Origin of the sequence: Micromonospora sp. NPDC049836 (assembly GCF_044465125.1) — a bacterium.
Taxonomy (GTDB): Bacteria; Actinomycetota; Actinomycetes; order Mycobacteriales; family Micromonosporaceae; genus Micromonospora.
On the sequence record NZ_JBITLH010000001.1, the window covers coordinates 281,326 to 337,631 of the forward strand.

Sequence of the window (56,306 nt, forward strand, 5' to 3'; positions counted from 1 at the left end):
TCCATAGCGCCGCCAGCCTATCCGGGGCGGTGCGAGCACCGCCCCGGAGGGCCGAGGGTGCGGCGGGTGATCAGCCGACGGCGGTCACCGCGATCCGGCGCGGGGCGCGGGCGACCTCCCGCGCGGTGGCCCGGGCGATCAGCGCGGAGCCGATCACGGTCGGGGCGAGCCAGGCGATCAGGTTGCCGTCGGTCATCTGCACGGCGAACCCGGTGACGAAGGCGATCACCGTGCTGCCCATCAGGTTGAGGTGCCAGATCCGCCAGCCGCGCGGGCCGAGGCGGCGCGGCCGGCGGCGGGCGATCAGGACGCCGCCGACCAGCCAGCCGAGGGTGAGTGCGCCGAGCACCGCCAGCCCCCACAACCGGGCCGGATCGAGGGCGAACAGGCCGAGCGCGCTGAGGCCGAGGCCGAGGGCGGCGCCCGCGTAGACCCGGCCGAGCCGGGGGTGCCGGCCCCGCCGCTTCGGAGCGAGCAGCACGGGCAGGGCGAGCAGCAGCCCGAGGCTGCCGCTGACCGCGTGGACGACAACGAGAAACGTACGCATGACAGCCTCCCCCGCCAGCCAACCTCCCACTGTGGGAGGTCGCCATGGCCAGCATGCGACCTGACACAATGGGATGTCAAGCATCATTCGAAGGAGCATCCGATGCCGGACCGGCCGCTGAACGCCACCGCCGCCTCCCTGCTGGGCTTCCTGCACGACGGCCCGATGACCGGCTGGGACCTGGTCGAGTACGCGCAGCAGCGGATCGGCGGATTCTGGTCCCTGACCCAGAGCCAGGTCTACCGGGAACTGGCCGCGATGGCCGCCGCCGGGCTGGTCCGGGCCGGCGAGCGGGGGCGGCGCGACCGGCAGCCCTACGAGATCACCGAGGCCGGCCGCGCGGCCTTCGCCGAGTGGGCCGCCAAACCGCCGGCGGAGGAGGCGATCCGGTTCCCGCTGCTGCTGACGGTGCTCTTCGGCCGGCACCTGCCGCCGGAGCGGCTGGCGGAATACCTGGCCACGCACCGGGCCACCCACGCCGACCGGCTCGCCGGGTACGAGGCGGTGGCCGCCGCGCTGCCCGCGGAGGCCGACGACGTCGACCCCTACTCGGTGGCGACGCTGCGGTTCGGGCTGGCCTACGAGCGGGCGGTCCTCGACTGGTTCGACGCCCTGCCGGGGCCCCTGCGCCCGGCGGACGGGACCGGCGGAGCCCCCGCGGGAGGCGCGGCCACCCCGCCCGCCGCCGATTGACATGATCAGGGCATGAGCACCCGCGACCTGCTGCGCGGGCTTCCCGTGCTCGCACACGAGATGCCCCCGTTCGACCCCGCCGACACGCCCGACGCCCCGGTTCCGCTCTTCGCCTCCTGGCTGGCCAGGGCGATCGACGCCGGCGTGGACGAACCACATGCGATGACCGTCTCGACCGTCGACGCCGACGGCTGGCCGGACGCGCGGGTGCTGATCCTCAAGGATCTGGACGCCGCCGGGTGGCACTTCGCCACCACCTCGACCAGCGCCAAGGGGCGGCAACTCGCCGCCAACCCGCGGCTCGCGCTCAGCTTCCACTGGCGGGAGCAGGGCCGGCAGGTCCGGGTACGCGGCACCGCCCGACCCGCCGATCCCGAGGTGTCCCGGCGGGACTTCCTGGCCCGGCCGGAGGGCTCCCGGATCGCGACCCTGGCCGGCCGGCAGAGCGCCGTGCTGCCCGACCGGGCCGAACTGGACCGGGAGCTGGCCGCGGTGCGCGCCCGACTGGCCGCCGACCCGGGCCTGGTCGCCGAGGGGCACACGGTCTACACGGTCACCCCCGAGACGGTCGAGTTCTGGCAGGCCGACCCGGAGCGCCGGCACGTCCGGCTGCGCTACCGCCGGGCCGCGGCAGGCTGGGAGCGCGAGCTGCTCTGGCCGTGACCGCTCAGCCGAGCTCGGCGACCAGCTCCTCGACCGAGGTCACCGGCCGCTGGCAGACGAAACCCCGGCACACGTACGCGGCCGGCCGCCCGTCGACCAGCGGCCGGTCCGCCAGCAGCGGTACGCCGGGCTGGTCGGGGCGGCCCGCCACCACCACCGCGCCGGGCGGGGCGTGCCGGTGCGCGGCCGCCAGCAGCGGCTCGCCGACCGGGTCGTCGGTCACCACGGCGATCTCGTACGGGCCGGAGAGCAGCGCCTCGCCGACAGCCGCCGCGTACCCGGTGAACCGGGCGTGCCGGCCGACGATCGGCGCGACGGTCGACAGGGCCGCCTCGGCCGCCTCCCGGTAGCGCGGCTCCCCGGTCAGCGCCGCGTACGCGACCAGCGCCGCCACGATCGCCGAGCGGCCGGACGGGGTGGCGTTGTCGGTCGGGTCGGCCGGCCGGGTGACCAGCCGCTCGGCGTCGTCGGCGGTGTCGTAGAAGCCGCCGTCCGGCGCGGCGAACCGGGCCAGCGCCACGTCGAGCAGCTCACCGGCCAGCGCCAGCCAGCGCCCCTCGCCGGTGAGCTGGTGCAGGGCGCAGAACGCCTCGGCCACGCAGCCGTAGTCCTCCAGCACGCCGGCCGGCTCGCCGACCACCTTGTCCCGGGAGACCCGGCGCAGCCGCCCGTCCACGATGTGCACGCTGGCCAGGTGCTCGGCGGTGTCCCGCATGGCGCCGTCGGCGACGATGGTGACGCCCTCCATCAGGTTGGCGTCCTCGTCGTCAGGGGACGCGTAGAGCGCGGCGACCTGCTGGAACTCGGCGATCGCGGTGATCGCCAGCCCGTTCCAGGCGGCCACCACCTTGTCGTCCCGGGCCGGCTGCGGGCGGGTGTCCCGGGCGGCGAGCAGCCGCGCCACCACGTCCTGCCAGCGGCTCCGTACCGCCGGGTCGGCGTCGTCCACGTCCCGGGCCAGCCGCAGCACGCTGGTGCCGTGTTCGATGAGCCTCCCTCCGTCCGGAGTGCCGTCCTGCGGCGCGGAGGCGGAATGAGGCTCGAAGGTGCCCTGCTCGGTCACCCCGAACAGGTCGGCGGCGAAGCGGCCGTCCTCCTCCCCCAGCACCTCGACGAGCTGGGCCGGCGTCCAGACGTAGGTGAGACCCTCGACGCCCGCGGTGTCGGCGTCCAGCGCGGACGCGAAGCCCTCACCGGGCTTGTGCAGCTCGTCGGCGAGGAAGCGGGCGGTGTCCCGGGCCACCCGGCGGGCCAGTCGGTCGCCGGTGAGCCGCCACAGCTGGGTGTAGACCCGCAGCAGCAGGGCGTTGTCGTAGAGCATCTTCTCGAAGTGCGGCACGGTCCAGTGACCGTCCACCGAGTAGCGGGCGAAACCGCCGGCGAGCTGGTCGTGCAGGCCACCGCGGGCCATCGCCTCGGCGGTGTGCCGGGTGATCTCCAGGCTCCGGGCCGAGCCGGTGCGCTGGTGGTGCCGGAGCAGGAAGAGCAGGTTCATGTGCGGCGGAAACTTCGGCGCACCGCCGAACCCGCCGTTGGTCTCGTCGTACTCCTGCGCGAGCTGGCCGGCGGCGGCGTCGAGCAGGTCGGCGGTGAGCGGGGCGGTCAGGCCGCCCACGGCCTGCGCGCCGCCGATCGCCTCGACCACGGCGGCGCCCTGGCGCAGCACCGCGTCCCGCTGGTCCCGCCAGGCGCTGGCGACCGAGCCGAGCAGCCGGACGAAGTTGGGCCGGGGGAAGTACGTGCCGCAGAAGAACGGGGTGCCGTCCGGGGCGGCGAAGACCGTCATCGGCCAGCCGCCCTGCCCGGTCATCGCCTGCGTGGCGGTCATGTAGACCGCGTCCACGTCGGGCCGCTCCTCCCGGTCGACCTTCACGCAGACGAAGTCGTCGTTCATCAGCCGGGCCACGGCCTCGTTCTCGAAGGACTCGTGGGCCATCACGTGGCACCAGTGGCAGGCCGCGTAGCCCATCGAGATGAGCACCGGCACGTCGCGCCGTTTCGCCTCGGCGAACGCCTCCTCACCCCACGGCCACCAGTCGACCGGGTTGTCGGCGTGCTGGAGCAGGTACGGGGACGTGGCGTCGGCGAGTCGGTTCACCCGACGACCATAACCAGACCCGGCGTCCGCCGTCGTCGGGTCAGCCGGGGACGGGCCCGGGACGCCGGCCGCCGCACGGACCTGTCCGGGACAACGGCCGCCCCCGGCCGCGCCCGGGGTCAGGAGGCGCCGTCGGCGCGCAGCGGGAAGACGTTGCCCTGGGCGTTGTCGCGCAGCGATCCCAGCACCGCCCCGATCTTGTCCGCCGGCATCGGCTTGAAGAAGTGGTAGCCCTGCGCCGAGGTGCAGCCCAACTCCGCCAGCGCGGTCCGCTGCTCGGCGGTCTCCACCCCCTCGGCCACCACCCGCAGGCCCAGCTCCTGGGCGAGCCCGACGGTGGTCCGGACGATCGCCGCCGCCTCCGGCGAGTCGGCCATCCGGAGCACGAAGGACCGGTCCACCTTCAGCTCGTCCACCGCGATCCGGGTCAGGAAGGTCAGCGACGAGAACCCGGTGCCGAAGTCGTCGACGGCCAGCTGCACGCCCATCGTCCGGAGGGTGGCCAGCACCTCGTCGATGACCTCCAGCTCGCTCATCACCACCGTCTCGGTGATCTCCAGGACCAGCCGGCGCGGCGGGACCTGGTGCCGGCGCAGCGCGTCGCCGATCTCGCCGGGCAGCCGCGGGTCGAGCAGGCTGCGCGCCGAGAGGTTGACCGAGATCGGCACGTCCAGCCCTTCGCGGGCCCAGTCGGCGGCCACCGCGAGCGCCTTGTCCAGCACGTACCGGGTGAAGGTGCCGAGCTGCTCGCTGTTCTCCACCGGCCGGATGAAGTCGGCCGGGCCGAGCCAACCCCGGCGCGGGTGCTGCCAGCGGATCAGCGCCTCCACCCCGGTCGGCGCGCCGGTGGTCAGGTCCACCGCCGGCTGCAACGCCAGCACCAGCTGGTCGTCGGCCTCCAGCGCCTCCCGCAGCTCGGCGAGGAGCGCCAGGTGGTCGGTGCTCGCCGCGTCCCGGGAGCTGTCGTACGCGGCGACGCTGCCGCCGCCCTCCTTCGCCTGGTACATGGCGATGTCGGCCCGGCGCAGCAGCTCGGTCATGTCGGCGGTACCCGCGTCGGCGACCACCACCCCGACGGCCACCTCGACGGACATCCGCACCCCGGCCACCTCGGTCGGCGCGGCCAGCCGCTCGGCGATCTCCCGGGCCTGGCGCAGCGCGTACGCGATCGGGGCGGTCCGGTCGTCGAGCACCGGGACCGCGGTCAGCAGCAGGGCGAACTCGTCGCCGCCGAGCCGGCCGAGCAGGTCGCCGGGGCGGGCCAGGGCGGCCAGCCGGCTCGCGGTCAGCCGGAGCAACTGGTCGCCCGCGGCGTGCCCCAGGGTGTCGTTGACCTCCTTGAACTGGTTCACGTCGAGCAGCAGCAGCGCCACCGGGTGGTCGTGCGCGAGCTGCCGCAGCGCCTGGTCGCCCTTGGTGAGCAGGGCGGCCCGGTTGAGCAGCCCGGTGAGCTGGTCGTGCACCGCCTCGTACGACGAGCGGGCGGTGACCAGCCGCAGCTCCCGGTGGGTGGCGGCGTCGTGCAGGGCGGCGGCCAGGGCGTCGCCGAACGCGGCCACCCCGTCCCGCTCCCGGGCACTCGGCGGGGCGGACCGGGGGAAGTGCACCCGCAGCCGGCCCACCTCGGCGCTGCCCACGGTGAGCGACCGCACCAGCTCGTGCTCCCCGGTGCCGGCCGTGGCCGGGGGCGTGATCTCGCGGTCGCGCACCTGACCGCCCGCGTCGGCCCGGTAGCGCCGCCACCGGCCGTCGCCCCGGGCCACGTCCACTTCGACCAGTTCGGCGCCGAACAGTGCCAGCGCGCCGGACACCGCGGCCGTCGCCACGCCCCGCTCGTCGAGCTGGTTGAGCGCGGCGGTGGCCTCGGCGAACGCCCGCCAGGTGCGCCGCTCCTGGTCGGCCCGGAGCCGGTGCCGGTAGGTCTGCTGGAGCAGCCAGAGCGGCGGCGGCAGGAGCAGCAGCCAGCGGGCGTCCAGCTCCAGCAGGGTGACCACCACCAGGCCGACGGCCACGTTCCCGACGAACATCAGCAGCTTGCCGCGGAGCGCCGCGACCAGCGGCGGGCCGATCGGGATGCCGTGCCGCAGCGCCAGCGTGGCCCCGCCCAGCCAGATCGTGGTGAGCAGGTACGTCACCGAGCCGGCGACCAGCGCGAGGGCCAGTTCGGGGGTCGGCGCGGCCAGCAGCGGCCGGCCGAGCGCGGTGGCCACCACCGCGGCGAGCGCCGCGGCGGCGGTCAACGAGCCGATGATCCGGACCAGTTCCAGCACCGGGCGGCGGTCGGCGAGCAGCGACATGGCCGTCCAGGCGGCCCCGACGCCGAGCAGGGTCGCGGCCGGCAGCCAACCGGCCGGCGCGACGTAGAGGCAGACCACCAGCGCCGCCTCGCCCCAGGTGATGCTGACCATCCCGGTCGCGGTGCGGAACCGCAGGCGGGCGAGCTGGGCCACGGCGACCGCGGCGACCGCGATGCCGAAGCGGGCGGCCGGCGGCAGCGGATCGTCCGGCGGCAGGGACGCGGGACCGGTGAGCCCCAGTACGGTGGCCGCCAGGGCGGTCACCGCGACGGCCACGGTCAGCAGGAGAACACCGACCGGCGTGCCGCGCAGGCCGAGCCGGTCGGGGCGGTCAGCGCCCCTGCCGGAGGTCACGGGCCCACCCCGTCCGGCGGTGGTCCGAGGGCACGGCGGGCGGCCACGGCTGCCACGAACATCGGCGCCCCCCTTCCGCGCACGGCTCAGGGACTTTTGGTCCCCCCGGCGGAAGGCTAAGCCAAAGCCGGTGGTCGCAACAGGGGGCGACGACCGACTTCGACGTGAATCATGCGCCGACTACCCGTTTCGGCGCTGCTCGGAGCCGTTGGGAGCCCCCGGGCGGGATTCCTGCGCGGTGGGGCCGTCTGTCGGATCGGCGACTGCCGCGTCGGTCCGGGTGTGGTCGGCCGGACCGCTCTGCTGGGGGAACCGGTCCGGCAGCCGGCGCAGCCGGGCGTTCATGTTGCGGATCAGCAGGATGGTGGCGGCGGCGAGCAGCAGGATGAGGAAGAGACCCATCGGGCCGGCCAGCCCACCCGTACGGGTGTCACCGAAGTTGTTCTCCGCGAGCACCTGGGCGGTGGTCAGCATGGTGTTCCTCCGATATGTGGCTGAGCACCAGGGTAGCTCCCCGCCGGATCAGCAGGCATGGGCCGTCTCCCGGACCCCGGCGAAGAGGTCCGACTCGGGCAGCGGGCTGTCCACCAGCGAGCGGGCGAGCTGGTAGTCCTCCGTCGGCCAGGCGCGCTGCTGCAGGTCCATCGGCACCTGGAACCAGAAGCCGTCCGGGTCGATCTGGGTGGCGTGGGCGCGCAGCGCGTCGTCGCGGACCGGGAAGTATTCCGCGCACTCCACCCGGGTGGTGATCCGGCCGCCCTTGTCCTCCCGGTCCTCCCAGCGCTTCATCCAGTCGCCGTACGGCGACTCCAGGCCGGCGGCGAGCATCCCCTCGTGCAGCGCCATGATCTTCGCCCGGGAGAACCCGATGTCGTAGTAGAGCTTCAACGGCTGCCACGGCTCGCCCAGCTCGGGGTAGCGCTCCGGGTCACCCGCGGCCTCGAACGCGGCCACCGTCACCTTGTGGGTCATGATGTGGTCGGGGTGCGGGTAGCCGCCCTCCTCGTCGTACGTGGTGACGACGTGCGGGCGGAACTGGCGCATCAGCCGCACCAGCGGGGCGGCCGCGACCTCGACGTCCTGCAGCGCGAAGCAGCCCCCGGGCAGCGGCGGCAGCGGGTCGCCCTCGGGCAGCCCGGAGTCGACGAAGCCGAGCCAGGCCTGCTCGATGCCGAGGATCGCGCGGGCCGCGTCCATCTCGGCGCGGCGGATCTCGCCGATGTTGGCCCAGACGTCCGGCCGGTCCATCTTCGGGTTGAGCACGCTGCCCCGCTCGCCACCGGTGCAGGTGACGACCAGGACATCCACCCCCTCGGCGACGTATTTCGCCGTGGTCGCGGCGCCCTTGCTCGACTCGTCGTCGGGATGGGCGTGCACCGCCATGAGACGCAACTGCTGGGCCACCTTCGGCTCCTCGTCTGTGCCGGCCGGCCGGACCCGCCCGGGCCGGACCGGCTGACCTGCCGGAATCTCCCCCCGCGCCCGCGAAAGCCCCCGTGCTGGCCGGCCGGTGCCGAGCCCGACCTGCCATCCTTGACTCAGCGCCGGGCTGGGAAGATGGACTCTGCCATTCTTGCCGATGCCGCCGACAACAACGCCAGGAGATACCCGCCGGTGAGCGAGACGCACGCCACAATCGCACCGGGTGAGCCGGTCTTCCCGCCCGGCCGCTACGGCCGTCGCCGGGAGCCCGGCCGCCGCCGTCCGCTGTTGCCGGCCCTGGTGGCGGTCGTGCTGCTGGCCGTCCTCGGGCTGGCCGCCGCGAAGCTCTACCGCCAGTACGGCGACCCCGACTACCGCGCCGAGGTGATCACCTACACCGGGATCACCGACTCCCGGGTGGTGGTCGACTTCCGGGTCACCGTGCCGCCCGGCGGTTCGGCGACCTGCCTGCTGCGGGCCCGCACCCACGACGGCGCCGAGGTGGGACACGTCGAAGCGACCGTGACCGCCGCCGCCGGCCAGCGGCACGTCACCGCGCAGCGGGAGGTGCCCACCACCGCCCGGCCCTTCATCGGCGAGGTGCTGCGCTGCCGCCCGGCCGGCTGACCGGCCCGGACCCGGGTTTTCACCCCCGTCAGCCGGGGTGATCGGCGACACCCCGTGGTGTGCGGCACTGGTAACTTGGAAGTTCACCTGTCAGCCAGTCCGTACCAACCGAGGAGACCGCCTGTGTCCACCAATGGCAACGAGGCGCCCGCCACCTGGCTGTCCCAGGACGCATACGACCGTCTGAAGGCCGAGCTCGACGAGCACATCGCCAACCGGCCGGTCATCGCCGCCGAGATCAACGCCCGGCGCGAAGAGGGCGACCTGCGGGAGAACGGTGGCTACCACGCCGCCCGGGAAGAGCAGGGCAAGGCCGAGGGGCGCATCCGCTACCTCCAGGAGCTGCTGCGCACCGCCAAGGTGGGCGAGGCGCCGACCGCCGACGCGGTGTCGCCCGGCATGGTGGTGACGATCTACTTCGACGACGACGCCAACGACACGGAGACCTTCCTGCTCGGCTCCCGGGAGATCGCCTCCACCACCGACCTGACCGTCTACAGCCCCGAGTCGGCGCTCGGCAAGGCGATCCTCGGCGGCAAGGCGGGCCAGACCTGCACCTACACGGCGCCCAGCGGCGCCGACATCAAGGTGACGGTGGTGAAGTTCGAGCCGTTCTCCGGCTAGCAGACATCCGGACCCGCGCCGGGTGGCTCGGGTCCGACCCGACCGAGGCTGACAGGCTCCTCGGACCCGAGCCACACCGCGTACGCCCCGGCCGACCGGCCGGGGCGTTCGTGTTCCCGCGGGCCGGCGCGGCTCACGACTCGGCCGCGAAGACCACCTGGTAGCCGCTGGCCCGCAGGGCACTGATCAACGTGTCCGAGTGCTCCACCCCGCGGGTCTCCACCGACAGGGCCACCTCCACCTCGCCCAGGCGCAGGTGCGGGTTCGCCCGCTGGTGCTCGACGTCCACCACGTTGGCCCGGTGCTCGGCGATCTCGCTGAGCAGCGACGCGAGCTGGCCCGGCCGGTCCGTGCAGCGCACCGTGACCCGCAGGTAGCGGCCGGCGGCAGCCAGGCCGTGCTCGATCACCCGGAGCATGAGCAGCGGGTCGATGTTGCCGCCGGAGAGCACCGCCACCACCGGCGCCCGCACCCCCTCGACCACCCCGGCCAGCAGCGCCGCCACGCCGACCGCCCCGGCCGGCTCGACCACCTGCTTGCCCCGCTCCAGCAGCATCAGCAGCGCCCGGGAGATGTCTTCCTCGGAGACCGTGACGATCTCGTCGACCAGCTTGCGGACGTGGGTGAAGGTCAGCTCGCCGGGGCGGCCCACCGCGATGCCGTCGGCGATGGTCGAGAACGAGGGCAGGCGTACCGGCTCGCCGGCCTTGAGCGAGGGCGGGAAGGCGGCGGCGCTCGCCGCCTGCACCCCGATCACGCGTACGTCGGGGCGCAGCGCCTTGGCCGCCACCGCCATCCCGGAGATCAGGCCACCGCCGCCCACCCCGGTCACGATCGTCTTCACGTCCGGGCACTGTTCGAGGATCTCCAGCGCCACCGTGCCCTGGCCGGCGATGACGTCCGCATGGTCGAACGGGTGGATGAACACCGCTCCGGTCCGCTCCGCGTAGGTCTGCGCCGCGACGAGCGCCTCGTCCACCGTGCTGCCGACCAGCTCGACCGAGGCGCCGTACCCCTTGGTGGCGGCCACCTTCGGCAGCGGGGCGTTCACCGGCATGAAGACCGTGGCGTGCGTGCCCACCAGCCCGGCGGCGAGCGCCACCCCCTGCGCGTGGTTGCCCGCGCTCGCCGCGACCACGCCACGGTCCCGCTCCGCCGGGGAGAGCCGGGAGATCCGCACGTACGCGCCGCGCACCTTGTACGACCCGGCCCGTTGCAGGTTCTCGCACTTCAACCACACCGGGCCGCCCAGTGCGGCGCTCAACGGCCGGGAAGGCTCCAGCGGGGTGGTCCGGGTGACCCCGGCGAGCAGCTCCCGCGCGGCCTGTACGTCGGCGAGACCGACCAGTTCCGTCATGCCCCGATCGTGCCACCCGCCCCCGGCCGGACCCGCGCCGACGTCGCCGGCGAACCCCCGGCCGGGCGATCAGGCGGCGGTCGGCGACCCCGTGCCGACCCGGGGGTAACCGGGGGCGTGCCGGGCCCAGGGGGCCTGCATCTCGAACTGGCCGGCGACGCCGAGCAGCAGCAGCTCGGAGCCGGGCGGACCGACGAGCTGCACGGCGACCGGCAGGCCGTCCGGGCGGCGGCCGACCGGCACCACGAGGGCCGGCAGGCCGGCGATGTTCCACGGGGCGGCGTACGGGGCGTACCGGATGTTGGCCTTCATGTTCGCCAGCCAGGACCGGCCGGACCAGCCGGCGGCCTCCGGCGGCGGGCCGGCCAGCGCCGGGGTGAGCAGCAGGTCGACCGAGTGGTCGGTGAAGAAGCCGATCGAGCGCTCCCGCCAGGCGGCCCGGTCGGCCTCGCGGACGTACCCCCGGCGCTGCGCCCACTCGCCGAGCGCGACGTGCCGGCGGCTGCGGGCTTGCAGGCCCTGGCGGGGCACCCCGGCGGCCCGCACGTCGGCGGCGGCCGCCGCGAACCAGGTGGCGATGCCCTGCAGGCCCAGCCGGGTCGGGTAGACCGGGTCGGCCGGTACGGTGTCGTGCCCGGCGGCGGCCAGCAGCCGGCCGGCGGCGGCCACCGCGTCCCGGTTGGGCGCGTCCGGCGCGACCCCGCGCACCGGGGAGCGCAGCGAGACCCCGACCCGCAGCCGGGGCGGCGGGACCAGCTTCTCCGGGCGGCGGCCGGCCAGCACCGAGAAGCCGACCACCGCGTCGGCGACGGTGCTGGTGAGCATGCCGTGCTCGGTGAGCCCGAACCAGTCCTCGGCGCCGAGCTGGCAGGGCACCACACCCCGGCCGGGCTTGAGCCCGACCAGGCCGCAGCAGGCCGCGGGGATGCGGATCGAGCCCAGGCCGTCGTTGCCGTGCGCCATCGGCACCAGGCCGGCGGCGACCGCGGCGGCCGCGCCACCCGAGGAGCCGCCCGGGGTACGCGAGCGGTCCCACGGGTTGCGGGTCACCCCGGTCTCGTCGTCGGTGAGCGCCCAGAGGCCGAGCTCCGGCATCCGGGTCACCCCGAGGATCACCGCGCCCGCGCCGCGCAGCCGGCGGACCACCTCGTGGTCGGCCTCCGCCACGGCGGTACGCACGGCCGCCGACCCGTTCCAGGTGGGCAGGCCGGCGACCGGAGTGTTCTCCTTGACCGCGACCGGCACCCCGGCCAGCGGGAGGTTGGCCAGGTCCTCCTGCTCGTCGACCTTCTCCGCCTCGGTGATCGCCTCGCCGCCGCGTACCGTGCGGAACGCGGCCAGCTCGGCGTCGGCCCGGGCGAGGTGGTCCAGGTGGTCGGCGACGACCTGGGTGGCGGAGACGTCGCCGCGGCGTACCCCCCGGGCGATCTGTTTGGCGGTCGCCCCCACCCAGGTCGTCGGCATGATGTCCGGCACGGCCACCCTCCCCAAGCCAGCGGTCAGCCCAGCGCCTGCTCCAGATCGGCGAGCAGGTCGTCGACCGTCTCGATGCCGACAGACAGTCGCACGAGATCGCCGGGAACTTCAAGCGGCGAGCCGGCAGCGCTCGCGTGTGTCATCCGGCCCGGGTGCTCGATCAGGGACTCGACCCCGCCGAGGGACTCGGCGAGCACGAACAGCTTCGCCCGGTTGCAGATCTCCACGGCGTGCTCCTCGCCGCCCGCGGCGCGGAACGAGATCATGCCGCCGAACCGGCGCATCTGCTTGGCGGCCACCTCGTGGCCGGGGTGCGCCGGCAGGCCCGGGTAGATGACCTGACCGACCTTGGCGTGACCGTCCAGGTAGGCCGCGATCCGCTCGGCGTTGTCGCAGTGCCGGTCCATCCGTACCCCGAGGGTCTTGATGCCCCGCAGGGTGAGCCAGGCGTCGAAGGGGCCGTTCACCGCGCCCATCGCGTTCTGGTGGTAGCGCAGCTCCTCGCCGAGCGTCCGGTCGGCGGCGACCAGGGCGCCACCGACCACGTCGGAGTGTCCGCCGATGTACTTGGTGGTGGAGTGCACCACCACGTCCGCGCCGAAGGCGATCGGCTGCTGCAGGTACGGCGAGGCGAACGTGTTGTCGACCACCAGCAGCGCGTCCGCGGAGTGCGCGACGGCGGCCAGGGCGGCGATGTCGGCGATGCCGAGCAGCGGGTTGGTCGGCGTCTCCACCCAGACGATCCTCGTGGCGCCGGGTCGGATGGCCGCCCGGACCGCGTCCGGGTCGGAGACCTTCGCCGGGGTGTACTCCAGCCCCCAACGCTCGGCCACCTTCGCGAAGAGCCGGTACGTGCCGCCGTACGCGTCGTCGGGGATCACCACGTGGTCCCCCGGCTTGCAGACGGTACGCAGCAGGGCGTCCTCGGCGGCCAGGCCGCTGGCGAAGGCGAGCCCCACCGGCCCGCCCTCCAGCGCGGCCAGGCACTCCTGGAGCGCGTCCCGGGTCGGGTTGCCGGAGCGGCTGTACTCGTAGCCCTGCCGGGGCGCACCGACGGCGTCCTGGGCGTACGTGCTGGTCTGGTAGATCGGCGGGATCACCGCGCCCGTGCGGGCCTCCGGGTCCTGGCCGGCGTGGATGGCGAGCGTCTCGAAGCCGTGGTTCATGACCGAGACGTTAGTCCGCCCGCCTGTCCCAGCGCGTGGAACCCGGACGCGCACTAGGCTGCGGCGGTGGCTGGGTGCGTGTTCTGCGGGATCGTGGCGGGCGAGGTGCCGGCGTTCCGGGTCGTCGACGAGGCGGACGGGGTGGCTTTCCTGGACACCCGGCCGGTGTTCAAGGGGCACGTGCTGGTGGTGCCGCGCACCCACCTGGTGACGCTGGCCGACCTGCCGGCCGACGCGCTGCCCGGATACTTCCGGCTGGTGCAGCGGATCAGCGTGGCGGTGGAGACCGGGCTGGGGTCCGGCGGGACGTTCGTGGCGATGAACAACAAGGTGTCCCAGTCCGTGCCGCACCTGCACACCCACGTGGTGCCCCGGACGAAGGGCGACGGCCTGCGCGGCTTCTTCTGGCCCCGCACCCGCTACGCCGGTGACGACGAGGCCGAGGAGTACGCGGCCCGGGTGGCCGCGGCGCTCGACGGACGCCCGGGCTGAGCGGGTAAGGAAGCTGAGCGGGTAAGGAACCGGACGCCGGCGCTGTTGCACCCGGTGGGAAAGCCGAGAGAGGAGTCCCAACCGTGTTCCTTCGCCGCATGAAGGCCGAAATGATCTCTCCCGACCAGGCCCTGCCCGGTCGCCTGATCGCGATGCCGGTCGCCGACCGGCACGAGGTGCTGCCCGCCTCGCTGACGGGCCCCTTCCCGGCGGGCGCGCAGGTCGCCGTCTTCGGGATGGGCTGCTTCTGGGGCGCCGAGCGGCTCTTCTGGACCCTGCCGGGCGTGATCACCACGTCGGCCGGCTACGCCGGCGGCTACACGCCGAACCCGACGTACGAGGAGGTCTGCTCGGGGTTGACCGGGCACGCCGAGGTGGTCCAGGTGGTCTACGACCCCACGAAGATCGCCTACGAGGACCTGCTCAAGGTGTTCTGGGAGAACCACGACCCGACCCAGGGCCTGCGCCAGGGCAACGACGTCGGCTCGCAGTACCGCTCGGCGATCTACGCCAGCACCGACGAGCAGCTCGCCGTCGCGCAGGCGTCGCGGGACGCGTTCGCGCCGATCGTGACGCGGGCCGGCAAGGGCGAGATCACCACGGAGATCGCTCCGCTGGGTGACTACTACCTGGCCGAGGACTACCACCAGCAGTATCTGGCCCCGACCAAGAACCCGAACGGCTACTGCAACCACGGCCCGAACGGGCTGAGCTGCCCGGTCGGCGTGGCCCGTACCGCCGGCTGAGCGACGGGCGTCCGGGCCTGCGGTGTTTGTCACACCGCGGGCCCGGCGCATTTCCGACACCGGTCGCCCCGGGGACCCAAACCGCCGGCTCGGGACAGAGCCACCGCCGCAGCGCGGCATGATAGCGAGCCGTCACACAACTGTCATCGTCTCAACAGGTAAACCGCAACAACCTCTGGCAGCATGGGGCCGCATGTGCGGACTTGCCGGAGAATTCCGCCGTGACGGCTCGCGCGCCGATGTCGGCGTGGTGCAGCGCATGGCGGCGACGATGGACGACCGAGGGCCCGACGACGGCGGGGTCTGGTCGCAGGGCCCGGTGGCCCTCGGCCACCGCCGGCTGAAGATCATCGACCTGTCGGCGGCCAGCGGCCAGCCACTGGTCGACCCGGCCGCCGGCCTCACCGGCGTCTTCAACGGCTGCATCTACAACTACCGGGAACTGCGCGAGGAACTGCGGGCCAGGGGCCACCGCTTCTGCTCCTCCGGCGACAGCGAGGTGGTGCTCAAGGCGTACGCCGAGTGGGGGCTCGACTTCGTCGACCACCTGGTCGGCATGTTCGCGGTGGCGATCAGCGAGCGGGACACCGGCCGCCTGGTGCTGGCCCGGGACCGCCTCGGCATCAAGCCGCTCTACCTGGCCGAGACGCCCGGCACGGTCCGCTTCGCCTCGACCCTGCCGGCCCTGCTGGCCGGCGGCGGGATCGACACCAGCATCGACCCGGTGGCGCTCGCCCACTACCTGAGCTTCCACAGCATCGTGCCGCCGCCCCGCACCATCCTGCGCGGCGTCGCCAAGCTGCCACCCGCCACGGTCCGGGTGTACGAGCCGGACGGCACCAGCCACGAGCGGGTGTACTGGGATCCGGCGTTCAGCCGGGCCGCCGAGCGGGCCGACTGGTCCGCGCGGGACTGGCAGGACGCGCTGCTGGACTCGCTGACCACCGCCGTACGCCGCCGGATGGTGGCCGACGTGCCGGTCGGCGTGCTGCTCTCCGGCGGGCTCGACTCCAGCCTGGTGGTCGCGCTGCTCGCCGGGGAGGGCCAGTCCGGGCTGGCCACCTTCTCGATCGGCTTCGACGCGGTCGGCGGCCGGGCGGGCGACGAGTTCGTCTACTCCGACCTGGTGGCGAAGACGTTCAGCACCGACCACCACCAGATCCGGGTGCCCACCGGCGACCTGCTGCCGCCGCTGGAGGCCGCCGTCACGGCCATGAGCGAGCCCATGGTCAGCCACGACTGCGTCGCGTTCTGGCTGCTCAGCCAGGAGGTCGCGCGGCACGTCAGGGTGGTCCAGTCGGGCCAGGGCGCGGACGAGATCCTGGGCGGCTACCACTGGTATCCGCCGCTCGCCGGCGTCGACCGGGAGCGGGCGCTCGAGACGTACGCGAAGGCCTTCTTCGACCGTGACGCGGCCGGACTGGCCCGGGTGCTCAACCCGGCGTGGCTGGCCGACGGCGACCCGGCCCGCGAGTACGTCGCCGCGCACCTGGCCCGGCCCGGCGCGCAGACCGCGGTCGACGCCGGCCTGCGGATCGACACCCAGGTCATGCTCACCGACGACCCGGTGAAGCGGGTCGACAACATGACGATGGCGCACGGGCTGGAGGCCCGGGTGCCGTTCCTCGACCACGAGTTCGTCGAACTGGCCGCAAGCTGCCCGCCGGAGCTGAAGCTGGCCCAGGGCGGCAAGGGCGTACTCAAGGAGATCGGCCGGCGGCTCCTGCCGCACGAGGTGATCGACCGGCCGAAGGGCTACTTCCCGGTGCCGGGCCTCACCCACCTGGAGGACAAGCTCCTCGACCGGGTACGCGACGCGCTGACCGCGCCCGAGGCCCGCCGGCGCGACCTGTTCCGCGCCGACTACGTCGACGCGCTGCTCGCCGACCCGAACGCCGAACTGACCCCGTTGAACGGAAACAAGCTGTGGCAACTGGGACTCCTGGAAATGTGGCTCCAGAGCCACGGGATCGACTGATCGTGACCGACATCCTCGCCACCGGGACGGCACGTACCGACCGGGATCGGGTGCCGGGCCGCCGACGGGAACGCACCGGCCCGGGCGGTGACCCGGTCGCATCGGGTACGCCGGAGCCGCGTCGACCCGCGGGCTCCCCGGGCGTGGTGCTGGACTGCGGCTGGGGCCGGCTGGTCTTCGGGCAGACGTTCCACGACCAGGTGCAGGTGGCCGACGTGCTGCGCTCCGAGGCGGTCGGCGCCCGCGACATCTGCATCTACCTGCGCGACCCGCACGTGCTGGTGTCCCGGCTGCCGGACGAGCTGTTCATCGACCCGTCGCTGACCTACCGGCTGCCGCTGGGCGGGCAGCGGCCCGCCGCCACCGAGGGTGGCGAGGTTCCCGGGTTGACCGTCCGGCCGCTGCGCGACGCCGACGACGCGGACGCGGTGAACCGGATCTACGCGCGCAACGGCATGGTCACCGCCCCGGTCGACGTGCTCGTCGACAACGCCCGTACCGACCGGTTTCTGCACCTGGTGGCCGAGGACGCCACCGGTGAGGTGGTCGGCACCATCACCGGCGTCGACCACGTGGCGGTCTTCGCCGACCCGGAGAACGGCGCCAGCCTGTGGTGCCTGACCGTGGACTTCAACACCGCGCCGCCGGGCACCGGCCAGGCCCTGCTCACCGCGCTGGCCGACCGGCTCGACGCCCGGGGCCGGGCGTACGTGGACCTGTCCGTGCTGGCGGAGAACTCCGGCGCGATCCGGCTCTACGAGCGGCTGGGCTTCCACCGCACCGCAACGCTCTGCGTGAAGCGGAAGAACCCGATCAACGAGCGGCTCTTCCTGCCCGCCGCCCCCGAGGGGTACGACCAGCTCAACCCGTACGCGAAGATCATCGCCGACGAGGCGATGCGGCGCGGCGTCCGGGTGGAGGTCACCGACCCCCGCTGGGGCGAGTTGCGGCTCAGCAACGGCGGGCGGACCGTGCACACCCGCGAGTCGCTGTCGGAGCTGACCTCGGCGGTGGCGATGAGCCGGTGCGACGACAAGCGGGTCACCCGGCGGATCCTCGCCGAGGCGGGGCTGCGCGTACCACGTGGCCGGACCGCCACCGGCGACGCCGACGACCTGGCGTTCCTGACCGAGGTCGGCCCGGTGGTGGTCAAGCCGGCCCGGGGCGAGCAGGGCAACGGCATCACCGTCGGGGTCCGTACCCCGCAGGCGCTGACCGCCGCCATCGAGCTGGCCCGCCGCTTCTGCCCGGACGTGCTGATCGAGGAGTTGCGCACGGGCGAGGACCTGCGGGTGGTGGTGATCGACCACGAGGTGGTCGCCGCCGCGGTCCGCCGCCCGGCGCAGATCACCGGGGACGGCGTGCACGACATCACCGAGCTGATCGAGCGGCAGAGCCGGCGGCGCGCCGCCGCGACCGGGGGCGAGTCGACGATCCCGGTCGACGAGCTGACCCGTGAGGTGGTCGCCGACGCGGGCCACCGGATGGACGACGTGCTGCCCGAGGGCACGGTGCTGGCCGTACGCCGGACCGCCAACCTGCACACCGGCGGGACCATCCACGACGTCACCGCCGAGCTGCACCCGGTGATCGCCGAGGCGTGCGTGGCGGCCAGCCGGGCGCTGGACATCCCGGTCACCGGGCTGGACCTGCTGGTCCCCGCCCCGGACCGGCCCGAGCACGTGTTCATCGAGGCCAACGAGCGGCCCGGCCTGGCCAACCACGAGCCGCAGCCGACCGCCGAGCGCTTCGTCGACCTGCTCTTCCCCGGCACTCGGGCGCCGCGACGGCTCTGGTCCCCGGCCGGTACGGGAGGCGCCGGGTGAGCCCGGAACCGTTGGCGATCGACCTCGACTACCTGCGCCAGGTGCTGGTGGAGCTGCTGGAGATCCCCAGCCCGTCGGGGCGTACCGACCACGTCCAGCAGTACGTGGGGGAACGCCTCTCGGCGCTCGGGATCGGCTCGACACTGACCCGGCGTGGGGCGCTCAGCGCCTGCCTGCCGGGCCCGCGGGAGACCGGCGCCGACCGGGCGGTCGTGGTGCACACCGACACCATCGGGGGCATGGTCAAGCGGCTCAAGGAGAACGGCCGGCTGGAGCTGAAGCCGATCGGCACGCACAGCGCCCGGTTCGCCGAGGGCGCCCACGTGCGGATCTTCACCGACGACCTGGACCGGGTGGTCACCGGCCAGGTCCTGCCGCTCAAGGCCAGCGGCCATCGCTACAACGAGGACGTCGACCTGCAGGGCGTCGGCTGGGAGCTGGTCGAGGTACGGGTCGACGAACCGGTGGACGACATCGCCGGCCTCCGCGCGCTCGGCGTCGACGCCGGCGACTTCGTCGCGCTGCTGGCCACCCCGACGATCACCCCGAGCGGGTACGTGAAATCGCGGCACCTGGACGACAAGGCCGGGGTCGCCGCCGTGCTGACCGCGTTCAAGGCCATGATCGACGCGGGTGTCAGGCCGGCGGTCACCGCCCACCTGCTGGTCACCGTCACCGAGGAACTCGGGCACGGGGCCAGCCACGGCCTCGACCCGGACGTGGCCGAGATCGTCTCGGTCGACGCGGCGGTGGTCGCCCCGGGTCAGCAGTCCCGGGAGAACGCCGCCACCCTGGCCATGGGCGACGGCGTCGGCCCGTTCGACTACCACCTGACCCGCAACCTGGCGTCGATCGCCCGCGCGCACGGCGTCGACCTGGTCCGGGACGTCTTCGACTACTACCGCTCGGACGTGGCCGCCGCCGTGGAGGCGGGCGCACACGCCCGGGTGGCGCTGGTCGGCTTCGGGGTGGATGCCACCCACGGGCACGAGCGCACCCACCTCGACGGGCTGCGGCACCTCACCCAGCTGCTCTGCCTCTACCTCCAGAGCCCGCTGGTCTTCCCCGAGTGGGACGCCGAGCCGGCGGGCGACCTGGCCGACTTCCCGTCCCTGGCCGTCCAGCCGGCCTCCGACGACGGCCCGCGCGAGGGCCCGATCGGCCTCGACTGAGCGGGCCGAGGCAGCCGCCCGCATGGTGCGCCAAGACGGCAGCCGGCCGCCATGGCGCGCCGAGACGGCCCGCCGGCCGACCGGCGGGAGAGCGGTGCCGGCGGCGTCTGTGATCCAAATCCGTTGCCGGGCAGCCCGGGAAGTGGATAGCGTGGCGGTACACGGGAAAGGAGGTGGTCCAGACTTGTATAGCAATCGGACTCGTGAGGTGGCTGTCCGCTAGCCGCTGTCCTCGACAGTGAAATCTCGTCCGCCGCGAGGCGGGCATCTGCAGGATCGTCGAGACCGTGTGGCAGCGGTGCGGCGAAACCACGACAGCCACCCGACCCCCGGGGTGCCGGCCCAGTCCAGCCGGCCCGCGCGCGAGCGCGGAAGCCCCGGGGGTCGACCCTTTCCTGGGAGATTCCGTGTCGATGCGCGAGCTGGTGGTGCTCGGTACCGCCAGCCAGGCTCCCACCCGGCAGCGCAACCACAACGGCTACCTGCTGCGCTGGGACGACGAGGTGCTGCTCTTCGACCCCGGCGAGGGCAGCCAGCGGCAGATGCTGCACACCGGGATCTCCGCCACCGACCTGACCCGGATCTGCGTCACCCACTTCCACGGCGACCACTGCCTGGGGCTGCCCGGCGTGATCCAGCGGCTCTCGTTGGACCGGGTGCCGCACCCGGTGGCGGTGCACTTCCCGGCCGGGGGCGCCGACTACTTCGCCCGGCTGCGTCACGCGGCGAGCTTCTACGAGACCGCCGAGCTGGCCGTCGAGCCGATCGACGCCGACGGGCAGCGGATCTCCCTGGCCATCGGCACGCTGGAGGCCCGCCGGCTGCGCCACCCGATCGAGACGTACGGGTACCGGCTGATCGAGCCGGACGGCTGCCGGGTGCTGCCGGAGAAGCTGTCCGCGTACGGGATCGCCGGGCCGGCCGTCGGCGCGCTGCTCCGCGACGGCCACCTGGACCTGGCCGGGCGCCGCGTCACCCGGGACGAGGTGAGCGTGCCCCGACCGGGCCAGCGGTTCGCCTTCGTGATGGACACCGGACTCTGCGACGGGGTGTGGGCGCTGGCGGAACACGCCGACCTGCTGGTCATCGAGTCGACCTTCCTGGAGTCGGAGGCCGCCCTCGCCGCCGAGGTCGGCCACCTCACCGCGGCCCAGGCCGCCCGGGTGGCGGCCGAGTCGGGGGTACGCACCCTGGTGCTGACCCACTTCTCGCAGCGATACGCCGATCCGCGCCGGTTCGCCGACGAGGCCCGGGCGCACTTCAGCGGCGAGCTGGTGATCGCGGCGGACCTGATGACGGTGCCGGTGCCGCCCCGCCGGGTAGCCTCGTCCGGGTGACCGTCTCGTTACGCCCCGCCACCGACGCCGACCTGATGCCGGTCGGCGCCCTGCACCAGGCATCCCGGGTGGCGGCGTACTCGCCGTTCCTGCCCGCGGACGCGCTGGCCGCGCCCACGCCCGAGGAGATGGGCCGGTACTGGGCGGAGCGGTGGACCTGGGAGCGGACCGACCACCGGATGACCGTGGCCGAGCGGGACGGCACGCTGGTCGGCTTCAGCTACCTCGGCCCGGACGACGCGGACGACCCGGCCACCGGCCTGCTGAACGCGATCCACCTGGCGCCCGAGGAGCGGGGCCGGGGCACCGGCCGGGCCTTGATGATCGACGCGCTCGACGCGATGCGGGGCCGCGGCTGGTCCCGGGCCGTCCTCTGGGTGCTGCGTGACAACACGGCCGCCCGGCGGTTCTACGAGCGCGGTGGCTGGACCGCCACCGGGGAGGAACGCAGCGACCGGATCGGTCCCGCCGTCGTCGCTCAACTTCGCTACGCCCGCCCTCTCTGAGCAGGGCCCGGACCGACGCCGGGCGTCAGGAGGGGCCCCTCCCCTACGCCAGGGGCGTGGGAAAGGGGCCCCTCCTGATCACTCAGCGGGCGCCGAGGTGGGCGAGCAGGTCCTGCCGGGTCAGCACGCCCTTCGGCTTGCCGTCGACCAGCACCAGGGCGGCGTCGGCCTTCTCCAGCAGGGTGACCGCCTCGCTGACCGGCTGGCCGCCGCCGATCATCGGCAGCGGATCCGCCATGTGCCGCTCGATCGTGTCGTGCAGGTGCGCCTGGCCGGTGAAGAGCGCGTCGAGCAGGTCCTTCTCGGCGATCGAGCCGGCCACCTCGCCGGTCACCACCGGCGGCTCGGCCTTGAGCACCGGAAGCTGGGAGACGCCGTACTCGCGCATGTAGTCGATCGCGTCGCGGACCGTCTCGGTCGGGTGCACGTGCACCAGTTCGGGCAGGCCACCGGGCTTGCCGCCGAGCGCGTCGGCCACCGTGGGCTCGGCGCCGGAGTTGTCCAGGAAGCCGTACCGGGCCATCCAGGAGTCGTTGAAGATCTTCGACAGGTAACCCTTGCCGCTGTCCGGCAGCAGCACCACGATCACGTCGTCCGGACCGGCCTTGCGGGCCACCTCCAGGGCGGCCACCACGGCCATCCCGCAGGAGCCGCCGACCAGCAGCCCCTCCTCGCGGGCCAGCCGCCGGGTCATCTCGAACGACTCCTTGTCCGACACCTCGACGATCTCGTCGGCCACGGTGCGGTCGTAGGTCTCCGGCCAGAAGTCCTCGCCCACGCCCTCGACGAGGTACGGCCGGCCGGTGCCACCGGAGTAGACCGAGCCCTCCGGGTCGGCACCGACGATCTTGACCCGGCCCGCCGAGGCCTCCTTGAGGTAGCGGCCGATGCCGGAGATGGTGCCGCCGGTGCCGACGCCCGCGACGAAGTGGGTGAGCGCGCCCTCGGTCTGCTTCCACAGCTCCGGGCCGGTGGTCTCGTAGTGCGAGCGCGGGTTGGCCGGGTTGCTGTACTGGTTGGGCTTCCAGGCGCCCGGGATCTCGCGGGCCAGCCGGTCGGAGACGTTGTAGTAGGAGCGGGGGTCCTCCGGGGCGACCGCGGTCGGGCAGACCACCACCTCGGCGCCGTACGCGCGCAGCACGTCCTGCTTGTCCTGGCTGACCTTGTCCGGGCAGACGAACACGCACTTGTAGCCCTTGAGCTGGGCCACCAGGGCCAGGCCCACGCCGGTGTTGCCGCTGGTCGGCTCGACGATCGTGCCGCCCGGCTTGAGGATCCCGGCCCGCTCGGCGTCCTCGACCATGCGCAGCGCGATCCGGTCCTTCACCGAGCCGCCCGGGTTCAGGTACTCCACCTTCGCCAGCACGGTCGCCTGGATGCCCTCGGTGACGTTGCGCAGGCGGACCAGCGGGGTGTTGCCGATCAGCTCGACCACGTTGTCGTAGTACTGCACGTCGTTGTGCCCTTCGTCGCGCCGCCGTCGTGGGGCGGCCGGTAAGTCGTCAGTTCGTCGCCCAGGGTACGTGCCGTCAGGGCACCAGATGCCCGGGGATGACCGACCTGCGACGCGCCTCCCACTCCAGGAACCGCTCGGTCTCGGCGAGCACGCTGCCGGCCAGCCAGGTGACCATCACCGCGTCGTCGGCCAGCCCGAAGATCGCCAGCGGGATCTCCGGCAGCAGGTCGATCGGGGACACGATGTACGCGGTGGCCGCGGTCATCAGGGCCAACCGCAGGCCGCCGTCGTACTCCCCCTTCGCGGTGGCCCGGATCATCCGCGGCAGCGCCGCCAGCCGGGCGCCCACCGACGGCCCGCCCCGGGCCCCGGACGCCAGCGCCCGGGCCAGTGCGGCGAACGCCGCGCTCCGCTTCAACGTCTTGCCCATGTCGTCGCCCCTCTCCGCTCGACCAAGGGTGCGGCCCCGGCGCAAGTCCGGCGTCCGCTGCCGAACAGGTACCCGGAACGGTGGTCGCCCAGCCTCCTGATCACCGGACGGCGGGTGTCGGGGTGGCGCGATAATGTCGGTGCATGGGGGACGTCGGTTCCGTCGCGCGGGTCGACTGGCCGCGCGCCCGCCGGATCGCCCGGCTGGCGGCGATCGGCACGGGCGCCACCGTGGCGGCCACCGTGGCGACGGGTGGGGTGCTGCTCGGCCAGGCCCGGCAGGCCCGGCGCACCATCCCGATGGCCGAGGCGCCCCCGCCGCGCTGCGACGGGGTCTACGGCGCGAAGCTTCCCGGTCCGCCGGTCACCATGGTCATCCTCGGCGACTCCTCGGCCGCCGGCTACGGCGTGCACCGCCGCCGGGAGACCCCCGGCGCGCTGCTGGCGACCGGGCTGTCCCGGCGGCTGCACCGGCCGGTCCGGCTCTGCCGTTTCGCCGTGGTGGGTGCGCTGTCGGCCGGGCTCAAGCCGCAGGTCGAGTCGGCCCTGGAGGTCGAGCCGGACATCGCCGTCGTGCTGGTCGGGGGCAACGACGTCACCAACCGCACCCCGCCCTCGGTGGCGGTGCGCTATCTGGTCGACGCGGTCCGCGCCCTGCGCGCCGCGGGCTGCGAGGTCGTCGTCGGCACCTGCCCCGACCTCGGCGCGATCCGCCCGATCCAGCCGCCGCTGCGCTGGCTGGCCCGCCGGTGGAGCCGCCAGCTCGCCGCCGCGCAGACGGTGGCGGTGGTCGAGGCGGGCGGCTGGACGGTCTCCCTCGGCGACCTGCTCGGTCCCCGTTTCGCGGCCGAGCCGGCCCGGATGTTCGCCTGGGACCGGTTCCACCCCTCGGCGGAGGGGTACGCGGTCGCCGCGGCGGCGCTGCTGCCCACCGTGCTCTCCGCGCTCGGCGCCGGCCAGGAGCGGCGCTCCTCGCTCGCGGGCCGGGAGGGCGTACGGTCGCTCCCGGAGGCGGCCCAGGAGGCGGCCCGGCACGCCGGCACGGAGGTCAGCGCCACCCAGGTCCGGGGTCGCGACCGGGGTCCCGGCGGGCGCTGGGCGCAGCTTCGGCGGCGGGCCTTCTTCGGTGTCGGCGCGGCGGCGCAGTCCGGCGCCGCCGAGTCTCCGACCCTGGAGGGACTGGCATGAGCGGGCCCAGCAGGGGCATCATCAGCAGGCACAACGTGGGTCACGCTCACGTCTGCCCCGCCAGTGAGACACGGCGGCGAGCAACCGGCGCCACCCGGGCCGGCCGCACCGCCGCCACCAGGGAGGTGTCGTCATGACCGAGCGCAACGAGCTCGCGGCTCGGCTGGGTCGGGCCGCCGCCCTGTCCCTGTTCGCCGGGACGGTCGGGGGCGCGGCCGTCCTCGCCGGCCAGGCCATCGCCGCCCGCAACCGGCAGTACGCCCAGCCCGAGTTGGGCCTCGCCCTACGCGCCACGGTGGGCCGGGCCGGCGCCCCGCCGCTGCGGCTGGTGCTGCTCGGCGACTCCTCGGCGCTCGGCGTCGGGGTGGAGCACTTCGAGGAGACGATCGGCGGGCAACTCGCGCACCTGCTCGCCGAGGGGCCGGCCGGCCGCCTGGTGCACCTGTCCAGCGTGGGCGTCTCGGGTTCCCGCTCGACGGATCTGGCCACCCAGGTGGCCCGGGCGCTGCTCGGCGAGCGCCCCGACGTGGCGGTCATCCTGGTCGGGGCGAACGACGCCACCGCGCTGGCCCGGCCCGGCGACGCGGCGGCGTACCTGGGCTCCGCGGTGCGCCGGCTGCGCGAGGCGCACGTCGAGGTCGTCGTCGGCACCTGCCCGGACCTGGGCGCGGTACGCGCGGTCGACGCGCCGCTGCGCCAGGTGCTCGCCTGGTCCGGCCGGCGGATCGCCCGGGCGCAGACGTCGGCCGTGCTGAACGCCGGGGGTGGCGTGGTCGACCTGGCCACCGAGACCGGCCCGGTGTTCCGGGCCGACGCCGGCACGCTCTGCCACGACGGCTACCACCCCTCCGCCGACGGCTACCGGGTGTGGGCGCACGCCCTGCTCCCGGCGGTGGAGGCGGCGGCCACCGTCGCCACCCGGCACCACTGACCGCGCCCGGCGGGGTGACATTTCCCGCCCGGCCGGCAGCTTCCGCCTCAAGTTACCCGCGGGTTAACGTTGGTTCATGCCGATTGAGTCGCCCCGCGACGCCGTCATCGTCGCCACCGCCCGGTCCCCCATCGGCCGGGCGTTCAAGGGTTCCCTGCGGGACGTCCGCCCGGACGACCTCGCCGCCACCATCGTCCAGGCCGCGCTCGACAAGGTGCCCGCGCTCGATCCCACCACGATCGACGACCTCTACCTGGGCTGCGGCCTGCCCGGCGGTGAGCAGGGCTTCAACATGGCCCGGGTGGTCGCCACGCTGCTCGGCCTGGACGGGCTGCCCGGCGCCACGCTGACCCGCTACTGCGCCTCGTCGCTGCAGACCACCCGGATGGCGATGCACGCGATCCGGGCCGGCGAGGGCGACGTGTTCATCTCCGCCGGCGTCGAGACCGTCTCCCGGTACGCGCGCGGCAACTCGGACACCCTGCCGCCGGAGGCACAGGCGCTGGTCGGCGGCGGCTGGGAGAACCCGCGCTTCGCCGAGGCACGCCGCCGCTCCGAGGCCCGCGCCCAGGCCGGCGCCGAGGTGTGGACCGACCCGCGCGAGGCCGGCCAGCTCCCCGACATCTACCTGACCATGGGGCAGACCGCGGAGAACCTGGCCCAGGTGTACGACGTCACCCGCGCGGACATGGACGCGTTCGGGGTACGCAGCCAGAACCTCGCCGAGAAGGCGATCGCCGACGGCTTCTGGGCCCGCGAGATCACCCCGGTCACCACGCCGGACGGCACCGTGGTCAGCACCGACGACGGCCCGCGCCCGGGGGTGACCCTGGAGGGGGTGGCCGGCCTGAAGCCGGTGTTCCGCCCGGACGGCCGGATCACCGCCGGCAACTGCTGCCCGCTCAACGACGGCGCCGCCGCCGTGGTGATCATGAGTGCCGGGCGGGCGTCCGAGCTGGGGCTCACCCCGCTGGCCCGGATCGTCTCCACCGGCGTCACCGCGCTCTCCCCCGAGATCATGGGCCTCGGCCCGGTCGAGGCGTCGAAGCAGGCGCTCAAGCGGGCCGGCATGACCATCGACGACGTCGACCTGGTCGAGATCAACGAGGCGTTCGCCGCCCAGGTGATCCCGTCCTACCGGCAGCTGGGCATCCCCGAGGAGAAGCTGAACGTGATGGGCGGCGCGATCGCCGTCGGCCACCCGTTCGGCATGACCGGCGCCCGGATCACCGGCACCCTGCTCAACGCCCTGGAGTGGCACGACAAGACCATCGGCCTGGAGACCATGTGCGTCGGCGGCGGCCAGGGTATGGCCATGGTGCTCGAACGACTGAACTGAGCAACCGGTTCGGCCGGAAGCCGGCCGGGTACGGGAGGCGCCATGGCGACCGTGGTGGAACGCGAGCGCAAGTACTCCGGTGACGAGGGCTTCCGGCTGCCCGACCTGGCCGGGTGCGGTGGCGTCGAGACGGTGTCCGACGCCACCGCCCTCGACCTGGACGCGGTCTACTGGGACACCGCCGACCTGCGGCTGGCCCGCAGCGGCTTCGCGCTGCGGCGGCGGACCGGGGGGCACGACGCGGGCTGGCACCTCAAGGTGGGCGCGGCGGGCGGCGCTCGGACCGAGCACCAGTTCCCGGCCGGGCCGGACGACCAGGAGCCGCCGGCCGAACTGGCCGCGCTCTACCGGGCCGCCGCCCGGGGCGCGGCCGTCGCCCCGGCCGCCCGGGTCCGCACCCGGCGCCGGGAACGCCGCCTGCTCGACCCGGACGGGCGGACCCTGGCCGAGGTCGCCGAGGACACCGTCGAGTCCGAGGACCTGGTCAGCGGGGTCCGGCAGGCGTGGCACGAGATCGAGGTCGAGCTGGTCGACGGCGACGAGCCGCTGCTCGACGCCGTGGCGGACCGGCTCCGCACGGCCGGCGCGCGCCCGGTGCCGGTGTCCAAGTCGCACCGCGCGCTGGGCGACCGGCTGGCGCAGGCCCGGCCGGCGGCGCCGGACCCCGCGGCGGCGCCCGTCCTCGACTACCTGGCCGCCCAGCGTGACGCGCTGATCGGCAACCATCCGGGAGCGCTCGCCGGCGACGAGGACGCGGTGCACGACATGCGGGTGGCCGTCCGCCGGCTCCGCTCCACGCTGCGGACCTTCCGGGGGCTGTGGGATCGGGCGGAGAGCGAGCAGGTGCGGGCGGAGCTGAGCTGGCTGGGCGGCCGGCTCGGGCCGGTCCGGGACGTCCAGGTGATGTCTGCCCGGCTGGCCGACGCGGTGCACGCGGAACCGGCGGAGCTGGTGCTCGGCCCGGTCGCCGCCCGGCTCGCCGAGCGGTTCGCCGCCGAGCTGGCCACCGCCCTCGACGGCGCGCGCGCCGCGCTCGACTCCGACCGCTACACCGACCTGCTGCGCCGGCTGGACGCCCTGGTCGAGGAGCCGCCTGCCCGCGAGGTACGGCCCGGCTGGGTGGCCCGCCGGGTACGCCGGGCGGTCACCCGCTTCGACGAGCGCCTGGACGCCGCGCTGGCCGGCGGGGACGACGACGCGCTGCACGAGGCCCGCAAGGCCGGCAAGCGCGCCCGGTACGCCGTCGAGGTGCGCGAAGCGACCGTCGGAGCACCGGCCACGAAGCTGGTGAGCCGACTCAAGGACCTCCAGGATGTGCTCGGCGCGCACCAGGACTCCGTGGTGACCCGGGAGGTGCTGCGCGAGCAGGCGTTGCGGGCGCACGCGGACGGCGAGAACACGTTCACCTACGGGCTGCTGCACGCCCGGCAGGCCGCGGCCGCCGACCGGGAGCTGCTTGCGCTGCCCCGGGCCCGGGACCGGGCTCGCCGGCGCAAGGCCCGCCGCTGGCTCAAGCGCTGAATCGGGTCGTTCAGCGCCTTGCCCTGGGCGAGATACGTGCTCTACCATCCCGGCTTCACCAGGAGCGGCGACCGCAGCGCCCTCCCGTGGCTCGTCCGCGGACTTCTGGCGGCGGCATCGGTGGCAGCCCGGCGGATCGTCGACGCGGTCGCCCCCATCCACCGGTTCGTGGACGAACCGCCGGCTACGCCACTGACCGCCATCGACCGGGGCAGGCAACTCCCGCCCGATTTCCCGACCCTCGACCCGCGCGACGCCGAGCGGTTGATGGACCTGACGGAGAAGCTGCTGAGTTGATGCGTATCGCCCACAGCCTGGGTGAGATTTTGAGACAGCGGGCCCCCAGCGGGGCCGGCGTCGTCCAGGATCTTCCGCTAGAGGGCGGCGCGGGTCGCCGCCACCGCCGCCGCGGCCCGGGCCAGCACCGGCTCGGGGGCGCCGGCCGCCACCAGGTCGGCGGCGACCACCCGGAGCTGATCCGGCAGGACCAGGTCGCTGTCGAGCCGGGGTACGTCCCGGCGCGGCTCGCCCGCCGCGTCGGCCGCCAGGGTGGCCAGCTCCTGCACCAGCTTGTGCACCAGGTCGGCCCGGGCCACGTTGCCCCCGGCGGCCTGCGCCGACCAACGCGGCTGCTGCCAGTGCCCGACCTGACGGACCAGCAGCTCCACCACCCGGTCCAGTTCCGCTGCGCTCATCGCGGCCGAGTCTACGACGGCGGGCGGCCGCGCCCCGGCGACCGGCGCGGACCGGGGTGCCACCCGGCGGCGTGGCAGGTGAGTGGTCGCCCGGCCGAGCGGGAGCGGTCGTACGGTCAGCGCCGCAGGTAGCTGAGCAGGCGGAGGATCTGCCAGTACAGGAAGATCAGCCCGACCAGCAGCCCGAACGCGCAGTACCAGGCGTACCGGCGGGGCAGCCCGGCCCGGGTGGAGCGCTCGACCAGGTCGAAGTCGAGGATGAAGCTGAGCGCCCCGGCGATGATCGCCACCCCGGAGAAGAGGTACGGCAGCCAGCCGACCCGGGCGGTGAGGCTGTACACCTCCAGTCCCTGCCGCCCGGTGAGCAGGTAGGTCACCAGGTTGACCAGGCCGACGGCGAGGATCCCGATCAGCGCGCCGAGGACGAGCCGGGCCAGCCGGGGGGTGGCCCGGATGACCCGGGCCCGGTAGAGCAGCGCCATGCCGAGGAAGACCCCGAAGGTGCCGATCACCGCCTGGGCCACGATCCCCGGGTAGACCAGTTCGAAGGCCCGGCTCGCCACGCCCAGCAGCAGCCCCTGGAGCACCGCGTACCCGACGATCAGCGGCGGGTTGGTGACCTGCTTCAGCGAGATGAACAGCACCAGCGCGAGGCTGGCCAGGGCGGTGCCGGCCAGCGCCGCCGAGATCCAGGCCGCCGGCGGGACGAGCACCCAGGCGACCGCCGCGGTGACGCCGGTGATCAACAGCAGGCCGACGGTGCGGCTCACCACGTCGGCGACGCTCATCGTCTCGGCGGCCCCGACCCCGAGGACCTGGCGTTCGGCCCGGCCGACGTCGTCCAGCCGGTCCAGGACCGGGTTGGCACTGCGCACCGTGACCTCCTTGCCGCCGTACCCCGGCTCCCACTCTGCCCCGGGCGGCCCGGCGGCGGCGGGAAAACGACGACGCCCGCCGGCCGCGGTGGCGGCGGGCGGGCGTCGTGCGGCGGGCGGGACGGTCAGTCGTCGCCCTGGAGGTAGCTGAGCAGGCGCAGCACCTCCAGGTAGAGCCAGATCAGGCCGACCACGATGCCGAACGCGGCGGTCCAGGAGTAGCGCTGCGGGAGCCCCATCCGGACGCCGTCCTCGATGTTGGCGAAGTCGAGCACGAAGCTCAGCGAGGCCACCACGATGCAGACCAGGCTGAAGCCGATGGCCAGCGGGCTGCCGTCGCGCAGGTGCGTGTTGACGCCGAAGAGGGCGAGCACCAGGTTGATCAGCATGACCGCGAAGAGGCCACCCATCATGGCAATCATGATCCTGGCGAACTTCGGGGTGGCCCGGATGACGCGTGACTTGTAGAGCATCGCCATCAGGAAGAAGACACCGAAGGTCGCCACCACGGCCTGGAGCACGATGCCGTCGTAGAGGGTGTTGAACGTCTTGCTCACCGCGCCGAGGAAGACACCCTCGACGACCGAGTAGGCGATGACCAGCGCCGGGTTGGCCATCCGGGAGAACGAGATGATCAGGCCGAGCACCAGACCGACGACGGCGCCGCCGATCCACGCCAGGCCGAGCAGCTCGTCCGGCAGGACGGCCCAGGTCGCGGCCGCCACGACGCCCAGGATCCCGAGCAGGGTGACCGTCTTGACGACCACGTCGTCCAGGGTCATCGGGGTCACGGTGGGCGGGGCCGCCGGGTAGCCGTAGCCGGTCGGGTACGGCTGCTGCGGGTATCCGGGCTGAGCGTACGGCCCGGGCTGGGCGTACCCGGCCGCCCGCTCGCGGCCGGCCGCCTGGCCGAGCCGGGAGAGCACCGGGTTCGAGGTCTTCACTTTCTCAGGCCTCCCTCAGGGGGTCGATGCACGTGAACGTGCAACCTCCAGGGTAAACGGGACCCGCTCACCGCGGCGGGCGGCAAGCTGTGGGAAAGCTGAGAGTCTGTGCCCGGGGCGGGGGTCGAACCCGCACGCCTTGCGGCAGCCGCTTTTAAGGCGGCCGTGTCTGCCGTTCCACCACCCGGGCGGGTGACACCGGTACGCCGACACACCTCGGCGCAGGTCTCACCGTAGCCGTTGCCGGGCGACCCGGCGTACCCCGAGGGTTCGCGCCGATATGGTCGAGGCCGTGACCAGCGCCGCCGCCACGGTCCCCGGGCCGGACCCCGACCAGGCCGTCCTCGGCCGACCGGCGGTCCGCCCCAACCCTCGGGCCCGCCTGCTGGCCAGCATCGCCCGCCACCGGGCGGGCCTCCTCGCCGGGCTGCTCTTCGCCCTGCTGGCCGGCTGGCTCACCCACGGGTTGTGGCCCGCCCCCGGCCAGCGGGTGCTCGCGCTGAACCCGGCGGACCAGACCCTCTACGAGTGGTTCCTGGCCGTCGACGCGCGCGCCCTGCTCGGCGACTTCCACCTGCTCACCGACCGGCTCAACGCTCCGGACGGGGTCAACCTGCTGGCCAACACCACGGTGATCGCGCTGGGGGTGCTGTTCGCCCCGGTCACCCTGGCCTTCGGGGCGCCGGTCAGCTTCGCCCTGCTGACCGCCGGCAACCTGGCCGGCACGGCGCTCGCCTGGTACCTGCTGTTCAGCCGGACGTTGCGGGTCCGCCGGCTCGCCGCCGGGCTCGGCGCGGGACTCTGCGGCTTCGGCCCCGGCATGGTCTCGCAGAGCAACGCCCACCTGCACATGACCGCCCAGTGGCTGATCCCGGTCATCGTCTGGCTGGTGGTCCGGCTGCGCCGGGCCGCCGACCCCGCCGGCCGCCCCGGCGGGCCGGACCGCCGCCGGCTGGCCACCTCGGCGGTCGGGCTGGCCGCGGCGGTCACCGCCCAGGTCTTCATCGGCGAGGAGGTGCTCTTCCTCACCGCGGTCACCCTGCTGATCATGACCGTCGCGTACGGCCTGGCCGACCGGGCGCTGCTGCGCCGGGCCCTGCCCACCTTCGCCGGCGGGCTGCTGACCGCGGCCGGGCTGGCGCTGCTGGTGCTGGCGTACCCGCTCTGGCACCAGTTCGCCGGGCCGCAGGGCGTGGCGGAGGGGATGTTCAGCCCGTACTACTTCTCCGCCGACCTGAGCGGCTGGTCGACGCTCTCCCCGCTCTCGGTGCTGGGCAGCGACGCCGCCGCCCGGCTGAGCACCGGCCCGGCCGAGTTCACCACCTTCCTCGGCTGGCCGCTGCTGCTGGTCACCGCCGGCTGCGCGGCCTGGCTGGGCCGCCGCCCACTGGTGACCGCCTGCGTCGCCGGGGCGCTGGCGATGGCGCTGCTGTCACTCGGCCCCGAGGTGGTCGTCTCCGGCGAACGGACCGGGCTCCCCGGGCCGTACGCCCTGCTGGCCGGGCTGCCGGTGGTGGACGGCGCGCTGCCGATGCGGTTCGCCCTGGCGGTGCCGCCGCTGGCCGGCACGGTGCTCGCCCTGGCCCTGCACCGGGCGCTCGGGGAACCCGGGCGAGCCCGGCGGCTCGTCCCGCTGGGTGTGGGCGCCGCGCTGCTCACCGTCTTCCCCGCCCCGCTGCCCACCGCCGACCGGCCGGCGCTGCCCGAGTTCGTCTCGGCCGGCCACTGGCGGCAGTGCGTACGCCCCGGCGGGGTGCTGGTCCCGGTGCCCACGGCCACCCCGAACGACCCGTGGCCGATGCGCTGGGCCGCCGCCGCCGACGCGGCCTTCGGCATGCCGGAGGGCTTCTTCATCGGCCCGTACGGCCGGGGCGGCTCGGCGGCCATGGGCACCTACCAGCGGCCCACCTCGGCGCTGCTGGCCGACGTGGCCCGGCGCGGCGTGCCACCGGTGATCGGCGACGAGCAGCGCCGGCAGGCCGACCGGGACATCCGGTTCTGGCGCGCCTCCTGTGTGGCGGTCACCGACGACGCGCCGCACGCGGCGACCCTGCGCGGCACCCTCGAGCAGCTCTTCGGCCCCGGCACCCGGGTCGCCGACGCCTGGACCTGGCGGTTCTGACCGCGGGTCGGAGGTACCCGAAAGGGCCCCTCCCGGCGACGGGAAGGGCCCTTCCGGCGAAACTCAGCGCGCCGCGCCGACCGGAGCGGACGCCTCGGCGAACTCCTCGCGCGGGTCGTGCAGCTGGCCCAGGGCGACCACCTCACGCTTGAGGACGAACGCCAGCGTCCAGTCGACGACCACCCGGACCTTGCGGTTGAACGACGGGATCCGCGACATGTGGTACGTGCGGTGCATGAACCACGCCGGCCAGCCGGTCATCTTCACGCCGTACACCTGGGCCACGCCCTTGTGCAGCCCGAGGCTGGCCACGCTGCCCACGTGCTTGTGCTTGTAGTTGACCGGCTCGCGCCCGCGGATCACGTTCACGATGTTGTCGGCCATCCGGGCGGCCTGCCGGACCGCGTGCTGCGCGCTCGGCGAGCAGAAGTTGCCCGGCTCCTTGGTCAGGTCCGGCACGGCGGCGCAGTCGCCGGCGCTCCACGCGCCCTCGACCACCCGGTCACCGTCCACCACCTGCAGGGTGGGCAGGCAGGTGACCCGGCGCCGCTCGTCGCGCGGGAAGTCCGTGGCGTCCAGCATCGGCGACGGCTTCACGCCCGCCGTCCAGACGATGGTGTCCGAGGGGAAGCTCGACCCGTCCGAGAGCTTCGCCACCCCGTCGACGCAGGACTCCAGCCGGGTGTCCAGCCGGATGTCCATGTTCCGCTTGAGCAGCTGCTGCACCGTGTAGGCGCCCATGTCCCGGTCGACCTCGGGCAGCACCCGCTGGGTGGCCTCGACCAGCACCCAGCGCATGTCCTCCGGCTTCAGCTCCGGGTAGTAGCGCAGCGCGTCCCGGGCCATGTCCTCCATCTCGGCGAGCGCCTCGATGCCCGCGTACCCGCCGCCGACGAAGACGAACGTCAGCGCCCGGCTGCGGACCTCGGGATCGGTCGTGGCGGCCGCCACGTCCAGCCGGTCCAGCACGTGGTTGCGCAGGAAGATGGCCTCACCGATGGTCTTGAACCCGATGCCGTGCTCGTGCAGCCCCGGGATCGGCAGGGTGCGGGAGACCGAGCCCGGAGCGACCACCACGTGGTCGTACGGGATCTCCCGGGCCGGGCCGCTGATCGGCTGCACCACGGCGGTCCTGCGGTGGTGGTCGATCCGGGTGACCGTGCCCGCCACGACCTTGCACTTGCGCAACTCCCGCCGCAGCGGCACCACCGCGTGCCGCGGGGAGATGTTGCCCGCCGAAGCCTCCGGGAGGAATGGCTGGTAGGTCATGTGCGGCTGCGGGTCGACGACGATGACCTCAGCCTCACGGGAGCTCAGCTTCTTGGACAGGCGCAGAGCGGCGTACAGGCCGACATGCCCGGCACCCACGACAAGGATCCGCTTCGGATTCACGTCATCTATCTTTCCCCGGGCGGCTCGGGTAATCCCGTTCGAGACCCTCTTCTGTGACGGAGCACAACCCCTGTGACCTGCGCAACTTTGCCCCGCAGTCCCGCTATCTGCGACGCAGCAACCAGCCGAGCAGGGCGCTGAGCGCCACCGCCACCAGCAGCCCGGCCACGGTCGCGGCCTGGAAGCCCCGGTCGCCGCCGACCCCGCCGAGCCAGGCCAGCACGATGCCGACCACCGCGCTCGCCAGCACCACCCCGCCGGCCCGGCCCAGCCAGCGCAGCACCAGGTCGGGATCGACCACCCCGTCGTACGGCAGCAGGGCGGCCAGCGCGCAGAGGGTGTGCGCCAGGTAGAGCAGGGCGGCCACGGCGACCAGCCGCCACAGCGCGGGCGGGCGGTCGTACCCGACCGTGGCGAGCAGCCAACCACCGACCACGACCAGCGCCGCGAAGGTCGGCCACGTCCGGCGCGGCCCGGCCGCCGGCAGCACCGCCACCACCGTCAGGGCCAGCAGCGACCGCGGGGTGATCGCCTCCGCCGGGTACGCCACCAGCGCGCCCAGCAGCACGGTGAGGAAGATCCCGCCCCGGATGAGCAGCGGGACGAGGCTGATCCGGCCGACCAGGAACCGCACCGCCCGGGCCCGCTCGTGCAGCGCCGCCAGCATGTCGTTCACCGGCCACCCACCCGGGGCGCGGTGGCCAGCCGGGCCACGTCCCGCAACACCTGGTCGAGGCTGCCCGCGCCGGCCCAGCGGACCACCGGCACCCCGTGCTCGCGGAGCTGGCCGATCATCGTGTCCCGGTCCAGCCGCCACAGCCGGTACGCCACCTCGGCCCAGCCGCGCTCCTTCGGCGGCGGCAGGTCGGCCGGCAGGGTGTCCACCGCCACCACGAACCGGCCGCCCCGGGCCATCCGGGCCAGCATCTGCGCCGAACGCTCGTCCAGCAACGGGGTGAGCACCACCACCAGCGCGTCCGAGGAGAGCAGCTGCGGGCCGAACACCAGGTCGTACGGCTCGTGCGGGGAGGACTCCGCCTTGACGTCGAGCAGCCACTCCAGCACGGTCAGGTACTGCCGGCGCCCGGTGGCCGGGCGGAGCCGGCGGGCCCCCGGGCCGTACTCCAGCAACGCCACCCGGTCGCCCCGGTGCAGGTAGTGCTCGGCGATCGCCGCCGCCGCCCGGACCGTGGTGTCCAGCACGGACGCCGGACCGCGTACGCCGCCGGAGCGGCCCGCCTCGGCCAGCACGTCGAGCAGCACCACCACCTCGGCGTCCCGGTCGGACAGGGTGGCCGCCACGTGCAGCTGCCGGGCCCGCAGCGAGACCCGCCAGTCGATCCGGCGCAGCCGGTCCCCCGGCGCGAAGACCCGTACGCCGGCCAGCTCGCCGCCCTCGCCGGGCCGGCGGGAGTGGTGCGCGCCGACCAGACCCGCCGCCCGCGGCATCGCCTCGACCGCCTCGAACGGCTCGGTCCTCGGATAGACCCGGGTCCGGACCGGATCGGTGATCACCGCGCGGGAGACGAGCAGCCCGTCGGCGACCGCCACCCGGGTGCCGGCCGGCCCGATCGGGTGCCGGCCCCAGCGCAACGCCGTCCCGGTCAGGGTCAGGTCGACCGCGGCGCCGGACGGCACCGAGGTGACGAACGGGCGGTCGGCGCCGCCGGCGCGGCCCACGTCGATGCCGGTCCCGCCGAAGCCGACCCGTTCCACCCGCAGCCAGCGGGACATCCGGGTGCGGACCACGGCCAGGTCGTAGGAGACGGTGTCGGGGTTGCCGACGGCCACCGTCGCGGTCATCGGGGAGCCCTCGACCAGGTGCGCGTCCCCGGCCCCGATCTCCAACTCGGGCAGGGCGGTGGGCCGGCGGCGCAGCCCGTACGCGGTGCCCAGCGCGAACGGCGTGGCCAGCACGACCAGGTCGATCCGGCCGAGCAGCACGGCCGCGACGAGCAGCAGCCCGGTGAGCAGCACGGCCCGGCCGAGCGCCCCGGTGGGCGCCCAGCCGGTGGCGGGCTCGTGACGGTCGGTCATCAGCGCCCGGCGGGTCCGGCCGCGTAGCTGGGCAGGGCGCCGCTGGCCGGGGCGGGAGTGGACTCGAGCACCTCGCCGACCACGAAGGACGGGTCGACCCGGCGCAGCCACATCTCCGGGCGCAGGGTGATCCGGTGTGCCAGGGCAGGCGCCGCCACCGCCTTGACGTCCTCCGGCACCACGTAGTCGCGGTTGTTCAGCACTGCCCGGACCCGGGACAGCAGCAGCAGCGCCAGCGAGCCGCGCGGCGACGCGCCGACCAGCACCGACGGGTGCTCGCGGGTGGCCGCGGTGAGCGCCACGATGTACCGGCCGATGGAGTCCTCGACCACCACGTCCTCCAGCGCGGCCTGCATGGCCCGCAGAGTGGCGGCGTCCACCACCGGGGTGATCTCGGCCTCCTCGCGGCGGCGGGCGATCCGCCGTTGCAGGACCTCCCACTCCTCGTCGTGGTCGGGATAGCCGAAGGAGACCCGGAGCAGGAACCGGTCCAGCTGCGCCTCCGGCAGCGGGTAGGTGCCCTCGTACTCGATCGGGTTGGCGGTGGCGAGCACGTGGAACGGCTCGTCCAGCCGGTAGGTGACGCCCTCGACGGAGACCTGCTTCTCCTGCATCGCCTCCAGCAGCGCCGACTGGGTCTTCGGCGGCGTCCGGTTGATCTCGTCGGCCAGCAGCAGGTTGGTGAAGACCGGGCCGGCCCGGAACGCGAAGTCGCCGCTGCGCTGGTCGTAGAGGAAGGAGCCGGTCACGTCGGCCGGGAGCAGGTCCGGGGTGAACTGGAGGCGGCGGAAGTCCAGGCCGAGGGCCTGCGCGAACGACCGTGCGGTGAGCGTCTTGCCCAGGCCGGGCAGGTCCTCCAGGAGCACGTGGCCGCCGGCCAGGATGCCGGCGAGGACCAGCTCGAGGGCCTCCCGCTTGCCGACCACGACCGTGCCGACCGCGTCCAGCACCGCCCGGGCCAGCCGGCCCACCTCGGCGGGGGGCATGCTGCGGTCCACGTCGTTCATCACAACTTCTCCAGTTCGGCGACGATCGCCGCGAGATCGCGCGGCGACGGGGGGCGGCGGGAGGGGACGCTGAGGAACGTCCACAGCGGCTCTCCCAGCAGGGTGCGGGCCCGGGCCGGGTCGGACTCGCGGGTGATGCCGTGCTTCTGGCGCAGCCGCTCGTCGGCCAGTTCACCGAGGCGGGGCAGGATCCGCTCGGTGAACCGCTCCCGGTTGCCGCCGCACCAGTCCAGCGGGCGCTCCCAGCCGTTGATCGCGGTGCGCAGCGCGTCCCGGGAGGCCCAGTTCCAGGTGCCCGGCTCCTCCCCGGCGGGGGCGCGCGCGCCGGTCCGGGGCGGTGGCGGGGGCGTCAGGGCGGCGGTGACCCGGCGGACCGCGAGCACGGCGAGCACGCCGGCCACGATGATCCAGAGCGAGACCTGGAGGCCGACGGCGCGCAGCCCGACCACCACGACGACGGTGATCGCCGCGGTGACCGTGAGCGTCCGCAGCAGCACCCGGAGCCGGCCACGGCCGGCCGGTTCGGCCCGCTCCCCGGCGGACGAGAGCAGGTCGTCGATGCTGGTGCTCACGATGCCGGGGCCTCCCCCGCGCCGGCCAGGCTGGTCAGCTCGCCGCGCAGCCGGCGCAGCGCGGACCGGGCCTGGTCGCGCATCCGCGCGTCGACCGTGTGGGTGGCGTACCGGGCCTCGCGGTAGACGTGCGCGAACCCGTCCAGCACGTCGGCGCTGGCGATCGCCGGCACCCCGGCGGCCGGATCACCGCGCAGCAGCCGGGTGACCAGGTCGGTGGGGGTGTCCCCGGCGAGCCGGGGCACCCCGGCCTCCTCGGCGGCCTCCTCCAACCGCACCCAACAGGCGATCACCGCGGTCCGCGGGTCGGTGTCCCGGTCGTCGAGTTCGACCAGGCCGGCGTCGAGCGCGGCCACCACCTCGCGGGCGGTGCCGGCGGCGGTGCGCCGGGCCCGCTGGGTCGGCACCGCTCGGGTGGTCCGGCGCAGCGCCCCGCCGATCAGCGTCCAGAGCACGTAGCCCACGGCGCCCAGCACGGCCGCCGCGAGCAGCACGATCGCGGTGGTGGCGACCCAGCCCGGGATGCCGCCGGAGGTGGGCGGACCGAAGTCCCGGGGCTCGGCCGGCAAGGAGGGCGCGGCCTCGGCGGACGGGTACTCCGGCACGTACGGGATGTTGTCGGCGGCCGGTGGGATGCGGCTGGCCCCGATGGCGGAGTGGCCGGCGGCGAGCGCGGCGGCGGCCAGCAGCAGGGTCACCGCCGCGATCGGCCACCATCTGCGCAGCACGCCGAGGTCCATCCCACCGCCCCACGCATTCCTCAGTCCACCCCGGCCAGGTGCTTCGCCCGGGCGAACACGTCGTCCAACATCGCTGGTGTCAGCCGCCCCGTGAAGGTGTTCTGCTGGCTGACGTGGTAGCAGCCGAGCAGTTCCGGCGCGGACGTGCCGGACCAGTGTGCCCCATGGCCGAACGCGGGGCGCGGCGTGGGCGGTCGGCGGCCGTACACGTCGCGCAGCACCGGCCACCACGCGGCCCAGGCGAACGCGCCGAGCGCGACCACGACGCGCAGCGTGGGCCGGATCAGCGCGACCTCCCGGTGCACCCAGGGCGCGCAGGTGTCCCGCTCGACCGGGGTGGGCTTGTTGTCCGGGGGCGCGCAGCGCACGGCGGCGAAGATGCGGGTGTCACGCAGGGCGAGGCCGTCGTCGGCGGCGACGCTGGTCGGCTGGTTGGCCAGCCCGGCGCGGTGCAGCGCGGCGAAGAGCACGTCGCCGGAGCGGTCACCGGTGAAGATCCGGCCGGTACGGTTGCCGCCGTGCGCGGCCGGGGCCAGGCCGAGGATGCCGATGCGCGCGTCGGCCGGGCCGAACCCGGGCACCGGCCGCCCCCAGTACTCCTGGTCCCGGAAGGCGGCCCGCCTGGTCCGGGCGACCTCCTCCCGCCAGGCGACCAGGCGCGGGCAGGCGAAGCAGTCACTCACCGCGCCGTCGAGGTCGGCCAGGTCGGTCGCCCGCGCGGCGCGGGCGACCACCTCGGCGGGGGTACGCGACTCAGCCAAGCCGGGCCCGGAACAGTTCCAGGGTGCGGGCCCAGGCGGTGGCCGCGGCCCGCTGGTCGAAGTGCTCCGGCCGGTCCTCGTTGAAGAACGCGTGCGCGGTGCCCGGGTAGTCGTACGTCTGGCAGGAGCCGCCGGCCGCCTCGATGGCCCGCTTCGCGCTCTGCACCCCGTCGGCGGCGGAGAGGCCGTCCGCCTCGGAACAGTGGATGAGCGCGGCCTTGCCGGCGTAGTCCGGCCAGTCGGCGCGCATGCCCTCCCAGGGCAGCCGGGGGTAGAAGGCGGCGGTCGCGACGATCCGCTCGGAGAACGTGCCGGACCACAGCGCCAGGCTCGCCCCGGCGCAGAACCCGGCGCAACCGACCTTGCCGGCGACCTCGGGGCGGCCGGCGAGGAACTCGGCGGCGGCGGCGATGTCGCTGGCCGCCTCGTCCATCTGGGTGCTGTTCAACATCTGCCGCGGCTCGTCCGGTTTGCTGGCCGGGCCGCCGTGCCGGAAGTCCGGCGCGAGGGCCACGAAGCCGGCCTCCGCGGACCGGTCCACCACCGCCCGCACGTGGGGCACCAGGCCCCACCAGTCCTGGATGACGATGACCGCCGGGCTGGCCGCACCGACGGAGGGTATCGCGAGATACCCCTCGCTCGTCCCTCCGTTACCGGCGAAGCTCACCATCTCGCCCATGGGTCCGTCCTCCTAGCGGTCAGTCATCGTTGGCTGGTCGCACAGTGGTGTTACGTGCGGGTAGCGTGCCACGCGCCGCACGGCCCGGGGAAGACGCGAGAACAGTGGCATTCACCTCCTGTTCGCCCCCGGCACGGGACGCCCCGGCGGGTGCGGTGGCCGCCGCCCTGGCCGGGCTGGTCCTGGATGGACGGTGGACGGCCGCAGGGGCGCCCGCCGGTCGGCGGGCGCCCCTGCGGGTGCGGGTTCAGCGGGTGGTGGTCGGCTCCGCCGACGGCGCGGGCCCGGCGGTGCCGGTCGGCGACGCGGACGTGCTCCCGCTCGGTGCCGGCGCGCTTCCGCTCGGTGCCGGCGCGCTCCCGGTCGGGGTCGCCGTGCCGGGCGCGGGCGGTGCGGGCGCCGCGGGGGACGGCACGGGCGGCGCGAAGGGCGCCTGCTCCGGGCAGTACGGGTAGACGTAGCGGGGCGGCGGCACCACGCCGGTGCCGTCGGGGCAGGTGGGCCAGCCGAGCCGGATCGGCACGCCGTTCTGGTCGAAGAGCCGGGCGTTGGTCACCAGCCGGCCCTGCTCGTCGTAGACGAAGACGTCCTGGATCATGTCGTACCGGCGGTCGGTCGAGACCTCCTGGTAGCCGCCGAACGGGTCGGAGCGGGCGTGCTGGTCCACGGTGACCAGGGTGGCGAAGGAGAACAGCAGCAGGGCGGCCGTGCCGATCTGCAACACCTGGCGTCGCCAGCCGCGCAGGCCGGCGGAGTGGCGGCCCAGCCAGACCGAGGCGAGGACCGTGCCGGCGAGCAGGAACAGGCCGCCGAACACGCTGCCGTCGAGCCGGGGCAGCAGCCCGGACGACCCGCCGAATAGCTCGGAGATCACCAGCGCCGCCAGCCAGCCGCGCAGCAGCCACCACGCCGGCCGCAGCGGGCGGAGGAAGTCGCTCACCGAGGGCTGCCCGAGCAGCGGCCCGAGCTGGGTGTCGAGCGCCCGGAGCTGGGTGCCGGCGCGGGCCCGGGCGGCGTCGAACCGCCGGCTCAGGAACGCCGACCGGGCGCCGGGCTCCGCACCCGCGGCGGCGCGCAGTTCGGCCGCGTACGCCTCCGGCGCGCCGAGCCGGTCGACCAGGGTGCCGTCGGTCTCGGCGGCCACCTCGGCCAGGTGCTCCGGCAGGTCTTCGGTCAACTCGTCGCGGACGGCGGGTGGCAGGTCGGCCAGGGCCGCCCGTACCCGCTCGACGTAGTCCGCGATCTCCTGCCCAGTGACGGTCATGCCGCCATCCCCCGATCCTCGAGCAGAGCGTCCATGGTGCCGGCGAAGGACCGCCAGGTCTTCCCGGAGCGGACCAGCTGGTCGCGACCGGCGGCGTTGAGTGCGTAGTACTTGCGGTGCGGCCCGGCTTCGCTCGGCACCACGTACGTGGTCAGCAGGCCGGCGGCGAAGAGCCGGCGCAGGGTGCCGTAGACCGAGGCGTCGCCGACCTCTTCCAGGCCGGCCTCGCGCAGCCGGCGGAGGATGTCGTAGCCGTAGCCGTCCTCGTCCTTGAGCACGGCGAGCACGGCGAGGTCGAGCACACCCTTGAGGAGTTGCGTCGTATCCACGCCCCGCACACTAGTGCGGATTGCAGAGTACCGTCAAGAAAACAGTAGTTCGGCGGGTCCCGCGGCTCGCCGGCGCGCTCCACGCCGGCCCGGCCGGGTGATCGGTCGGCTTAAGTTTCGCTTATCAGACCTGCTCATCTTCGGATGAAATCGGTACGTTGCCCGGATGCGACACCTCGGAACAGTGCTGGCCGCCGTCATCGTCGGTCCGCTGGCCTGGATTCTCTTCGCCCTCGGCCAGGACCGGTCGGAGCGGGCGTTCGCCGCCGCACAGCACGGCGGCACGCTGGACAACGGCGATTTCGTCCGACCCGCGCTGGTGCTGGCCGCCGCCGGGCTCGTGCTGGGGCTCATCGGCACGCTCCGGTTCTCCCCGCTGGGCGCGGCGCTGACCGGCCTGCTCTACTCGGCCAGCTACCTGGGCCTGCTCGTCAGCCCGGCCGGCGTGCTGAGACTGTTCGACCACGAACTGACCATGAGCGGTCACCGGATCGACCTGGCGGCCCCGCTCCGGTCCGGCACCACGCTGCTGGTCGGGTCGCTGCTCCTGGTCGGTGTCGTGAGCATCCGCCGCTGGCAGCGGTGGCCGCAGCCCGCCGACGACCGGCCCGCGGCGCTGCAGGCGGACGAGATCCTCCCGCCGCTGACCCGACGGGACCGCGCACCGGGTGCGGACGGTCTCGGGCTCGGCACGCCAGCCACCACCCCCGAGCCGGAACTGGTGCGGGCCGGCGGTCCCGCCCGGGTCGACGGTGCGGACTGGGCCGGTCGGTCCGACTGGGCCGGGCTGCTGTCGGGCGGCTCCGGCGACGGGTCCGGGCGGGCGGCGGACTGGCCGCGCCAGCGTACGAGGTAGAACCGCCGACGGCCCACGGTGCCGACAGGGCGCGCGGGCCGTCGGCGACAATCGGCACCATGCTCTTCCGCATCCTGGGTCCGACCCAGGTGCTGCTGGCCGACGGACGCGAGATACCCGTGGGCGGTCCGCGGCTTCGCGCCCTGCTGGCACTGCTCCTGCTCGACGCGGGCCGGGTGGTGCCCACGGATCGGCTGATCGACGGCCTGTACGGCGAGCATCCGCCCGGTGGCGCGGCCAACGCACTCCAGTCCCAGGTGTCCCGGCTGCGTCAGGCCCTGCCCGCGGCGCACACCGTCGAGCTCCACCCGGCCGGGTATCGGCTCGCCGTGGATCCCGCTGACGTCGACGCGTACCGGTTCGAGCGGCTCGCCGAGGCGGGGCACCGCGCGCTCGCCGGCCGCGACTGGTCCCGCGCGGCGGCGGCGCTGCGCGAGGCGCTGGACCTGTGGCGCGGACCGGCCCTGGCCGACGTCACCCAGGTGGCCGGTGCGCCCGGTCAGGCCGCCCGGTTGGACGAGCTGCGGCTGGCCGCCATCGACGATCGGATCGAGGCGGAGCTGGCGCTGGGCGAGCACGCCGCGCTCGTCGCGGAGCTGCGCGAGCTGGTCGCCGCGCATCCGTTGCGGGAACGGTCGCGGATCCAGCTCATGCGCGCGCTGTCCGCCGCCGGCCGGCCGGCCGAGGCACTCGCCGAGTTCGAGGACGCCCGGCGGACGCTGGCCGAGGAACTCGGCACCGACCCGTCGGCCGCGCTGGCCGCGACCCACCTGGCCGTGCTGCGCGGCGACGAACGCCCCGCCGGACGCGAGAAACCCGAACACGGACTGCCGGGCCAGCTCACCACGTTCGTCGGGCGGGAGGAGGAGCTGGCGCGCGTCGGCGAGCTGCTCGGCGAGCGACGGCTGATCACCCTCATCGGCCCCGGCGGAGCGGGCAAGACCCGGTTGGCGATCGAGGCCGCGGGCAGTCTCGACAGCGAGGTCCACTTCGTCGAGCTGGCCGGGCTGGCCCACGGTGCGGACGTACCGCAGGCGGTGCTGAGCGCACTCGGCCTGCGCGATGCGGGCCTGCGCGCCCCGTCCGAGCCGGGCCGGGACTCGACCGACCGGCTGGTCGCGGCGCTGGCCGAACGGCGGCTGCTGCTCGTGCTCGACAACTGCGAGCACGTCGTCGCCGACGCGGCCCGGTTGGTCGCCCGCCTGTTGAGCGCCTGCCCGGCGCTGCGCGTCCTGACCACGAGTCGCGAGCCGCTCGGGCTGACCGGCGAGGCGCTGTGCCCAGTCTCCGGGCTCGCCCTGCCGGCGGCCGGCGTGGCGGTGACGGACGCCGACGGGTACGCCGCGGTCGTGCTGTTCGCGCAGCGGGCCGCCGACGCTGCGCCCGACTTCGCGGTCACGTCGGACAACCTCGAGCTGGTGCTGCGGATCTGCCGCACCCTCGACGGCCTGCCGCTGGCGATCGAGCTGGCCGCCGCGCGGCTGCGCGGGCTGCCGATCGCCGAGCTGGCGGCCCGTCTCGACGATCGCTTCCGGCTCCTGTCGATGGGCAGCCGGAGCGGGGCGCCGCGGCACCGTACCCTGCGGGCGGTGGTCGAGTGGAGCTGGGAGCTGCTCGACGACGCCGAACGGCGGCTGGCCCGGCGATTCACCGTCCTCGCCGGTGGTGCCACCCTGGAGGCGGCCGAGCGGATCTGTGGCCTGCCCACCGCCGAGTTCGTCGACGCGCTGACCGGCCTGGTCGACAAGTCCTTCGTGGAGTTGAATGCCGGCCGGTACCGGATGCTCGAGACGGTGCGCGCCTTCTGCGCCGAGCGGCTCACCGAGGCCGGCGAGGCCGACCGGCTCCGTCGCGCGCACGCCGCGTACTTCCTGGCGCTGGCCTGGACCGCCGACGGTCACCTGCGCCGGGCCGAGCAGTTGGCGTGGCTGCGCCGGCTCGACGCCGAGCGGGACAACCTGCACGCGGCGCTCCGTCGCGTCACCAGGGCCGCGGACGCGCCCGTCGCGGCCGGACTGGTCGCGGCGTTGTCCTTCTACTGGTGGCTGCGCGGCATGCGCGGCGAAGCGGCCCGGCTGGCCGCCGATGTGCTCGACGTGCTCGGCCCGGAGGCGCCACCCGGCCTGCGCGAGGAGTTCGTCCTGTGCGTCTACAACGCCTCGCTCGGTGGTTTCGGCCACCTGCCGCCCCCCGGATCACAGCGGTCCCTGCTCCTCAGCCTCGACCGGCCACCCCGGCAACCCTTCCTGCTGTACCTGTCGGGCATCTCGACCGGACCACCGTCCCGGGACGGCGAGGACGTCGACCAACTGATGCGGGACCTGCAACAGCTGATCGGCTCGGACGTGTGGCTCAACGCGCTCGGCGCGATGGGACTCGGCTCGGCGCGGATGTGGAGCGGTGAGCACGACCGGGCACGGACCGCGCTGACCACCGCGCTCGACGGCTTCCAGAGCATCGGCGACCGCTGGGGGTCGATGATCACCTTCGGCGTGCTCGGCGAACTCGCCGCCTGGCAGGGCGACCCCCGAGGGGCGAGCGCCTTCCTGGACCGGGCCATGGCGTTGGCCGAGGAACTCGGTTCGACCGTCGACCAGGCCGACATGCTGCGCACCCGGGGCGAGACGAGGCTGCGCGCCGGTGACCTCGCCGCGGCGCAGGACGACTTCGCCCGGGCCCTGCTCCTCGCCCAACGCGGCGGCGCACCGGAGTTCGTGTCCGGTGCCCGCCTCGGCCTCGCCCAGGTGGCGCGGTCGCGCGGCGACCTCGCGGAGGCCCGGCGGCTGTGCGAGGCGGCGCTGACGGGCGGGCTCACCGGCTGGTACGTCGGGGAGGCGACGCGGGCGGAGATCATCCTCGCCCTCGAGCAGATCACCGCGGCGGAGCGGACCGCGACCCGGGTCGCACCGGGCGGTGCGCGGCCGTCAGCCGACGGTGCGTGAGCGGTCAGCGCCGGCCCGCACCGTGGGGGCATGACAACTTTCGAGGTCGTCGCCGAAGGGCTGGGCAAGCGGTACGGCCCGACCCGCGCGCTGGACAAACTTGACCTGACCGTGCCCGGTGGCACGGTCCACGGCCTACTGGGACCGAACGGCGCCGGGAAGACCACCGCCGTACGGGTCCTCGCCACGCTGCTGCGCCTCGACGCCGGCCGGGCCAGCGTGGCCGGATTCGACGTGACCCGACAGCCGGACGAGGTGCGCGCCCGGATCGGGCTCACCGGGCAGTACGCGGCGGTCGACGAGACCCTCAGCGGCCGGCAGAACCTGGAGTTGTTCGGACGGCTGAGCAGACTCGGCGCCCGGGCCGCCCGCCGGCGCGCCGGCGAACTGCTGGAGCGGTTCGGGCTCGACGAGGCGGCCAGCCGGTCCGCCGGTTCGTACTCGGGTGGGATGCGCCGCCGACTGGACCTCGCCGCCAGCCTGATCCGCACGCCGCGCGTGCTCTTCCTCGACGAGCCGACCACCGGCCTGGACCCGCGCAGCCGCAACCAGGTGTGGGACGTCGTCCGCGCCCTGACCGCGGACGGGGCCACCGTCCTGCTCACCACGCAGTACCTGGAGGAGGCCGATCGGCTCGCCGACCGGATCTCGGTGATCGACACCGGTCGGGTGGTGGCCGAGGGCACCCCGGACGAACTGAAGTCGATGACCGGCGGTGACCGGATCGAGGTGGTCGTACGCGACGCGGCCGACCTGGCCCGGGCCGGCGGGATCGTCGCGCGGATCTGTGGCGCGGAGGCCGAGCGCGATCCGGAGATCCGGCGGCTCAACGCGCCGGTGGCCGACCGGGTCGCCGGGCTGGTCGACGTCGTGCGGGCGCTGGACGAGGCGGGGATCGCGGTCGAGGACGTCGGCCTGCGCCGCGCGACGCTGGACGAGGCGTTCCTGCACCTGACCGGACACCGTGCCGACGAGGCCAGCCAGCCCGTCGGCGCTGGACGGAAGGCGGACCCGGCATGACGACCGCGACCCGACTGCGCCAGACGGCGACCGTACCGGCCCCGCCGGCGCCCGCGCGTACCCCGCTGGCGCGGTTGCGCTGGGCGGTTACCGACGGCTGGACGATGACCAGGCGGAACATGACCCACGTGATCCGCGCGCCGGAGGAACTGATCCTCTACTTCTCGCTACCGATCATGTTCGTGCTGGTCTTCGGGTACGTGTTCGGCAGCGGCATGCGGGTGCCGGGAGGCGGCAACTACCGCGAGTTCCTGATGCCCGGGATCTTCGTGATGACGATGCTGTACGGCCTGGGCGCCACCGCGACCGGCCTGGCGTTGGACCTCAACCGCGGTGTCGTCGACCGGTTCCGGTCGATGCCGATGGCGCGTTCCGCCCTGATGACCGGCCGCAGCGCCGCGGACCTGCTGCGTGCCCTGCTGGAGATGGCCACCCTGCTGGTGTGTGGCCTGCTGGTCGGCTGGCAGTGGCGGGACGGCGTCGGCAGGGCGGTGCTCGCCGTCGGGCTGCTGCTGATGCTGCGAGTCGCGATCACCTGGATCGGGATCTACCTGGCGCTGCTGGTCCGCAACCCGGACACGGTCGGCGTGATCATCTTCCCGGCGGCGTTTCCGCTCACCGCGATCTCCAATGTCTTCGTGTCGCCCGAACTGATGCCGCGGTGGATCGGGGTGATCTCGGAGTGGAACCCGCTGTCCGCCACCGTCGCCGCGATCCGCCAACTGTTCGGCAATCCGGGCCTGGGTGGCGACTCGTGGCCCGCGGAGCACGCACTGCTGTTGGCGGTGGTGTGGCCGGTGCTCCTGATCGCGACGTTCGCCCCGCTGGCGGTCCGCCGCTACCAGCGCCTGAGTCGCTGACGGCCGGGTCTCCGGTGGCCTCGACGCCACCGGAGACCGGCCTGAGCCCGGTCCGTGCCGCCCCGGGCCGGGGCCGCCGGCTAGCTCGTCGCCGGCAGGAGACTCCAGGCGATGCCGTCGAGGATGTCGTGTTCGGAGGCGACCACCGAGGGCATCCCGGCGCGTTCCATGATCACTCGGAGCACCAGCGCGCCCGCCCCGATCACGTCCGCCCGGCCCGGGTGCATCACCGGGATCGCCAGCCGCTGCTCGCGGGTCTTCGACAGCAGGTCGGCGGTGACCGCGGCGACCTGGTCGGCGGAGACCCGGGCGTGGTGGATCCGCGCCGGGTCGTACTCCCGCAGGCCCTGAGCGATGGCGACCACCGTGGTGACCGAGCCGGCGAGCCCGACCAGGGTGGCCGCCTCCCGACCCGGCACCGCCGCCAGCGCCCGGTCCACCGCGGCCGCGATGTCGGCCTGCGCGTCGGCGACCTGGTCCGGCCCGGGCGGGTCGCCGTGCAGGTGCCGCTCGGTCATCCGGACGCAGCCGATGTCCACCGAGATCGCCGCCTGGACGCCGCCCTCGCGGGTGCCGACCACGAACTCGGTCGAGCCGCCACCGATGTCGACCACCAGGTACGGCGGCTCGGCGTCGGCGGGCAGCCCGCGTACCGCGCCGGTGAAGGAGAGCCGGGCCTCCTCGTCGCCGCTGACCACCTCGGGCGCCACCCCGAGGGTCTGCTCCACCATCGCCCGGAAGTCGGCGGCGTTCGACGCGTCGCGGCTGGCCGAGGTGGCGCACATCCGCACCCGCTCGGCGCCGAGCTTCTCGATCTCCGCCGCGTAGTCGGCGAGGGCGATCCGGGTGCGCTCGATCGCCTCGGGCGCCAGCCGGCCGGTCCGGTCGACGCCCTGACCCAGCCGGACGATCTCCATCCGGCGGCTCAGGTCCAGCAACGGCGCCTGCGGCCCGGCGGACGGGTCGGGCAGGTCGGCGACCAGCAGTCGGATCGAGTTGGTCCCGCAGTCGATGGCGGCCACGCGCGTCGTCACGGCTGCCACCCTACGGCAGCCGACCCCGGGCCTCCGGCGCTACGGCGCGCCGTCGAGCAGGTGCGCGCCGAGCGGGGTGAGCCGGTGCCGGACCGCCCCGCCGCTGCGTTCGGTGTCGACCAGGCCGGCGGCCCGCAGCGCGGAGGCGTGCTCGGAGGCCGACGAGAGGCTGATCCCGACGCCGCGGGCGAGCGCCGTGGTGGTGTGCCGGCCCGGCTCGGCCAGCCGGCGCAGCACCGCCGCCCGGGTCGCGCCCAGCACCCCGGCGAGCGGGTCGGCCGCCGGCGCGGTGGCCCGGGCGGGCATCGCCGCCGGGTAGACGAGCAGCACCGGCCGGTCCGGTTCGACCAGTACCCGGGGCAGCGGACCGGCCACCGGGGACGGGAGCAGCAGCAGCCCGTGGCCGGTGCCGGTCACCTCGCCGCGCCACCAGGTCCGGACCTCCAGCACCGGCGGCCGCCACCGGATCGCCGGATGCAGGCCGGCGAGCAGGCCGGCCAGCCCGCGCCGGGCCAGCCCGAGCGCGGCCTCGGCCACCTGCCGCTGGTGCAGGGCGGTCAGCGCCGGCCAGTGCGGGGTGAGCACCGCACCGAACCAGGTGTGCATGGCCCGGCCGAACAGGTCCAGCACCTCCGGGTCGGCCGCCGCGAACCCGCGCCGCAGCGGCGTCGCGGCCACCCCGCCGTACGCGGCGGCGACCTCGGCCCGCACCCGGCGGACGGGGGTGGCCCGGATCGCGGCGAGACCCGCCCCCACCGAGTCCAGCCCGTCGAACGGGGTGAGGAAGTCGGGCAACCGGCCGCGGGCCGGCAGCAGGTGGCGCAGTGACGCGACGGCCGAGCGGACGCCGGGCACCGACGCCGCCGTACCGGCCGCCGCCGCCAGGTCCGGCGCCATGGCGGCGCTGCGCGGATCGTGCAGCGCCTGGCAGGCCAGCATGGCCGTGCCCACCGGGTGCAGCCGGTCGACGAACCGGATCCGGCACAGGTCGGCCGGTCCGAGGTGCAGCCGCAGCATGGAATGCAGCGTGCCCGGCTTCGGCGAGGACCGAAAGGGTTGACCGGTCGGTGTCCCGGAACCGACGGTGGAACCCGGTGGCCACGGGGAGGGCGGGACGTGCGGCGGACGATCGCGGTGCTGGCGGGGCTGGTTCTGGCGTACGCCGGGGCGGGGTGCGGCGGGGAACGGGAGCCCGGCCACGCCACGCCATCGGCCCCGGCCGCCCCGGCCGAGCGTCCCGCCGCCGGGGACCACCGGCTGACCCTGTCCCACGGCGGGGTGTCCCGCAGCTACCTCCTGCACGCCCCGCCCGGCTACGACCCGGCGCGCCCCACCCCGCTGGTGATCGCGCTGCACTTCTTCCCGGGCAGCGGGGCCGCCATGCGGGAACTGGCCGGCCTCGACGCCCGGGCGGACCGGGAGAACTTCCTGGTCGCCTACCCGGACGGGCGGGACGGCGGCTTCAACGCGCTGATCTGCTGCGGGTCCGCCGACGACGTCGGCTTCCTCGCCGCGCTCACCGACCACCTGGTCGACGCCTGGCGGGCCGACCCGGACCGGGTCTATCTGACCGGCATCTCCAACGGCGGCGACCTGAGCTTCCGGGCCGCCGTGGAGGGCAACGGCCGGTTCGCGGCGATCGGCGTGGTCAGCGGCGGCTACAGCGGCCCGCTCACCGAACCGGACAGCTACGTGCCGAAGCAGCCGGTCTCGGTGATCACCTTCGTCGGCGGGCAGGACCGGTACGCGGACACCTTCCACGAGGGCCTGCGGACCTGGCAGCGCCGGCTCGGCTGCCGGCCGGTACCGGGCCGGGCCGCCCCGGGCCGGGCCGGGATCACCCGGGCCGACGCGCGGTGCGCCGACGGCAGCGACGTCACCGTGTGGAGCCTGCCGCAGATGAGTCACTCCTGGCCGGGCGCCACCGCGGGCCAACTTGCCGCGCCAAACGCCGGGCTGACCGCCACGGATCTGATCTGGGAGTTCTTCGCGGCCCATCCCCGGCGAAGCTGAGCCGGGGTCAGAGCCGCAGCAGCATCCGGGTGTTGCCGAGGGTGTTCGGCTTGACCCGTTCCAGCTCGAGAAACTCGGCGACGCCCTCGTCGTAGGAGCGGAGCAACTGCTCGAAGACCGGCGCCGGGACCGGGGCGCCGTCGATCTCGCGGAAGCCGAACGAACGGAAGAAGCCGGTCTCGAAGGTCAGCACGAAGATCTTCGCCACGCCCACCTCGCGGGCCGCGTCGATCAGCTCACCGACGATCCGGTGCCCAATCTTGCGGCCCCGGCAGACCGGGTCCACCGCCACCGTCCTGATCTCGGCCAGGTCCTCCCACATCACGTGCAGGGCGCCGCAGCCGACGACCGTGCCGTCCGCGGTGACCGCCACCCGGAACTCCTGCACGTCCTCGTAGAGGGTGACGGTGGCCTTGCTGAGCAGCCGCCGGTCGTTGGTGTAGGTGTCGACCAGCCGCCGGATGCCGCGCACGTCGGAGGTACGGGCCCGGCGGACGGCGATCTCGTCGGCGGCGCTCATCTCACCCGGCCGCCGGCACGTCCACACACGGGCCGGCCGCCCACCACTTCTCCACCAGCGCCAGCGTCTCGTCGCCGAACGGGTTGACCCCCGGCCCGGCCGCGAGCGCGTGCCCCAGGTGCACGTGCAGGCACTTCACCCGCCCGGGCATGCCGCCGGCCGAGATGCCGGCGATCTCCGGCACCTCGCCGATCGCCTCCCGGCGGGTCAGATAGTCCTCGTGCGCGGCCCGGTAGCGGGCGGCCAGCTCCGGGTCCGCGGCGAGCCGCTCGGCCATCTCCTTCATCAGGCCCGCCGACTCCAGCCGGCTGCACGCCGCGGTGGCCCGCGGGCAGGTCAGGTAGAACAGCGTCGGGAAGGGGGTGCCGTCGGCCAGCCGGGGCGTCGTCTCCACCACGTCGGGCAGGCCGCACGGGCAACGGTGGGCCACCGCGCGGGTGCCGCGGGGCGGGCGGCCGAGCTGCGCGGCCACCGCGGCCAGGTCGGCCTCGGTGGCCGGTTGCCGTTCCGGCGGGGGTACGGAGCCCGCCGCCGGGTCCTGCGGTGGTACGACGCTCACGGTGCCTGTCTCTCGTCGGGTAGCCGGGTCACTTGTCGGGGCGCTCGGCGTTGGCCGCCCGCACGCTCGACCACAGGGTGTCGTACCACGGGTCGGGCGCCTTCGGCGGCCCCGGCCTGGCACCCTTGCCGGCGTCCTTCGCGGCCCCCTCCGGGTCGGAGAGGACGATCAGCAGGGTCTCACCGGGCCGGCCCATGAAGAAGCGTTCCCGGGCCTGGGTCTCGATGTACGCCGGGTCCTGCCACTTGGCCGCCTCGGCGGTGAGCTCCTCGATCCGCTGGCGCTGGTCGGCCTGGGACGCCTCCATCCGCTCGATGTCCGCCTGCTGGTCCAGGTAGACCCGGACCGGATAGGTGTACGCCAGGGCGAGCGCGATCAGCACCGCGAAGAGCACGGTGGCGCGCCCGGTGAAGCGCCGGGGTTGGGGTGCGGTGAGCCGCTTGACCGTGCCACCGGCCCCGGTCCGCCGGGCGGCCCCCGGCCGGCTCGCGGAGCGTACGCCGTCGGTGCCCCGGGTGCCGCCGGGTGACCGGCCGGCGGCGCGCGGCTCGGCGCGGACGCCGCCGTCGCGGACCGTCGACCGGACCCGGGCACCGCCCGGCCGGCCGGCCTGACCCGGCCGGCGGGCGGGACGCTGACCACCCGGTGTGCGGCGCTGCTGCATCGTCACACCCCTCCCCGGAGCTTTCGGCTCAGGCCGAACGGTAGCGCGGGAACGCGCCGGCGCCGGCGTAGCGCGCCGCGTCGGCCAGCTCCTCCTCGATCCGCAGGAGCTGGTTGTACTTCGCGACCCGGTCGGAGCGGGCCGGGGCGCCCGTCTTGATCTGGCCGCAGCCGGTGGCGACGGCCAGGTCGGCGATGGTGGTGTCCTCGGTCTCGCCCGAGCGGTGGCTCATCATGCAGCGGAAGCCGGCCCGGTGGGCCAGCTCGACCGCGTCGAGCGTCTCGGTGAGCGAGCCGATCTGGTTGACCTTCACCAGCACCGCGTTGGCCGCCTTCTCGGTGATACCCCGGGCGATGCGCTGCGGGTTGGTCACGAACAGGTCGTCGCCGACGATCTGGATGCGGTCGCCGAGCGCCGCGGTGAGGGTGGCCCAGCCGCTCCAGTCGTCCTCCGACAGCGGGTCCTCGATGGACACGATCGGGTAGTCGCCGGCGAGCTTGGTGTAGTAGTTGCTCATCTCCTCGGCGCTCTTCGCCGCACCCTCGAAGGTGTAGCTGCCGTTGTCGAAGAACTCGGTGGCGGCCACGTCGAGGGCGAAGACGATGTCGGTGCCGAGCCGGTAGCCGGCCTTCTCCACCGCCTCGGCGATCAGGTCCAGCGCGGCGGCGTTGGTGGGCAGGTTCGGGGCGAAGCCGCCCTCGTCGCCCAGGCCGGTGGAGAGGTCCTTCTTCTTCAGCACCGACTTCAGCGCGTGGTAGACCTCGGCGCCGGAGCGCAGCGCGTCCCGGAAGGTGGGCGCGCCGATCGGCGCGATCATGAACTCCTGGATGTCGACGTTCGAGTCGGCGTGCGCGCCACCGTTGAGGATGTTCATCATCGGGACCGGCAGCAGGTGCGCGTTCGGGCCACCCAGGTAGCGGAAGAGGCTCAGCTCGGCGCTGCCCGCGGCGGCCTTCGCCACGGCCAGGGAGACGCCGAGGATGGCGTTGGCGCCCAGCTCGGCCTTGTTGTCGGTGCCGTCGATGTCGAGCATCTTCTGGTCGATCAGCCGCTGCTCGCTGGCCTCGTACCCGATGAGCTGGTCGACGATCTTGTCCTCGATGTTGGCGACCGCCTTCTCGACACCCTTGCCCTGGTAGCGGTCGGCGTCACCGTCGCGCAGCTCGATCGCCTCGAAGGCGCCGGTGGAGGCGCCGGACGGCACCGCGGCGCGGGCGATCGTGCCGTCGTCGAGCCCGACCTCGACCTCGACCGTCGGGTTGCCCCGCGAGTCCAGGATCTCCCGGGCGACGATTCCTTCGATGGTTGCCACTGAGTCGCTCCTCGTTGTGTGTTCCGGTCCGGTATGGGCCGCGACGGTGCGGCTGAGGCAGGTGTTGAACGCAGCGTATCGGTCGGTGCCGGAGCGCACGTCGCTCGGGGCGCACCGGCCCGGCTCGCGGACACGGACATTCCCGGATTCTCGGGCCTCAACCGGCAACGGGTTTGCGAGAGGTTGCCCGGATCGACAAGGCTGGGGCCCATGCCCGCCGCCACGACGACTCTCCGCGTGCTCGCCGCCTCGGTCCTCGCGTCGCTCTCCGTCACCGGCTGTCAGGCCGTCGACGATGCCGGAGTCGCGCTCGGAAGGGCCGATCTGGTCAACGACCTGGCCGCCCGGATGGACCGGTCGCTGGAGCAGACCTGGGCCGCGGACTACCAGTTGGCCGGTGGTCGGAGCGCCTCGATCGCGCAGACCGCGAAGCCCCTGCAGTCGTCGTACACCTGGCCGGACGGCAAGATCACGGTGACCCAGCAGGCGGTGACCCGGTGCGCCAGCACCGGCGGGCGCACCTCCTGCACGCTGTCGCCGCCGGTGCTCACCGCCGGCAAGCCGTCCGTGATCGTCTACGCGGAGGCGCGCAAGCACGGGCTGGTCACCCCGCCGGCGGTCATCCGGCTGCTCACCGACGCCGCGTTCGACCCCACGGCGGAGATCGAGCAGAGCGACACCACCCTGGCCGGGCGGCACGCCACCTGCGTCGACGTCACCCGGGCCGGGGAACGCTTCACCGCCTGCGTCACCAACGAGGGCGTGCTGGCCAGCTTCGCCGGCACCCTCGACAACAAGCCCGCCGAGCTGACGCTGAGCGGCTACACCGACACGGTCCGGGCCGCCGCGTTCGACGTGCCGCCCGGGGCCGGCGTGGTGGACCGCCGTACCGCCACCCCGTGACGGCCGGACCCGCCGGGACGCCCGATCCCACCGGCGCCGGCCGGGCCGGCTTCGTGCCGGGCGCCGACCGGAGCCGCCCACCCGCGCCCGGCGACCTGGCCCTCGCGGTGGCCGGCCGCAAGCTGCTGACCGGCCCGGCGGGCGGCCTGCCCCGGATCGGGGACCTGCCGGCCGACCTCGACTGGCAGCCGATCGGCACGCTGGACGGCGTCCCCGCCTGGGGCGCCGAGGTGGTCGACCCCGAGACGGTGACCGGCCGCTGGCGCGGCTGGCGCGGCCTCGCCACCGACCTGCCCGCCGCACAGGCCGACCTGGCCGGCCGGGCCCTCGCCGTGCTCACCTGGCGGCGTACCCACCGGTGGTGCGGGGCCTGCCGGACCGAACTGGCCGACGTGCCGGGCGAGACGGCCCGCCGCTGCCCCGACTGCGGGCTGACCGTCTTCGTGCCGCTCTCCGTCGCGGTGCTGGTGGCGATCACCCGGCCCGGCCCGGCCGGCGGTCCCGACGAACTGCTGCTGGTCCGCCACGCGTACGGGCCGACCGGGCTGTGGGCCCTGGTCGCCGGATTCGTCGAGGCCGGCGAGTCGCTGGAGGCCGCCGCCCACCGGGAGGTGGGCGAGGAGGTCGGGCTCACCATCGAACGCCCCCGGTACGTGGACAGCCAGCCCTGGGCGATGTCCGGGCCGGGGACCCTGCTGGCCGGCTTCACCGCCACCGTCACCGGGCCGGACGCCGAGCCGGTGGTCGACCCGCGGGAGCTGACCGAGGCGCGCTGGTTCCCGGTCGACGCGCTGCCGGCGGAGCTGCCCCCGGCGTACTCCCTCTCGCGCTGGCTGATCGACGCGGTCGCCGCCCCGGCCCGCTGAACCCGGTCCCGCCCGCGGCCCCGCCCGGCCCTCCTGCCCGCGACGACGGGTCCGACGGCCCTGACCCGGCCGGCCCGGCGCGGCGGATGCTGGTCCGGGCGGTCAGGCCCGGGTGTGCAATGGGTGAGGGGGCCCGGACGGTGGGTCGGACGACGGGACCGGTGGCGGTGCGCGAGGCCGAGGCGGGGCGGGACGCGGGCTGGTTGCCGCTGGCCGAGGCGGCGGCCCGCCCGGTCGACGAGGTGTCCGCCGCGCTCGGGACCGGCCCGGCCGGGCTGGCCCCGGAGGAGGTGCTCCGCCGCCGCTCCCGCCTCGGCCCGAACGCGGTCCGCACCCACCGGGTCTCCGCCCTGGCCGTTCTGGTCCGGCAGTTCCGCTCCGCCCTGCTGGCCCTGCTGCTGGTCGCCGCCACCGTCTCCTACTTCGTGGGCGAACGCACCGACGCGCTGGTCATCGGGGTCATCGTGGCGATCAGCGTGGGCTTCGGTTTCGGCAACGAGTACCGGGCCGAACGGGCCGGGGCGGCGCTGCACGACCGGGTACGGCACACCGCGCCGGTGGTCCGGGGCGGCCGGACCGAGGTGGTCGACGTGGTCGACCTGGTCCCCGGCGACGTGGTGCGGATCGACCTCGGCACGATCGTGCCGGCCGACCTGCGGCTCACCGAGACGCACCGGCTGGAGTGCGACGAGTCGGTGCTCACCGGCGAGTCGGTCGCCGTGGCCAAGGACCCGGCGCCGGTGCCCGCCGGGACCGCCCTGGGCGACCTCGCCTCGGGCGCGCTGATGGGCACCGTGGTCCGGGCCGGCTCCGGGGTGGGGGTGGTGGTCGCGACGGCCGGGCACACCGCGTTCGGCCGGATCGCGGCCGGCCTCGGCGAGCGGCCGGCCGAGACGGAGTTCCAGCGCGGGCTGCGCCGGTTCTCGCTGATGCTGGCCCGGGTGGCGGGCGTGCTGACCGCGGTGATCTTCGTGATCAACCTGGTGCTGCACCGGCCGCTGATCGACGCCGTGCTGTTCAGCCTGGCGATCGCCGTGGGCATCACCCCGCAACTGCTCCCCGCGATCGTCACCGCCAGCCTGGCGGCCGGCACCC

Annotated in this window: 55 protein-coding genes and 1 tRNA gene (2 of these 56 only partly in view); 25 read left to right on the forward strand and 31 right to left on the reverse strand. The window is 74.5% G+C overall.

The window, feature by feature from the left end; genetic code table 11:
- Together ACIBPB_RS01285 and ACIBPB_RS01290 are read right to left on the reverse strand one after the other, a co-directional pair.
- Positions 1-5 carry the start of a 5-(carboxyamino)imidazole ribonucleotide synthase gene (locus ACIBPB_RS01285; RefSeq protein ID WP_396837656.1) on the reverse strand. 1,156 nt of this gene lie to the left of the window's left edge, so only the first 5 of its 1,161 coding nucleotides appear in the window; its start codon is at positions 3-5; its stop codon lies beyond the left edge, outside the window.
- Between the two features lie 65 nt (positions 6-70).
- On the reverse strand, positions 71-547 hold the full coding sequence (locus tag ACIBPB_RS01290; protein WP_396837657.1) for a hypothetical protein: 477 nt from the start codon (positions 545-547) through the stop codon (positions 71-73).
- 102 nt (positions 548-649) lie between these two features.
- Here ACIBPB_RS01290 and ACIBPB_RS01295 point away from each other — a divergent pair, with 102 nt between their 5' ends.
- Complete coding sequence (locus tag ACIBPB_RS01295; RefSeq protein ID WP_396837658.1) at positions 650-1,240, forward strand: PadR family transcriptional regulator; 591 nt, start codon at positions 650-652, stop codon at positions 1,238-1,240.
- Between the two features lie 12 nt (positions 1,241-1,252).
- Positions 1,253-1,903, forward strand: a complete 651-nt coding sequence (locus ACIBPB_RS01300) for a pyridoxal 5'-phosphate synthase (protein WP_396837659.1) — start codon at positions 1,253-1,255, stop codon at positions 1,901-1,903.
- Between the two features lie 4 nt (positions 1,904-1,907).
- On the opposite strand, the gene ACIBPB_RS01305 is transcribed toward ACIBPB_RS01300, so the two are convergent.
- The 4 genes from ACIBPB_RS01305 to mca all read right to left on the reverse strand — a co-directional run bounded on the left by ACIBPB_RS01305 (position 1,908) and on the right by mca (position 8,056).
- Positions 1,908-4,001, reverse strand: coding sequence for a thioredoxin domain-containing protein (locus ACIBPB_RS01305; RefSeq protein ID WP_396837660.1), 2,094 nt, complete (start codon positions 3,999-4,001; stop codon positions 1,908-1,910).
- A gap of 119 nt (positions 4,002-4,120) precedes the next feature.
- Positions 4,121-6,610 carry a putative bifunctional diguanylate cyclase/phosphodiesterase gene (locus tag ACIBPB_RS01310; protein ID WP_396838150.1) on the reverse strand — a complete coding sequence of 830 codons (2,490 nt, stop codon included), beginning with the start codon at positions 6,608-6,610 and terminating at the stop codon, positions 4,121-4,123.
- Positions 6,611-6,832: 222 nt separating this feature from the next.
- Complete coding sequence (locus tag ACIBPB_RS01315) at positions 6,833-7,126, reverse strand: hypothetical protein (RefSeq protein WP_396837661.1); 294 nt, start codon at positions 7,124-7,126, stop codon at positions 6,833-6,835.
- Positions 7,127-7,174: 48 nt separating this feature from the next.
- Entirely contained in the window at positions 7,175-8,056 is an 882-nt protein-coding gene (gene mca / locus ACIBPB_RS01320) for a mycothiol conjugate amidase Mca (RefSeq protein WP_396837662.1), read from the reverse strand.
- Between the two features lie 210 nt (positions 8,057-8,266).
- Between mca and ACIBPB_RS01325 the strand changes: the two genes are divergently transcribed.
- Positions 8,267-8,701, forward strand: a complete 435-nt coding sequence (locus ACIBPB_RS01325) for a DUF4307 domain-containing protein (protein ID WP_396837663.1) — start codon at positions 8,267-8,269, stop codon at positions 8,699-8,701.
- 123 nt (positions 8,702-8,824) lie between these two features.
- Positions 8,825-9,325: a transcription elongation factor GreA gene (greA, locus tag ACIBPB_RS01330; RefSeq protein WP_396837664.1), complete on the forward strand. Its 501-nt coding sequence runs from the start codon at positions 8,825-8,827 to the stop codon at positions 9,323-9,325.
- A 133-nt stretch (positions 9,326-9,458) separates the two neighbouring features.
- On the opposite strand, the gene ilvA is transcribed toward greA, so the two are convergent.
- The 3 genes from ilvA to ACIBPB_RS01345 form a co-directional block, all read right to left on the reverse strand.
- Positions 9,459-10,682, reverse strand: a complete 1,224-nt coding sequence (gene ilvA, locus ACIBPB_RS01335; RefSeq protein WP_396837665.1) for a threonine ammonia-lyase — start codon at positions 10,680-10,682, stop codon at positions 9,459-9,461.
- A 69-nt stretch (positions 10,683-10,751) separates the two neighbouring features.
- Complete coding sequence (locus tag ACIBPB_RS01340; protein WP_396837666.1) at positions 10,752-12,164, reverse strand: amidase; 1,413 nt, start codon at positions 12,162-12,164, stop codon at positions 10,752-10,754.
- 17 nt (positions 12,165-12,181) lie between these two features.
- Entirely contained in the window at positions 12,182-13,324 is a 1,143-nt protein-coding gene (locus ACIBPB_RS01345; RefSeq protein ID WP_357315820.1) for a cystathionine gamma-synthase, read from the reverse strand.
- Positions 13,325-13,390: 66 nt separating this feature from the next.
- Here ACIBPB_RS01345 and ACIBPB_RS01350 point away from each other — a divergent pair, with 66 nt between their 5' ends.
- The 7 genes from ACIBPB_RS01350 to ACIBPB_RS01380 all read left to right on the forward strand — a co-directional run bounded on the left by ACIBPB_RS01350 (position 13,391) and on the right by ACIBPB_RS01380 (position 21,381).
- A complete protein-coding gene (locus ACIBPB_RS01350) occupies positions 13,391-13,816 on the forward strand; it encodes an HIT family protein (RefSeq protein WP_396837667.1) in 426 nt (141 codons plus the stop codon).
- Between the two features lie 83 nt (positions 13,817-13,899).
- On the forward strand, positions 13,900-14,562 hold the full coding sequence (gene msrA / locus ACIBPB_RS01355; protein ID WP_396837668.1) for a peptide-methionine (S)-S-oxide reductase MsrA: 663 nt from the start codon (positions 13,900-13,902) through the stop codon (positions 14,560-14,562).
- A gap of 193 nt (positions 14,563-14,755) precedes the next feature.
- Positions 14,756-16,540, forward strand: a complete 1,785-nt coding sequence (locus ACIBPB_RS01360; RefSeq protein ID WP_396837669.1) for an N-acetylglutaminylglutamine amidotransferase — start codon at positions 14,756-14,758, stop codon at positions 16,538-16,540.
- Positions 16,541-16,542: 2 nt separating this feature from the next.
- Positions 16,543-18,366 (forward strand): N-acetylglutaminylglutamine synthetase, encoded by a 1,824-nt coding sequence (gene ngg / locus ACIBPB_RS01365; protein WP_396837670.1) that lies wholly within the window; start codon positions 16,543-16,545, stop codon positions 18,364-18,366.
- The gene (locus ACIBPB_RS01370) at positions 18,363-19,538 is read left to right on the forward strand and encodes an osmoprotectant NAGGN system M42 family peptidase (protein ID WP_396837671.1); all 1,176 of its coding nucleotides are present in this window, start codon (positions 18,363-18,365) and stop codon (positions 19,536-19,538) included. Before ngg ends, ACIBPB_RS01370 begins: the two co-directional genes overlap by 4 nt.
- 407 nt (positions 19,539-19,945) lie before the next feature.
- On the forward strand, positions 19,946-20,875 hold the full coding sequence (locus ACIBPB_RS01375) for a ribonuclease Z (RefSeq protein ID WP_396837672.1): 930 nt from the start codon (positions 19,946-19,948) through the stop codon (positions 20,873-20,875).
- Entirely contained in the window at positions 20,872-21,381 is a 510-nt protein-coding gene (locus ACIBPB_RS01380) for a GNAT family N-acetyltransferase (protein WP_396837673.1), read from the forward strand. Before ACIBPB_RS01375 ends, ACIBPB_RS01380 begins: the two co-directional genes overlap by 4 nt.
- Positions 21,382-21,463: 82 nt before the next feature.
- Here the strand turns inward: ACIBPB_RS01380 and ACIBPB_RS01385 are convergent, their stop codons facing one another.
- Entirely contained in the window at positions 21,464-22,834 is a 1,371-nt protein-coding gene (locus ACIBPB_RS01385) for a cystathionine beta-synthase (protein WP_357315854.1), read from the reverse strand.
- 76 nt (positions 22,835-22,910) lie between these two features.
- A complete protein-coding gene (locus ACIBPB_RS01390) occupies positions 22,911-23,267 on the reverse strand; it encodes a YkvA family protein (RefSeq protein ID WP_046562568.1) in 357 nt (118 codons plus the stop codon).
- 143 nt (positions 23,268-23,410) lie between these two features.
- Between ACIBPB_RS01390 and ACIBPB_RS01395 the strand changes: the two genes are divergently transcribed.
- The 5 genes from ACIBPB_RS01395 (at position 23,411) to ACIBPB_RS01415 (ending at position 28,542) form a co-directional block, all read left to right on the forward strand.
- Positions 23,411-24,454, forward strand: coding sequence for an SGNH/GDSL hydrolase family protein (locus tag ACIBPB_RS01395; RefSeq protein ID WP_396837674.1), 1,044 nt, complete (start codon positions 23,411-23,413; stop codon positions 24,452-24,454).
- 133 nt (positions 24,455-24,587) lie between these two features.
- A complete protein-coding gene (locus tag ACIBPB_RS01400) occupies positions 24,588-25,385 on the forward strand; it encodes an SGNH/GDSL hydrolase family protein (RefSeq protein ID WP_396837675.1) in 798 nt (265 codons plus the stop codon).
- A gap of 76 nt (positions 25,386-25,461) precedes the next feature.
- A complete protein-coding gene (locus ACIBPB_RS01405; RefSeq protein WP_396837676.1) occupies positions 25,462-26,724 on the forward strand; it encodes an acetyl-CoA C-acetyltransferase in 1,263 nt (420 codons plus the stop codon).
- A gap of 42 nt (positions 26,725-26,766) precedes the next feature.
- Entirely contained in the window at positions 26,767-28,245 is a 1,479-nt protein-coding gene (locus tag ACIBPB_RS01410; protein ID WP_396837677.1) for a CHAD domain-containing protein, read from the forward strand.
- A 120-nt stretch (positions 28,246-28,365) separates the two neighbouring features.
- The gene (locus ACIBPB_RS01415; RefSeq protein ID WP_396837678.1) at positions 28,366-28,542 is read left to right on the forward strand and encodes a hypothetical protein; all 177 of its coding nucleotides are present in this window, start codon (positions 28,366-28,368) and stop codon (positions 28,540-28,542) included.
- 77 nt (positions 28,543-28,619) lie between these two features.
- Here ACIBPB_RS01415 and ACIBPB_RS01420 read toward each other — a convergent pair whose 3' ends face one another.
- The 4 genes from ACIBPB_RS01420 to ACIBPB_RS01435 all read right to left on the reverse strand — a co-directional run bounded on the left by ACIBPB_RS01420 (position 28,620) and on the right by ACIBPB_RS01435 (position 30,949).
- Positions 28,620-28,940 (reverse strand): hypothetical protein, encoded by a 321-nt coding sequence (locus ACIBPB_RS01420; protein ID WP_396837679.1) that lies wholly within the window; start codon positions 28,938-28,940, stop codon positions 28,620-28,622.
- A gap of 116 nt (positions 28,941-29,056) precedes the next feature.
- Positions 29,057-29,815 (reverse strand): Bax inhibitor-1/YccA family protein, encoded by a 759-nt coding sequence (locus ACIBPB_RS01425; RefSeq protein WP_396837680.1) that lies wholly within the window; start codon positions 29,813-29,815, stop codon positions 29,057-29,059.
- Positions 29,816-29,940: 125 nt separating this feature from the next.
- A complete protein-coding gene (locus ACIBPB_RS01430) occupies positions 29,941-30,759 on the reverse strand; it encodes a Bax inhibitor-1/YccA family protein (RefSeq protein ID WP_396837681.1) in 819 nt (272 codons plus the stop codon).
- A 109-nt stretch (positions 30,760-30,868) separates the two neighbouring features.
- Positions 30,869-30,949: transfer RNA gene (locus ACIBPB_RS01435), tRNA-Leu, on the reverse strand.
- A 102-nt stretch (positions 30,950-31,051) separates the two neighbouring features.
- On the opposite strand from ACIBPB_RS01435, the gene ACIBPB_RS01440 reads away from it, so the two are divergent.
- Complete coding sequence (locus ACIBPB_RS01440) at positions 31,052-32,881, forward strand: hypothetical protein (RefSeq protein WP_396837682.1); 1,830 nt, start codon at positions 31,052-31,054, stop codon at positions 32,879-32,881.
- A 63-nt stretch (positions 32,882-32,944) separates the two neighbouring features.
- On the opposite strand, the gene ACIBPB_RS01445 is transcribed toward ACIBPB_RS01440, so the two are convergent.
- The 10 genes from ACIBPB_RS01445 to ACIBPB_RS01490 form a co-directional block, all read right to left on the reverse strand.
- Positions 32,945-34,273, reverse strand: a complete 1,329-nt coding sequence (locus ACIBPB_RS01445) for an NAD(P)/FAD-dependent oxidoreductase (RefSeq protein ID WP_396837683.1) — start codon at positions 34,271-34,273, stop codon at positions 32,945-32,947.
- 103 nt (positions 34,274-34,376) lie between these two features.
- Complete coding sequence (locus tag ACIBPB_RS01450) at positions 34,377-34,937, reverse strand: hypothetical protein (RefSeq protein WP_396838151.1); 561 nt, start codon at positions 34,935-34,937, stop codon at positions 34,377-34,379.
- Between the two features lie 8 nt (positions 34,938-34,945).
- A complete protein-coding gene (locus tag ACIBPB_RS01455) occupies positions 34,946-36,310 on the reverse strand; it encodes a DUF58 domain-containing protein (RefSeq protein WP_396837684.1) in 1,365 nt (454 codons plus the stop codon).
- Positions 36,310-37,317, reverse strand: coding sequence for a MoxR family ATPase (locus ACIBPB_RS01460; protein ID WP_357326475.1), 1,008 nt, complete (start codon positions 37,315-37,317; stop codon positions 36,310-36,312). The genes ACIBPB_RS01455 and ACIBPB_RS01460 overlap by 1 nt, the downstream gene beginning before the upstream one ends.
- Positions 37,317-37,892 (reverse strand): hypothetical protein, encoded by a 576-nt coding sequence (locus ACIBPB_RS01465; protein ID WP_396838152.1) that lies wholly within the window; start codon positions 37,890-37,892, stop codon positions 37,317-37,319. Before ACIBPB_RS01465 ends, ACIBPB_RS01460 begins: the two co-directional genes overlap by 1 nt.
- Complete coding sequence (locus ACIBPB_RS01470) at positions 37,886-38,629, reverse strand: DUF4129 domain-containing protein (RefSeq protein WP_396837685.1); 744 nt, start codon at positions 38,627-38,629, stop codon at positions 37,886-37,888. The genes ACIBPB_RS01465 and ACIBPB_RS01470 overlap by 7 nt, the downstream gene beginning before the upstream one ends.
- Positions 38,630-38,649: 20 nt before the next feature.
- Positions 38,650-39,390: a uracil-DNA glycosylase gene (locus ACIBPB_RS01475; protein ID WP_357326469.1), complete on the reverse strand. Its 741-nt coding sequence runs from the start codon at positions 39,388-39,390 to the stop codon at positions 38,650-38,652.
- Positions 39,383-40,069 (reverse strand): dienelactone hydrolase family protein, encoded by a 687-nt coding sequence (locus tag ACIBPB_RS01480; RefSeq protein WP_396837686.1) that lies wholly within the window; start codon positions 40,067-40,069, stop codon positions 39,383-39,385. Before ACIBPB_RS01480 ends, ACIBPB_RS01475 begins: the two co-directional genes overlap by 8 nt.
- Positions 40,070-40,316: 247 nt before the next feature.
- Complete coding sequence (locus tag ACIBPB_RS01485; RefSeq protein ID WP_396837687.1) at positions 40,317-41,333, reverse strand: HAAS signaling domain-containing protein; 1,017 nt, start codon at positions 41,331-41,333, stop codon at positions 40,317-40,319.
- Entirely contained in the window at positions 41,330-41,662 is a 333-nt protein-coding gene (locus tag ACIBPB_RS01490) for a PadR family transcriptional regulator (protein ID WP_396837688.1), read from the reverse strand. Before ACIBPB_RS01490 ends, ACIBPB_RS01485 begins: the two co-directional genes overlap by 4 nt.
- Before the next feature lie 166 nt (positions 41,663-41,828).
- Here ACIBPB_RS01490 and ACIBPB_RS01495 point away from each other — a divergent pair, with 166 nt between their 5' ends.
- From ACIBPB_RS01495 to ACIBPB_RS01510, 4 genes are all read left to right on the forward strand, one after another.
- Positions 41,829-42,518, forward strand: coding sequence for a hypothetical protein (locus ACIBPB_RS01495; RefSeq protein ID WP_396837689.1), 690 nt, complete (start codon positions 41,829-41,831; stop codon positions 42,516-42,518).
- A gap of 59 nt (positions 42,519-42,577) precedes the next feature.
- A complete protein-coding gene (locus ACIBPB_RS01500; RefSeq protein WP_396837690.1) occupies positions 42,578-45,460 on the forward strand; it encodes a BTAD domain-containing putative transcriptional regulator in 2,883 nt (960 codons plus the stop codon).
- A 30-nt stretch (positions 45,461-45,490) separates the two neighbouring features.
- Positions 45,491-46,480: an ATP-binding cassette domain-containing protein gene (locus ACIBPB_RS01505; RefSeq protein ID WP_396837691.1), complete on the forward strand. Its 990-nt coding sequence runs from the start codon at positions 45,491-45,493 to the stop codon at positions 46,478-46,480.
- 104 nt (positions 46,481-46,584) lie between these two features.
- Complete coding sequence (locus ACIBPB_RS01510; protein ID WP_396838153.1) at positions 46,585-47,340, forward strand: ABC transporter permease; 756 nt, start codon at positions 46,585-46,587, stop codon at positions 47,338-47,340.
- Positions 47,341-47,420: 80 nt separating this feature from the next.
- Here the strand turns inward: ACIBPB_RS01510 and ACIBPB_RS01515 are convergent, their stop codons facing one another.
- Both ACIBPB_RS01515 and ACIBPB_RS01520 read right to left on the reverse strand, forming a co-directional pair.
- Complete coding sequence (locus ACIBPB_RS01515; RefSeq protein ID WP_396838154.1) at positions 47,421-48,362, reverse strand: exopolyphosphatase; 942 nt, start codon at positions 48,360-48,362, stop codon at positions 47,421-47,423.
- 51 nt (positions 48,363-48,413) lie between these two features.
- Entirely contained in the window at positions 48,414-49,391 is a 978-nt protein-coding gene (locus ACIBPB_RS01520; RefSeq protein WP_396837692.1) for an ArsR/SmtB family transcription factor, read from the reverse strand.
- 99 nt (positions 49,392-49,490) lie between these two features.
- Here ACIBPB_RS01520 and ACIBPB_RS01525 point away from each other — a divergent pair, with 99 nt between their 5' ends.
- A complete protein-coding gene (locus tag ACIBPB_RS01525) occupies positions 49,491-50,387 on the forward strand; it encodes an alpha/beta hydrolase family esterase (protein WP_396837693.1) in 897 nt (298 codons plus the stop codon).
- Positions 50,388-50,394: 7 nt separating this feature from the next.
- Here ACIBPB_RS01525 and ACIBPB_RS01530 read toward each other — a convergent pair whose 3' ends face one another.
- Genes ACIBPB_RS01530 through eno form a run of 4 tightly spaced genes read right to left on the reverse strand, consistent with a single transcriptional unit; the run spans position 50,395 to position 53,442 of the window.
- A complete protein-coding gene (locus ACIBPB_RS01530; protein ID WP_396837694.1) occupies positions 50,395-50,907 on the reverse strand; it encodes an amino-acid N-acetyltransferase in 513 nt (170 codons plus the stop codon).
- Position 50,908: 1 nt separating this feature from the next.
- Complete coding sequence (locus ACIBPB_RS01535; protein WP_396837695.1) at positions 50,909-51,466, reverse strand: DUF501 domain-containing protein; 558 nt, start codon at positions 51,464-51,466, stop codon at positions 50,909-50,911.
- A 28-nt stretch (positions 51,467-51,494) separates the two neighbouring features.
- Entirely contained in the window at positions 51,495-52,130 is a 636-nt protein-coding gene (locus ACIBPB_RS01540; RefSeq protein WP_396838155.1) for a septum formation initiator family protein, read from the reverse strand.
- Positions 52,131-52,158: 28 nt separating this feature from the next.
- Complete coding sequence (gene eno, locus ACIBPB_RS01545; RefSeq protein ID WP_396837696.1) at positions 52,159-53,442, reverse strand: phosphopyruvate hydratase; 1,284 nt, start codon at positions 53,440-53,442, stop codon at positions 52,159-52,161.
- 210 nt (positions 53,443-53,652) lie between these two features.
- Here eno and ACIBPB_RS01550 point away from each other — a divergent pair, with 210 nt between their 5' ends.
- The 3 genes from ACIBPB_RS01550 to mgtA all read left to right on the forward strand — a co-directional run.
- On the forward strand, positions 53,653-54,345 hold the full coding sequence (locus ACIBPB_RS01550; RefSeq protein WP_396837697.1) for a hypothetical protein: 693 nt from the start codon (positions 53,653-53,655) through the stop codon (positions 54,343-54,345).
- On the forward strand, positions 54,342-55,211 hold the full coding sequence (nudC, locus tag ACIBPB_RS01555; protein WP_396837698.1) for an NAD(+) diphosphatase: 870 nt from the start codon (positions 54,342-54,344) through the stop codon (positions 55,209-55,211). Before ACIBPB_RS01550 ends, nudC begins: the two co-directional genes overlap by 4 nt.
- Positions 55,212-55,372: 161 nt before the next feature.
- A protein-coding gene (gene mgtA / locus ACIBPB_RS01560; protein WP_396837699.1) for a magnesium-translocating P-type ATPase crosses the window boundary here: on the forward strand, positions 55,373-56,306 show its beginning. 1,676 nt of this gene lie beyond the right edge of the window; 934 of the gene's 2,610 nt are visible here — the first part of the coding sequence; its start codon is at positions 55,373-55,375; its stop codon lies off the right edge, out of view.

Excerpts from the sequence above, each read along its gene's own strand:
- ACIBPB_RS01420 (WP_396837679.1), bottom strand. The coding sequence starts at position 28,940 with ATGAGCGCAGCGGAACTGGACCGGGTGGTGGAGCTGCTGGTCCGTCAG.
- ACIBPB_RS01290 (WP_396837657.1), bottom strand. The coding sequence starts at position 547 with ATGCGTACGTTTCTCGTTGTCGTCCACGCGGTCAGCGGCAGCCTCGGG.
- ACIBPB_RS01295 (WP_396837658.1), top strand. The coding sequence starts at position 650 with ATGCCGGACCGGCCGCTGAACGCCACCGCCGCCTCCCTGCTGGGCTTC.
- ACIBPB_RS01400 (WP_396837675.1), top strand. The coding sequence starts at position 24,588 with ATGACCGAGCGCAACGAGCTCGCGGCTCGGCTGGGTCGGGCCGCCGCC.
- ACIBPB_RS01455 (WP_396837684.1), bottom strand. The coding sequence starts at position 36,310 with ATGACCGACCGTCACGAGCCCGCCACCGGCTGGGCGCCCACCGGGGCG.
- ACIBPB_RS01550 (WP_396837697.1), top strand. The coding sequence starts at position 53,653 with ATGCCCGCCGCCACGACGACTCTCCGCGTGCTCGCCGCCTCGGTCCTC.
- ACIBPB_RS01300 (WP_396837659.1), top strand. The coding sequence starts at position 1,253 with ATGAGCACCCGCGACCTGCTGCGCGGGCTTCCCGTGCTCGCACACGAG.
- ACIBPB_RS01390 (WP_046562568.1), bottom strand. The coding sequence starts at position 23,267 with ATGGGCAAGACGTTGAAGCGGAGCGCGGCGTTCGCCGCACTGGCCCGG.
- ilvA (WP_396837665.1), bottom strand. The coding sequence starts at position 10,682 with ATGACGGAACTGGTCGGTCTCGCCGACGTACAGGCCGCGCGGGAGCTG.
- ACIBPB_RS01530 (WP_396837694.1), bottom strand. The coding sequence starts at position 50,907 with ATGAGCGCCGCCGACGAGATCGCCGTCCGCCGGGCCCGTACCTCCGAC.
- ACIBPB_RS01495 (WP_396837689.1), top strand. The coding sequence starts at position 41,829 with ATGCGACACCTCGGAACAGTGCTGGCCGCCGTCATCGTCGGTCCGCTG.
- ACIBPB_RS01520 (WP_396837692.1), bottom strand. The coding sequence starts at position 49,391 with ATGCTGCGGCTGCACCTCGGACCGGCCGACCTGTGCCGGATCCGGTTC.
- ACIBPB_RS01540 (WP_396838155.1), bottom strand. The coding sequence starts at position 52,130 with ATGCAGCAGCGCCGCACACCGGGTGGTCAGCGTCCCGCCCGCCGGCCG.
- ACIBPB_RS01410 (WP_396837677.1), top strand. The coding sequence starts at position 26,767 with ATGGCGACCGTGGTGGAACGCGAGCGCAAGTACTCCGGTGACGAGGGC.
- ACIBPB_RS01395 (WP_396837674.1), top strand. The coding sequence starts at position 23,411 with ATGGGGGACGTCGGTTCCGTCGCGCGGGTCGACTGGCCGCGCGCCCGC.
- ACIBPB_RS01480 (WP_396837686.1), bottom strand. The coding sequence starts at position 40,069 with ATGGGCGAGATGGTGAGCTTCGCCGGTAACGGAGGGACGAGCGAGGGG.
- ACIBPB_RS01460 (WP_357326475.1), bottom strand. The coding sequence starts at position 37,317 with ATGAACGACGTGGACCGCAGCATGCCCCCCGCCGAGGTGGGCCGGCTG.
- ACIBPB_RS01485 (WP_396837687.1), bottom strand. The coding sequence starts at position 41,333 with ATGACCGTCACTGGGCAGGAGATCGCGGACTACGTCGAGCGGGTACGG.
- ACIBPB_RS01510 (WP_396838153.1), top strand. The coding sequence starts at position 46,585 with ATGACCAGGCGGAACATGACCCACGTGATCCGCGCGCCGGAGGAACTG.
- ACIBPB_RS01315 (WP_396837661.1), bottom strand. The coding sequence starts at position 7,126 with ATGCTGACCACCGCCCAGGTGCTCGCGGAGAACAACTTCGGTGACACC.
- ACIBPB_RS01470 (WP_396837685.1), bottom strand. The coding sequence starts at position 38,629 with ATGGACCTCGGCGTGCTGCGCAGATGGTGGCCGATCGCGGCGGTGACC.
- ACIBPB_RS01405 (WP_396837676.1), top strand. The coding sequence starts at position 25,462 with ATGCCGATTGAGTCGCCCCGCGACGCCGTCATCGTCGCCACCGCCCGG.
- ACIBPB_RS01360 (WP_396837669.1), top strand. The coding sequence starts at position 14,756 with ATGTGCGGACTTGCCGGAGAATTCCGCCGTGACGGCTCGCGCGCCGAT.
- ACIBPB_RS01500 (WP_396837690.1), top strand. The coding sequence starts at position 42,578 with ATGCTCTTCCGCATCCTGGGTCCGACCCAGGTGCTGCTGGCCGACGGA.
- ACIBPB_RS01345 (WP_357315820.1), bottom strand. The coding sequence starts at position 13,324 with ATGAACCACGGCTTCGAGACGCTCGCCATCCACGCCGGCCAGGACCCG.
- ACIBPB_RS01505 (WP_396837691.1), top strand. The coding sequence starts at position 45,491 with ATGACAACTTTCGAGGTCGTCGCCGAAGGGCTGGGCAAGCGGTACGGC.